The organism is Pontibacter fetidus (assembly GCF_010119545.1).
GTDB classification, from domain to species: Bacteria; Bacteroidota; Bacteroidia; order Cytophagales; family Hymenobacteraceae; genus Pontibacter; species Pontibacter fetidus.
On record NZ_JAAEAA010000016.1, the window covers coordinates 1 to 57,671 of the forward strand.

Sequence of the window (57,671 nt, forward strand, 5' to 3'; positions counted from 1 at the left end):
GTGTAAAAATAATGGTGGCTATGGCTCCGGTGAGCACCTCTTCCCATCCCGAACAGAGAAGTTAAGCCCGGACGCGCCGATGGTACTGGTGTCACAACTGGGAGAGTAGGTGGCCGCCAACCCTATAAACAACACCCCCCTTTAGCAATAAAGGGGGGTGTTGCCGTTTTAGGGAATGGGGGAAGGGGGGTAACTGCAAATCCGAAAAGGAGGAAACTGCGGACTGGCAGGTGTTACTTTGCTTGAAATAGAATATTGCTTGATTAAAGCAAGCTTCTCTGGTTGAAGCAATAGAGATACGATCTGCGGGTTCATAGACGATCCTTTGCAGCTTGTCAATACAAAGTTTGAGATAATAAAAAAGCTCCTGGTTATTCCAAGGAGCTTTTTTTTGATATCTAAGTTTGGTTTAATTGATAAACTTTGGATGCAGAAGGTTTTCTATAGAGAAAATTTCATCCCATTTAGATTGCTCTATTAAGCTTCTTTCTAAAACAGTTATTTGGTGTACCGATTTTCCGGTTTGTAACGCTTCTTTAGCTATAGATGAAACGGTTTCGTAGCCAAGTATAGGATTAAGAGAAGTTACAATACCAATGCTATTCATTACCATACTTTTGCAGATCTCTTCATTAGCAGTTATACCTACTATACATTTGTCTGTTAAAGTATGTGTTGCATTAGTTAAATAAGTCAGCGAAGAGAAAAGACTAAAGGCTATAACTGGCTCCATTACATTTAGTTGCAGCTGGCCTGCTTCCGCTGCCATAGTAATGGTCATATCAGCGCCAATTACATAATAGGCCGTTTGGTTTACAACCTCAGGTATAACAGGGTTTACTTTGCCGGGCATTATAGAAGATCCAGGCTGCATTCTTGGTAAATTAATTTCATTTAAGCCGGCTCTTGGTCCTGATGATAGCAAACGAAGGTCATTACAGATTTTGGATATCTTAACCGCGCATCTTTTTAACACTCCTGAAACCTGTACATAAGCTCCGGTATCGCAAGTGGCCTCTATCAGGTCTTCGGCTAAAACTAGTGGTATGCCTGTTATGGCTGCAAGTTGCTTTGTTACTATCTCAGGGTAGTCTTCCGGGGCGTTAATAGAGGTACCTATAGCAGTTGCCCCCATGTTAATCTCGCAAATCAGTAAGCGGGCTTCTTGCAACCGTTGTATGTCTTCTTTTATAGTTGTTGAAAAGCCATGGAATTCAGCGCCTAATGTCATCGGTACAGCATCTTGCAGCTGTGTCCTGCCCATTTTCAATACATTCTGGAACTCCTCGCCTTTAACTGCTAAAGCCTGCTGAAGTTTAGTCAAGGCCTCAATAAAATGACCTATCTTAATATATAAAGCAATACGGAATGCAGTTGGATAGGCATCGTTTGTAGATTGTGAAAAGTTAACATGGTTATTTGGATGCAGGTAGTCATACTCACCTTTCTGATGGCCCAGATACTCTAGACCAATGTTGGCAATTACTTCATTCACATTCATGTTAACAGATGTGCCTGCGCCACCTTGTATCATGTCTGTTACAAACTGATCTAAATATTGGCCTTCTATTAACTTATCGCAAGCTATGCTAATGGCTTCTGCAATCTGTGGAGAAAGAACACCGCACTGCTGGTTAGCAATAGCAGCCGCTTTTTTAACATAACCAAAAGCCTGAATAAGTAACGGCTCCTTTGAAATAGGAATACCCGTGATGTTAAAGTTTTCAAGCGCTCTTAATGTTTGTATGCCATAGTATACTTCATTAGGAATATCTTTTTCTCCTAAAAAATCATGTTCTTTTCTGAATGTGTTCATTAGATGCAACTTCAGGTTATGCTTTAGTTTAAATTATTGTGCCTAGTCTGAGCTTATTGGCTGTGGCAGGTTTATACCTAACGCAGCCGCAGTATCCAGCACTATAGTGGTTGCGTATTTTTTAGTACAACGGAGCTGGCCAGTGTAACTATAGTCATTTATCAGGCTTTGGTTTATGATCAGGCGGCCAGCAAATTCTCCGAACTGTTTCACTATCTCGGCTTGTACTGTTGTTAGCTCTTCTTTTCGTTTTTCGGTTTCGGCTGTCCGGAAAGGTCTTCTGAACTGGCTGCCGGCATAGTCGCGGGTGATGTGCTGTTCTTCTGCAGCCTCCATTGCTTTCTGTATAGTTTCTTTCAGCCTGTTTTCATGCGATGGTGTTTTAAGGCGGCCATGTATACCCTTGGTATGGTTAAGCCACTCATGTAGGTCAACTGTAGGGTCGGTAGCAAGCTCTACCAAGGCATCGTTAGGTATTATAAAAGAAGAAGGCTTATTTAAATTTTTGGCAAGGTTCTCCCTGAAACTATAAAGTGCCTTAAGTATAAACTGATCGTAGTAAGTAAGCCTGGAGGCATTACGAAGCCGTAGATGCGGGTTTTCTGTTTCGGAGTAGCGCAGGTTTTCTAACAGGCTATTCTCTTCATCTAACCAATGCTTGCGGCCTACACGCTCTATTTCTGTTACCAGTTTATCTTTTACTTGGTGCAGATATACCACATCGGCAGCGGCGTACTGTAACTGTTGCTCGGTAAGCGGGCGCTTGTTCCAGTTGCTGGACTGCTGTGATTTATCTATCTCGAGATTAAATTCTTCTTTTAAGACCGTAGCCAGCGATGAGCGCTCATAGTTCAGGATCTTTGCGGCAACATCGGTATCCATCACATTTTTAATCCGGCAACCCATTTTATCAAGGAGCAAAATGTCGTTGTTGGCGTGATGGATAATTTTGGTGATAGCAGGATTTTCTATCAGGTTAAAAAATGGCTGTAGGTCTGGTATATCAAAAGGGTCGATGATGTAGCAAGTACCGTTGCCGCTGGTAACCTGTATCAGGCAAAGGTTAAAACCATAAGTATAGCGGTTCTGGTCAAATTCAAGGTCAAGGGCAAGCTGCTGGCTGTGGTTTAGCTCCGATACAGCTTGCTGCAAAGCCGCCGGAGTGCTAACCAGCATAATTGTAATCGTATTGTTTGATAAAGTCGTGAATTCCATTCCTTAAATTTAACAAGTATTATATTTTGTGCATTATAATTAAGGAATGATTTAACAGATATACCTATAAAAATAAAAGTCTCTGCCTTTATACGGGCAGAGACTTTTATAAATTAAGATGTTATTACTTATTGAGCCGGAGGAGTTTCCTCTTCAATTTCATCAGCTACGCCATCGTTAACAGTTGTATCCTGCACGGTGGTGGTATCTGTGTCCATATCCATGTCAGTATCTGTTTCCATTTCAGTCTCAACCTGCTCTGTTGTTTCTGATTCAGTTGTATTTTCGCTGCCTCCACATGCTGTAAATGCTGCCATCGCAAACACTATAAAGGCTGATTTCCATATCTTTTTCATAAATAACATTATTAGTTGAACAACCAATTTTGTACATATTTATACGGCAGTGCCTTAAAAGTAACCCTAAATCAACTATAGAATTGCCTTTTTTAAAGGCAACGCCCCTAAATCATAAGTAAACGAACCGATTTATCTGACGACTGACAGAATTAAAGTAAACAGCTATATATTATTAGTTAACAGCATTATTTTCAGGATTTAAAAATTTAGCTATTTAGTTATACTTCGCTTTTTGCTATATTTTGTATTCTCGGCCAACTATAGTTCAGTTGTACTGGCACTGCTGCTGTCCTGTGGCTGAGATAGCATTTTATCGCGACGCTCTTTAAACTCTGAGCCTTGCTTCCATTGCGGAAATGCAGTGGCGTTTGCTATACTATAGCCAACCCTGAAAAATAGCTGAAGGTCTTCTACGGCACCATTTAAATTCCATTCCGGCCTGACTTCGTCTGTTAGTTTGTGGTAATCGTTGGTGGTATACTTGTCCTGCCATTTTTTAACGTAGTCTGCAGGCTGGCCTTTTGCTTTGTCACCTGATTTGGCATAGAGAGCAGGTACGCCCTGTTTGGCAAACTCAAAATGATCGGAGCGGTAGTAAGAGCCTTTTTCGGGGCTGGTTTCCGGAACTATAGTTCGGTTCTGGGTTTTAGCTTCTGTAGCCAGCACATCCTCCAGGTCCGAATTACCATAACCTATCACAATTACATCTTCGGTAGGGCCGTAGGCATTCAGCACATCCATGTTAATGTTGGCAAGTGTTTTATTTAACGGGTATAGCGGGTTTTCGGCATAGTATTTAGAGCCCAGCAATCCTTTTTCTTCGGCCGTAACAGCCAGGAAAAGGATAGAGCGTTTGGGCTTTTGCTCTAGTTTGGTGTACGCTTCCGCCAACTCCAGCAGGCCGGCTGTGCCCGATGCATTATCGAGGGCGCCGTTGTAAACCTGGTCGCCTTGCAGCTTTGGGTCTTTGCCTAAATGGTCCCAGTGGGCAGAGTATACTATATACTCGTCTTTCAGTGCCGGGTCAGATCCTTCCAGTTTTGCTACTACGTTTTTAGATTTTATCTCGCGCAGTGTGTTCTTTATGCTGAAGTTAGCTTTTGCTGTTAATGGCACCGGTTTAAAATCTTTTTTAGCAGCAGCGGCTTTCAACTGGTCAAAATTCTTTCCGGTGGCCGAGAAAAGTTGCTTGGCTTTATCTATAGTTATCCAGGCTTCTACGGCAGCTTTGTCCATGTTCTTGTTTGGATTGCTGATATCGAAGTTTTCGCGGCTCCAACTACCTGATACAACCTCGTAAGGATAACTGGCAGGTTCTGTTTCGTGGATGATGATGGCAGCGGCGGCACCTTTCTTGGCAGCTATTTCATATTTATAAGTCCAGCGGCCATAGTAGGTCATGGCTTTGCCGCCAAATATGGTGCTGTCTAATTTGCTGGCATCGGAGGCTGCTGGTACCGGCGGATCATTGATAAGCATCACAATTGTTTTGCCTTTCACATCCAAGCCTTTATAGTCGTCCCAGCCATACTCGGGTGCAACTATACCATAGCCCACAAATACCATATCTGAGTTTTTTACATCTACGGTTGGTACAAACCTGCGCGACACGGCTACATAATCATCCGGGAAATTGAGGTTTATAGTTTTAGATCCGGCTGTGAAAGACGCCTTTGGTTGCGCTGTAAAACCAAACATCGGCACGTCCTGCACATAGGTACCATTTGGGTTGCCGGGCTTCAGACCCATTTTTTTAAACTGGCGGGTAAGGTAGTTTACAGTTGAGTCTTCGCCACGGGTACCGGGGCCACGGCCCTCAAAAGCATCAGATGCCAGCACTTTAGTATGGTTCAGTATATCGGTAGTGGTTATACTTTTTAGTGCAGGGCCCAGGTTGGCAGTATCCGGAGCGGTTTGTGTTTGCTGGGTCTTTGTTTTCTCTTCGGCTACCTGGCGTGCGTTTTCGTTGCAGCCAAAAGCAATACTCACGAAGAGCAGCGATATCAAAATGGTGTTTCTCATAGAGTTTATAGTACCGTTATGTGTCATAAAAAATGGCCAGACCTTATAGTTTAAACTATAGCCTGACCACTTGTACGAGGTATGGTAAATGTAGGTGTTAAAGTAAGGAATGCTTTCAGAATACTGTCGACTCTATCCTGGCAAAAATTGTTATTGCTTCAACAGCTTTGTTCGGTATAGCTTGTCTGGTGCCTGTAATGTTAGTACATATATACCGCTGTCTTCGAGCTGGCTGGTGCTTAGCTTAAAGTAGCCATCCTGGGTTTTGTCCTGCTGTGTCAGGGTCTTGGTAAGCACAGGTTTGCCATGCATGTCGGTTAACGTTACCTGAACTATAGTTGCCTCAAAAGCAAACTGCAGGTAGTCTGTAAACGGGTTTGGGGTGGCCTGTACTATAAACGGTGTGGTGGCCGCACTTATAGCTGCTGTTTTAGAGTAACTTACCTCTCCTGAAAAATCTACTTGTTTTAAACGGTAATAAGTAAGCTGGTTACGCTTTGCCTGGCTGTCAGTATAACTATAAACCTGGGCCACATGGCTGTTCGGCGATTTACTCGGGATAAAAGCTATAGTTGTAAAGGTACGGCCATCAATTGAGGTCTGCACTTCAAAACCCTCATTGTTTAGCTCCGATGCTGTTTTCCATTGTAGTTGCACCACTTGCTCCTGGCGGTTTGCTTTAAACCACACAAGCTCTACGGGCAAGGGGGTTATAGGTGGCGCCAGTGTAAAAGTGCCGAACCTGTTTGAGTTGGTATGGCGCATGGTCGTCTGGCTGGTAGCGCTGCTTGGTACCTGTGTAGCACTTACATTCTGGCCTTTATTGTATAACTTATACTCGTTCAGTGGTTTCGATTTCAGTTCGTTTGGCAGAAACTCCAGGTCCATGGTCATGCTGAGCGCTGTTATGTCGTTTATTCCGGCTCTGCTGATGTTGTACTGCCGGGTAACGCTTTCGGTGCCGTCGGCTATAGTCGTGGTAACACCTGTCAGGCGTTCAACGGTAATCATGCCTGGGTCTATGTTATTGCGGGTAAGAGTTAAGCCTATTTTTCCGAAATCTTCGGGCATAGAGGTCGTGAGGGTGCGGCTGGTTTTTACGGTACCTATTACGTGGGCCTGGTCTGTTTCTAAAGTTGTAAAGCCTGCATTTGTGCCAAGCCAAACAGTGTTTGCGCCGGTATTTAGGTAACTGTTATTAACGCTGATGCTGTTGGCTATAGTTATATCCTGTAGTAACTGGCCCCCGGCTGTACCCGCAAAGGTAAAGTTATAGAATGTGTTATTGCCAGAGAGCTGCTGCAACGTATTACCCTGTAAAACTATAGTTGATGTACCTGCCTGAAAAGTACCGCTATTAGCCCAATCGCCGGAAATATAGTATGTAGCTGTACCCGCTGAAGTAGTGCCCACATTTACCATATCGCCGGTTATAGTTAGCCTCGATGCCTGCGCTGTTTCAGAAATCAGGGTACCATTGTTGCGTATATCTCCTGTTATAGTATGTGCGTAAGCACCCGCCCTAAAAGTAGTTCCAGCGTTTATAAGTAGATCGCCGGATACTGCGAGCGATGAAACAGCTGTTTTGGTATTGTTGCCGGATAGCTGTAAATGATAATAGCTAAGCGGAACTATAGTTTGCCCACCTGCAGCCGAGCCTGTAAAATTAACGGTACCCGTACCTGCCGTAAATATACCCGCGCCTCCGTAGGTTCCTCCTATTTCCAGCAGGGCAGCTGCTGTTGTAATGTCGCCGTCGTTCGTTATGTTGCCTGATATAGTTACCGAACCAGCTGTGTTTGTGATTATACTGCCTTTGCCTATTAAAAGTGTAGCAGCTTTTATTGCAGCGCCATTGTTTACCAGGCTGGCGAATCTGCGGTCGTTTTTAGAGTTAAGGTTCAGGATGCCGGTAGTAAGTATGGCAGCAGCACCAACTATAAGCTCTGTTTTCTCATCAACTTTGTCGCTGTTTGCAGGTGGTATCAGTTCCAGGTTAGCGCAGTTTGCCGATCCGTTCAGTGTAATTTTATGGCCATCTACAAGCTGCACATTATCTCCTGCCTTTGGTATATTGCCTCCTGCCCAGGTAGTGGTGGCGCTCCAGTCCCCGCTTCTCGCCGATCTTATCGTTTGTGTTGCCTGCGCATTGCATACTTCTGAAAAGAAAAGCATCAGGATGATCAGGATTGTCAGGCGAATCAGGATACTGACCTCGGCGCTAACTATAGAACGTGTCTGTTGTGGCGTGTCAGATGGGAAGGGGAGTAGATCTTTTTTCATGGCACATACGATTAAAGGTGAACTGAATCTTATGTAAGGAAATATCTCCCAAGACCAGACTGGCTGAGGATATTTTGAAGTGTAGTTGCGGGGCAGTAAGCGGTCGTGTACTTACCCGGGTGGTTATGCCCGGTAATAAATGCGGCTCATAGCACTGTCGTAAGGGTCATAGCCCGGACGCGTTTTGTAAAACCGCTTTTCCATTATCTTTAATTCTTTTATATCCTGCAGCAGGAAGCAATGCCAACCTGTTTTTGCGTTCGGATTGTCTTTATTTTCAGCACTCCAACCACACAAACAATCCTGTCGGTTCTTGTTCTGCCCGAGAAGGTGCGGTTCTATCTGGTATTCCTGTTCAGCGTACTTAAACTGTACAAACTGCCTCGCTCCTATAGCTCTCGAAAGTTCTTCCAGTAAAATAGTATTCATGGCTGATTTTATAATTTACACTTTGGGGCAAGCATCTCCCTCTGGTATTTGAATAAAACTACTGTAATACCTGGCTATATAACAGGAAATAATTTGCCGAAAAGTAACAAGGGTAATCTGCTTTAAAAGTTGCATAGAGGTAATGTAACTATAGTTTTAGCTCTGGTAGCAGCGATTTAATATGGAAGCTAAGGCTATAAAAGTAACATATTGGGCAAAACATAATGGTGCAAAAATGATTTTTGCGGACAAGTAGTATAAAGTTGATTTACAGGTAATAGTAGGTGTGTTTAATACAGTGGTACTAAGTTTTATTTAATTCTCGTCCATTTTTATTTTGTACGTATAGTTAATAGCCTCAACAGATATAAGGGTTCACTATAAATATAGTATGGTACACTAATATGCCATTGATATAAGTATAGGTATAAGCTATGTTGTTGTAAGTAAGGCATATTTGCCTATGCGATTGTGCGAAATTTGATTTCTGAATAATACTTCTAACTTTGCCTTTATACAAAGCAGTAGTTCCTATGGATAAATATACTTACATCGCTAACGCGCACGGCGATTACATAGATGAGCTTTACAAAGCTTATCAGCAGGACCCGGAGTCAGTTGATTTCGGATGGCGCAAATTTTTCGAAGGTTTCGAGTTTTCGTCAGCTTACGGTGAAAACGGCCATGAAACTGCTGAAGGCACAACTATAGCTCCTGTTAAAGGTGCTGCAGCCGCCGGTGTTTCAGATAAAGAAGTTGCCGTTCGTAACTTAATTCATGCCTACCGCACGCGCGGCCACCTGCGCTCTAATACCAATCCGGTGCGCGAGCGCAAAGACCGCAAAGCCCACCTAGACCTGGCCGATTTTGGTTTGTCAGAAAAAGATCTGGACACGGTTTTTCAGGTGGGTGATGTGATTGGCATTGGTGCCGCCACGCTCCGCGATATAGAAGCTGCCCTGAAGAAAATCTATGAAGGTCCTATCGGCTTTGAGTATATGTACATCCGCGACCCGGAAGTACTGGAGTGGTTTAAGCAAAAGGTTGAGCATGATTCCCTGAATTTCAATCCGGGTATTGAGTATAAAAAACGCATCTTGTCTAAACTGAACGAGGCAGTTGTGTTTGAAAACTTCCTGCACACAAAATTTTTGGGTCAGAAGCGTTTCTCGCTGGAAGGTGGCGAAACAACTATACCTGCCCTGGATGCACTGATAGATAAAGGCTCTGAGCTTGGTGTAGAAGAGGTAGTAATAGGTATGGCACACCGTGGCCGCCTGAACGTACTGGCAAACATCATGGGTAAAACCTATGAGCAGATCTTCTCTGAGTTTGAAGGTACAGCTGTTCCGGACCTGACTATGGGCGATGGCGACGTGAAATACCACATGGGCTACTCTTCTGAAGTGATCACGCCATCCGGTAAAAAAGTAAACCTGAAACTAGCTCCGAACCCATCGCACTTAGAGGCCGTGAACCCGGTAGTAGAAGGTTTTGTGCGCGCTAAGATCGATACAATGTATGGCAAGGATGCCGACAAAATATTGCCTATACTTATACACGGTGATGCTGCCGTTGCCGGACAGGGTATTGTTTATGAAGTTACCCAAATGGCGAACCTGGAAGGCTACAACACAGGCGGTACTATTCATTTCGTGATCAACAACCAGGTTGGTTTTACAACGGACTTTGAAGATGCCCGTTCGGCTATTTACTGTACCGATGTTGCCAAGATGATAGATGCACCAGTGCTGCACGTAAACGGCGACGACCCGGAATCGGTGGTGTTTGCTATGCGTATGGCTATGGAGTATCGCCAGCGCTACAACAACGATATCTTTATTGATATGGTGTGCTACCGTCGCCACGGCCACAACGAGTCGGATGAGCCTAAATTTACGCAGCCACAACTATACAACCTGATCTCGAAGCACGCAAACCCACGTGAAGTATACAACAAACAACTGATCTCCCGCGGTGAGATTGATGCAGAACTGGCTGCAAGTATGGATAAAGAATTCCGTAACCTGTTGCAGGACCGTCTGGATATGGTGAAGCAAAAGCCATTGCCATACAACTACCAGGTAATGGAAAAAGAGTGGCAAAGCCTTCGTCGTTCTACAGCCGAAGATTTTAACCAGTCTCCGGAAACAGGTATTGCTCCGGAAGCTGTAGAAGCAGTTGGCAAGGCCTTAACAACGTTGCCGCAAGGCTTTAAGCCTCTGAAGCAGATCGAAAAGCTGCTGAAAGAGCGTAAGGAAATGTTCTTTGAGACAAAGCAACTTAACTGGGCAGCTGGTGAGTTGTTAGCTTACGGTTCTATATTGTTAGATGGTAAGATCGTTCGTTTCTCGGGCCAGGATGTGCAGCGTGGTACGTTCTCACACCGCCATGCCGTATTGCACGATGCTGTTACCAGCGCGCCTTACAACAATCTGAACTATATCGCTGAGAAGCAAGGCTCTTTCGAGATCTACAATTCATTGCTTTCAGAGTATGGCGTACTTGGTTTTGAGTTTGGCTATGCCATGGCTAACCCGAACGCATTGGTTATTTGGGAAGCACAGTTCGGTGACTTTGCCAACGGTGCACAGGTAATGATCGACCAGTTCATCTCTTCTACAGAATCGAAGTGGCAGCGCATGAACGGTTTGGTAATGCTGTTGCCCCACGGTTATGAAGGTCAGGGACCAGAACACTCAAATGCCCGCCCAGAACGCTTCCTGCAGCTGGCTGCTGAGAACAATATGTTTGTTACTTACATTACAACGCCTGCTAACCTGTTCCACTTTATGCGCCGCCAGTTGGCCTTGCCATTCCGCAAGCCAGCTGTAAATATGTCGCCTAAGTCGTTGTTGCGCCACCCAATGGTAGTTTCTCCGGTAGAGGACTTTACATCAGGTGGATTCAGAGAAGTAATTGGTGATGCATTGGCTCCTGCTAAATCAGTTAAGAAAGTGTTGCTGTGCTCTGGTAAAGTATACTTTGATTTACTGGAAGAGCAGCAGAAGAGTGGCAGAAAAGATGTAGCTATTATCCGTATGGAGCAGCTGGCGCCATTCCCGAAAGTGCAGTTAGAAGCAGAGCTTAGCAAGTATAAAAACGCGAAAGTATACTGGGTACAGGAAGAGCCTGAGAACATGGGTGCCTGGACCTATATCCTGCGCATTATGCGTAATGGTGTAGAAGATGTTGTAGCCCGTAAGGCAAGTGCATCGCCTGCAACCGGTTATCTGAAAGTACACGCCAAAGAGCAGCAGGAACTGATCGCTCGCGCATTCGCAATCTAATTAATAATGAGTAGTGACTAATGATGAATGAAGGGAGAAAATAATTACTCATTATTCATTCGTCATTAATCATTACTAACTCGTAATTCAAATTTGTAATTCATAATTGATAAAAATATGAGCTTAGAAGTTAAAGTGCCTGCCGTAGGTGAGTCGATCACTGAGGTAACTATAGCCAAGTGGCTGAAAAATGACGGTGACCGTGTGGAGATGGATGAAGTGATTGCGGAGCTGGAATCTGACAAAGCTACATTCGAACTGCCAGCTGAAGCCGCAGGCATTTTACGTATTGTTGCGCAGGAAGGCGATACCATTGAAGTAGGTGGCGTTATCTGCAAAATTGAACAGGATGGTGCTGCGCCAGCTGCTCCGGCTCCTGCTGCACAGCCAGCTGCTGCTCCGGCACAACCAGCCGCTGAACAAGCTGCTCCAACTACTACAGTTTCTGCTGGCCAGGCCGTAGAAATGAAAGTGCCAACTGTAGGCGAATCTATTACCGAAGTAACTATAGCTAACTGGCTTAAGAAAGATGGTGACTTTGTGCAGATGGACGAAGTGATCGCTGAACTGGAATCAGATAAAGCGACATTTGAATTGCCAGCTGAAGCTACTGGTACACTACAGATCGTTGCCCAGCAGGGTGACTCAGTAGAAATAGGCGGTTTGCTTTGCAAAATTATACCGGGTGGAGCAGGTAAGGTGCAGGCAAATGCAGAAGCTAATGCGAAACAAGAAGCTGCCACCCAGCAAGTAGCAGCCCAGGCTGCTTCGGCACCGTCTGGCGCACAAACCTATGCATCAGGTACGCCATCTCCGGCTGCAGGTAAAATTTTAGCTGAAAGAGGTATTAATGCTGCAGATGTACAAGGCTCTGGTCGTGATGGCCGCATTACCAAAGAAGATGCACAGAATGCACAGGCAAGACCTGCTGCACAACCAACTGCTGCAGCTCCGGCTGCTAAACAAGAAAGTGCTTCAGTTCCTTCTGCAACAGGTGAGCGTAACTCGCGTCGTGAGAAAATGAGCAACCTGCGCAAAACAGTTGCCCGCAGACTGGTGCAGGTTAAAAACGAAACGGCAATGCTGACTACCTTCAATGAGGTAGACATGAAGCCGATCATGGACATCCGCGCCAAGTATAAAGACAAGTTTAAGGAGAAGCACGAAGTGGGCTTAGGCTTTATGTCGTTCTTCACAAAGGCTGTAACAGTAGCTTTACAGGAGTGGCCTGCCGTTAACGCCCAGATCGATGGCAACGAGATCGTATACAACGACTTCTGCGACGTATCTATTGCAGTATCTGCACCGAAAGGCCTGGTAGTTCCGGTTATCCGTAACGCAGAGCAACTTTCATTAGATGGTATTGAGAAAGAAGTTATCCGTCTGGCGAAGAAAGCGCGCGAGAATAAACTGAGCATTGAAGAAATGACAGGTGGTACTTTCACGATCACCAATGGTGGTGTGTTTGGTTCTATGATGTCTACTCCGATCATCAACGCACCGCAGTCTGCTATTTTGGGTATGCACAACATCGTGCAGCGCCCGGTTGCCATCAACGGACAAGTGGAGATCCGCCCAATGATGTACCTGGCCCTTTCTTACGACCACCGCATCATCGATGGCCGTGAGTCGGTAAGCTTCCTGGTACGCGTGAAGGAGCTGTTGGAAGATCCGATGAGACTGCTGTTAGGCGTTTAATTTATTGAGATAAAGAAGGAGGGGTAAGCGAAGCAGTTTGCTCCTCCTTTTTTTGACTGTCCCCTTGAGGACAAACAAGAACGAGAGTTCGCGGTTTGCGAGCGTAGCTCAATAGGGGTGTTTACCTGATAACGTAAAACATCCCCCTACCCCCTTCAAAGGGGGACTTTGCTCATCTTTAAAATTCCCTCCTTAGAGGGGCAGGGGTGGGTTTACAACTAGAGAGAAATCAAATACAAGAACGAGAACTATAGCTCTCCATAAAGTATAGAAAAATGAAATACGATGTTACTGTAATCGGTTCTGGTCCTGGTGGGTATGTGGCAGCAATCCGTTGCGCGCAGCTGGGCCTGAAAACCGCGATCATAGAAAAATATAATGTGCTGGGCGGTACCTGCCTTAACGTAGGCTGTATCCCTTCCAAAGCCTTGCTTGACTCATCCGAGCACTATCACAATGCAGCACACACGTTCAAAACGCACGGTATCGAGCTGAACGACCTGCAGGTGAACATGGAGCAGATGATCAAGCGTAAGGGCGAAGTGGTAAAGTCGAACAACGACGGCATTGCTTTCCTGATGAAGAAAAACAAGATCGATACCTACTATGGCCTGGGCTCTTTCGTGAACAAGAACACGATCAAGATCACAGACGCAGAAGGAAAAGAGCAGCAGATCGAAACAGACAAAACGATCATCGCAACTGGTTCTAAACCAACAGCACTGCCATTCCTGCCAATCGATAAGCAGCGTATCATTACCTCTACAGAAGCATTAACCCTGACAGAAGTTCCTAAGAACCTGATCGTGATCGGTGGCGGTGTAATTGGTCTGGAGCTTGGTTCGGTATATGCCCGCCTGGGTGCTAAAGTGCAGGTGATCGAGTACATGGATGCCATCATCCCAACGATGGACCGTGCACTGGGCAAAGAACTGCAGCGTGTGCTGAAGAAAACACTTGGTTTTGAGTTCTTCTTTAACCACAAAGTAACCGGCGCTACCAATGAAGGCGAGGTTGTAAAAGTAACTGCCGAGAACCCGAAAGGCGAAGTAGTAACGTTTGAGGGTGACTATGTGCTGGTATCTGTTGGTCGTAAACCATATACCGAAGGCTTAGGCCTGGAGAACGCTGGTGTGCAGATGGGTGAACGCGGCATGATCGCTGTAAACGACCACCTGGAGACAAACGTGCCAGGCATCTATGCGATTGGTGACGTGGTGCGCGGCGCCATGCTGGCCCACAAAGCCGAAGAAGAAGGCGTGCTGGTAGCGGAAACTATAGTTGGCCAGAAGCCGCACATCAACTATAACCTGATACCGGGTGTAGTGTATACCTGGCCGGAAGTGGCTGGCGTTGGCTTTACCGAGGAGCAGCTGAAGGAGCAGGGCCGTGCGTATAAGTCTGGTTCGTTCCCGTTCAAAGCATCAGGTCGTGCCAAAGCATCTATGGACACAGACGGTTTTGTGAAGGTGCTGGCTGATAAGAATACAGATGAGATCCTGGGTGTACACATGATCGGGCCACGTGCGGCGGATATGATTGCAGAGGCTGTGGTAGCGATGGAGTTCCGCGCATCGGCAGAGGATATTGCCCGCATGAGCCACGCGCACCCAACCTATACCGAGGCCATGAAAGAGGCTTGCTTAGCGGCTACCGAAAATCGTGCGTTGCATATCTAAGCAACTATAGTTAACTATATTAAAAACGCCACTCTGCAAAGGGTGGCGTTTTTTGTTTGTAAATATTTACCAACGGTCAGGCAACCTTTGCCATAGTTGCTACATCTATTACAGCAAACACTAAAACAAACCCACAACTATGAAAAAACCACTATACTTCCTGCTTGCCTTGTTGTTCTTGCCACTGCTAACTATAGCACAAACCAAAGTAGATGCCTCGGAGATCATCGCTAAAATAAACCGTGGCGAAGCGGTAAACTATAAACACGCTGAGATTACCGGCAACCTGGACATGACGAAGCTCAAAAACATGAAGCTGAAAAATGGAAAGGACAAAGGCAACGATACAAAAGAGTACATCAGTACGGTTACAGCACCTGTTGTTTTCGAAGACTGTACTTTTAAAGGCGATGTGCTGGCTTATTTTAACCCGGATGGCGGTATAAACATTAAAGATCAGAAAAACGAAGTGTACAACACCAATTTTGAAGAGGAGGTACGTTTCGAGAATTGCCGGTTTGAGCAGGCTACCGCTTTTAAGTATAGCCAGTTTGAGCAGAACGTATCGTTTGCGGGCAGCCGTTTTGAGGAAGAGGCTTTGTTTAAGTATACCGAATTTGAGAAAGGGGCCGACTTCAGCAAAGCTGATTTCAGAGACCTGGCCAACTTTAAGTATGTAACTTTTCCGGCAGCGCCCAACTTTAGAGGTGCTGATTTTGACGACGACGCTGACTTTAAATATGCCAAATTTGAGAACGGGGTAAACCTGCAGCAGGCAACTTTTAACGATCTGGCTAATTTTAAATATACCAAATTTTCGGCACCTGCTAACCTGAAGGGTACACGGTTTAACGGCAGCACTGATTTTAAATACACCAGACTGGGTAACCGCTCCGTAGACCTCGCCACACTGCAGGCAAGAAGCAAGTAACCGATCAGTAAAGAAGCTTTAGTTTTATGACTAAAAACGGCGCATAGTAACATGCGTCGTTTTTGTTTATTCCCTTTTTAGTAACTCTAACATTTTGCCGGCCCCTTCGGTGGGTGTAACTATAGTTAGCGGCGGTAACTGTAACCACGCTCCCCGCACCTTATTTATCAGTCCTAAATCGGTAACAGGTTTGGCTTCGCGCCTGGCAGCTATAATTGCGGCAATAGCTGTTTTAAGCGAAGTGGCTTTTACGCGTATGGTTTGGGCAGCATACCTGGCCGGGTGCAGGTGCACGTAACGACCCGGCTGCGTTCCCCAGCGTAATACCCAGTCGGTGTTATCAGACAAGTTGATGGTGCGGTAATGAGAGCCTGTTCGGGTAAGGTAAGCATGGTAGAGTTCAGCCTCCAGCAAGTTATGGTGTTGCAGGTTTAAGATCACCTCACAGGCAATCTGCACCGGGCTTAGTGCACCTATATAAAAATCGAGCTGTGAGGTACCTATACTTTGCAATGCGGTACCCACCGCCGATGCAGTACCCGTAACCTGCTCCTCTATAAAGTTTTTTATGTAGCCCAGGTGGTGCTTAAGCGGATGGAAAAGTATAGGTGCAGGCAGGTTAGCTATAGGCGCAGGCTGTTTAAAAGTAGGATCTATAGTTGGTGGCATGGCTATACTTACGGAATTTATAGGGCTCCCATCGTGCAGCTGATGTGCTGTTCAACTATAGCCTGACAGGTAAGAAACCATGGTGCCTTATACATTGCCTTTCATCAGTTTGCACAGGCAAGCGTGTAAAATTGGTAGGTATGTGGCCATGTTACTTGCACAAAAGTTCGTTGTGTTCACCCTGTTAAGTATGGCGGCTTACGGGAAAGTGTTTCATGTTTAGAACAAACAATATCCTGCATAGTAAACTAACTGTTACAACCAATAAACTAGAAAGCTATGAAGAGAACTGCTATTTCAATGTTACGCATGCTGGCCATTTGTGGCTCGCTACTCGCCTTTACCACTGCCTGCGACGACGATGACGACGACGATCTGCCTATTGTAGATGATGATATGGAATTTAACGATATACAGTTAAGCGGTGCCAACGAACGCCCCGACTCGGTAGACACAGATGGTTTTGGTACTTTTAACGGAACTTACGACGATGCCACCAACACACTGGACTATACCGTAACCTGGACGCTTGGTAACCCGCAGGATTCTGTTACTGCCATGCACTTCCACGGACCTGCCGATACAACTGCAGCTGCACCACCGGTAGTGCCGATTACAGGTTTCGATACGGATAGCGTAGGAACGTTTACAGACAGCGCAGTGCTGACCGATGACCAGGAAGATGACCTGAGAGACGGACTTTGGTATATTAACATCCATAGCGGCACCTTCCCGAATGGTGAACTGCGCGGACAGCTGATAGAAGATTAAAATATCTGACCAGCCATATACCAACGGGGCCCTTTTCTGTAAAGAGAAGGGCCCCGTTGTTTTTAAGTAAACCTGAAGCGCGTAACTTTGCAGCTCAGGTCTATAACCTTACTTTATGCAAAGCTCCGGAACGGTAACTATAGTTGATTTTGAACCAGCACACGCTGCTAAATTCAGGGAACTGAACGAAGAATGGATAACCCGCTACTTTGTTATGGAGGAGGCCGACCATAAATCGTTGGGCGACCCGCAAGGCTACATTCTGGATAAGGGCGGTTACATTTTAATGGCTAAGTATAACAATGAGCTTGTAGGTGCTTGCGCCCTTATAAACGATGGCGGCGGCATATACGAACTGGCTAAAATGGCAGTAACTCCTAAAGCACAGGGCCTTAAAATAGGTAAGCTGCTAGGCGAGGCAGCCATACAAAAAGCACGGCAGGCAGGCGCTGCCAAAGTATACCTGGTATCAAACCGCAAACTGGAAACGGCTTTAAATTTATACAAGCGCCTGGGTTTTATAGAAGTGCCGATGCCGCCCAGCATTTACGAGCGTGCCAACATTAAAATGGAGATCGAACTATAGTTTGTAGCTATAGTTAGGTCCTGAAAGTAGGCCGGTTATCTTCGAGGCGTACTACGCCAACAGTAAGCCAGCACCCTTTGTAATACCCTTTGCCCTGGCGGGCCAGCATAAACAGGTAGGCTGCCTTCTCGTTGTCCTGGGTGGTAAGTACCACTACCTGGTACGCCGATTTACCGGTTATCACCATATTGCCTTTTTTGTAAGATCTGAAGTTGAGCATGGGTTTGTACATGGGGTCGCGTACCATCAGCCTGAAATGCTCGATCGGGCCCATACTTATCTTACTTACCGGCGAAGAGAAATTGAAAACAGTAATGATGCCGCTGTCACTGCCGTCGTTTTGCTGCAGTGCTTTTAGTTGTATCTGCACTACATCCTGCGGCGAGAGTCCTTTAGAGGGGCGTAAATAACTCCAGCTGGATGCCGAAGAAGAAGCGTTTTCGGGAGTATAGTTGACGTAGCGGTTCTGGACCTGCTCCGGCGAAAGGGGCACACTGCCCACAAAAACCAGAAGCAGCAGCACGCCTACCGCCAGTAAGGCCTTGTCCACAACACTATCGAAGCCCTTCATATACACATCTACTTTATATAGTTGTCTATAGTTGTGTTTTTGTACCTTTTTCGGGGGCGATGCAACTATAAACAAAAGTGCGCGCCTGCGTATACTTTCATCAATACAACCGCCCCACACATGAAGAACCTGCTAACCTATTATATAAGCACTTTCCGGAATTGGTTTACGGGTATACCGGCTATTCAGCGCTTCCGGATGCAGCACCCCAAATTATCCGGGTTTGTAGGCGGCCGTTTTGATACGAAGCACTTTGTAGGTCTGCCCCTTACGTTGCTGTTGCTGGTTGTTGCAGTAAATATAATGCTGCTATCAGAACTGACCGAAAGTGTTGTAGATGCTGAATGGATAGTTGTAGCCGACCAGAAATTTACCGACCTGCTGTATAGTATGCGCGCTGAGTGGCTGAGCGTGGTGATGTTTGGCCTGACACAACTGGGCGAGCAGATCGCAGTTTTTGCCATTGGTGGCATCGCTACGCTCATTTTTCTGTTCCGGAAACGTTACTGGGCACTGGTTGCTTTCTGGCTTGCTATGGGCGGTGTAGGGCTTTCAGTAAGGTTCGCCAAAACATTCATAAGTCGGGCCCGCCCCTCTGATGTAGCCTATTACGAGGTAGAGCATTATTCCTTCCCGAGCGGGCACGCTACTACGGTTATGGCGCTGTTTGGCCTGCTGGCTTACTTTATTTATAGGCACAACAGCAACAAACCTTTCCGCAAAAGCATCTTCTGGCTGGCTGCTGTTTTTATTATGCTGGTAGGCTTTAGCCGCATCTACCTTGGCGTGCATTTTTTATCAGATGTGCTGGCCGGTTTTATACTTGGGTTTGTTTGGATGCTGGTAGGTATAAGCGTGGAAGAAGTGATGATGTATAGAAAGAAAAAAAGACAAGTATAGCACTATACCTGTTTTACTATACTTTTTAAAGCTTGTTTCGTAAGCAAGGGCATGCAACCTACTTACACACGCAAGCTATATTGCTTTGCCCTTATTATATTTTTCTGGATGGCCGCTGCGTCTCCTGTGGCAGCTTACGGCGTACTCTCGCACCAGGCCATTATCGATGCCGCCTGGGACAAAGACCTGAAACCGCTTCTGAAAAAACGCTACCCCAATGCCACCGAAGAAGAACTGAAGAAAGCACATGCTTTTGCGTATGGCGGGGCTATCCTTCAGGACATGGGCTATTTTCCGTTTGGCAGTAAGTTTTTTACCGACCTGCTGCATTATGTACGCAGCGGCGATTTTGTGCAGAACCTGCTGGATGAGTCAAAAACTGTAAACGAATACGCTTTTGCCTTAGGCACCCTGGCCCATTACAACGCCGATATTTACGGGCACTCGCTGGGTACAAACAAAGCGGTACCGCTGGTATACCCTAAACTGAAGCAGGAATTTGGCAATACCGTTACCTTTGCCGATAACCCGGTATCGCATGTAAAGACCGAATTTGGGTTTGATGTATTACAGGTAGCGCGCGGCAATTATGCCCCGGAATCGTATCAGCAGTTTATTGGCTTTGAGGTAGCGCAGGAACCCCTGGAGCGTGCCTTCCTGAAAACGTATGGGCTGGAGCTGGGAGATGTGTTTGTAAATGTACCGCTGGCCATAGGTTCTTACCGCTACACCATCAAAAACCTGATGCCCGACCTGACCAAAGCCGCCTGGAAAGCCAAGCAAAGCGATATAAAAGCTGCTAAGCAGGGCGCTACCCGCCGTAACTTTGTGTACCGCATGAGCCGCGCCAGGTACAACAGCAACTGGGGAGATACATATGAACGTCCTGGCTTTTTTACACGGGTAATGGCCTGGGTCATCAAAATACTGCCAAAAGTAGGACCGCTCCGGTCGCTGGGTTTTACCATGCCAACCCCCGAAGCAGAGCAACTGTTTTATAAAAGCTTTAACACTACAGTAAGTAAGTATACCGCTATGCTGCAGCACCTGCAAGGCAGCAAAACAGGTATGGAAAACATGCAGCTTGATACTGGAAAAGAAACCGAACCCGGCGAATATGCCCTCACCGACGAAACCTATACTGCATTGCTGCAAAAACTGGATAACGCCAACTATAAACACCTGACACCGGCTTTACAGCAAAATATTGTAACGTTTTATAACCATATGAAGCCCCCAAAGGAAAAGGACAGGCAGGAAGATTACGAAAAAGTGCAGGAGCAGCTGCAACGGCTGAAAGCATACAAACCGGTAGCCCAAAAGTAAGGTGTAATTTTACGGAGATGTAATTGTGAATAAGGGGAAATACTGAAAATTATGCAACCATATGTCCCGAAAACCGATAAAATAAGTCTGACATATCCGGAGCAAGGCAGGAAAAGTTGTTGAGATTCCGGTTGTAAGTCAAGTGAAACTATAACGTTAAAATAAATAAACCATGGAAAACAGACAAAATAGCTCGCAGAGCAACCAATCATTTTCGAATCAATCATCACAGAGCAATCAGCCTAATGCAAGCCAGTCTTCGCAGAGCAGCAGCCGCATTCAGAGCAACCAGCCAACTGCTTCGTCTAGCACTGGGTCAAGCATAGGTAACCAGCAAAGCGCACGTACCAGCACAAATTCACAAACAGGTTCTTCGTCGTCTAAGATCGGCGGCCTTGACATGAACACCGTAACAAGCAAGTTGCAGGAGTTTGGTACCACTGCCATGAACAAAGTGAACAGCCTGAGCACTACACAAAAAGTGGTTGGCGGTTCGTTATTGGCACTAGGTGCAGGCTGGTTAGCCATGAACCGAAACAAGACTCCGAAGAACAGAACAAACTACAATACAACAAAAACTAACAAATTCGGAAGATCATCTTCTTAATTTAAAACGATAGACTACCAAACAAAAAGCCCGGTGCAGATGTACCGGGCTTTTTGTTTGGTAGTAGGTGCGCTAACTATAATGTCAGATATTTATAGTTGCCGGTTACAAAACCAGAACTGGTCCGTAAACTTTATCTCCTAATGCTAACTATAACCCAGCTGTATGGCCAACACAATAACCTTAAACTTTGACCCGGTCCTGAGCCTGAACCAAGGCGGAAAACATGTGCGCGATGGCCTGTCTACGGTGTTGCGCACAGGCAATAACCTATGGCTCAGCTGCGACGAACGAACAACTATAGAGCGCCTGACCTTGCAAAAGGACGGATCTTTCGGAGGGCATAAATCCTTTTGCCTAAGCGATTACCTGCAACTGCCCGACCACACCAACAGCGAGATCGACATTGAAGGCATGGGCATGGAAAACAATTACCTGTGGCTGATAGGCTCGCATAGTTTAAAGCGCAAAAAGCCCCGTAAAGATGATAGTGTAGCCAAACAAATGAAACGCCTGGCCAGAGTAACCTCAGACCCGAACCGTTACCTGCTGGCCCGCGTGCCTATAGTTACAGATCCAGAAACCGGCAATTACACCATCTGCAAAGCATGCGGCGACCCAACTAACCCAACCAAAAAACTACGCGCAGCACAATTGCAAGGCGATAAAGATGGCAACGAGCTGATGGACGTTTTACAAAAGGATGAACACATTGGGCCCTACATTTCTATACCCGGCAAAGACAACGGATTTGATATTGAAGGCCTGGCGACTAGCGGCAACAAACTATACTTAGGTTTGCGCGGACCTGTTTTGCGTGGCTGGGCTATAGTGCTGGAGTTGGAGTTGGAAGATGCCAAAGATGGTTTTCTGAAACTAAAGCAACTGACACCGGAGCGGCCTTACAAAAAACATTTTCTGCACTTGAAAGGCAAAGGCATACGGGAGCTGCGCATTATGGGCGATGACATGTATATTCTGGCTGGCCCTACCATGGACCTGGATGGTGTGATAGCCGTGTACCGTTGGCGAAATGCAGTAACCGGGCAAAACGACAGCATGGTGCACACCGCAGACCTGGAGCGCCTCTGCGAAGTACCGCACGGCCACGGCCAGGAAAGCGGCAAAGACAAAGCAGAAGGCCTGGCCATTTACGACGAGCATAACCTGATGGTAGTTTTCGATAGCCCGACTGATGCCCGTAAAGTTGGTGCTCACAGCGTTACCGCCGATATCATTAAAATAAACTAAGCAGCACCCTGGAACCGTATATAACAACCTACAAACAAGAAGCTATGAAAATACTGGAAGCATTAGCAGGTGGCCTGGCAGGAGCCTGTGTTTTAACCATTGCCCACGAAAGTTTGCGAAAAGTGAATCCCGATGCCCCCCGGATGGATGTGTTAGGGATGCGTGCCATCGCTAAACTGATGAAAAAAGCCGGTGCTACCCCACCCGACGATAAAACCCTGCACGACTGGGCGATGGTAGGCGATGTGGTAAGTAACGGATTATACTATAGTTTGGCAGGTGCTGGTAAAAGTGCCTGGTGGCGCGGAACCTTGCTGGGCACCATGGCCGGTATAGGAGCCATAACTCTGCCAGGGCCACTTGGGCTGGGCGAAGGACCAAGCGAACGCACCAAAGAAACACAGGCCATGGCCGTAGGTTTGTACCTGCTGGGTGGTGTAGTGGCAGCTGTAGTTGCCCGCGCTATTGTAAAGGCGACAAAATAAAGAATTCACAGCTATAAAAAAGCCCCGGTAACTATAGCGTTGCCGGGGCTTTTACATTAGTTCTGGTCCTGGTTGCCGACATTGTCGGTTGGTGGCCTCTGAGAGCTTGTATCTACTTCTGTAGTTGCTGTGTCGGTCATGCCCTCATCCATGTCGGTTTGTGCGTTTTCGGTGTTACCAGTGTCTACGCCGGTTGTGGTTTCGGAAGAGCAGCTGGTAAGCATACCGGCAGTAAATAGTATGCCGGCGGCAAGTAAGTTTCGTGTTATCTTTTTCATAGCATTTTCATTTTTATAGTTCGGCCCGGGGCGCAATGTCTCCGGTTTTACGCAGGTTTAGGCTAAGGGTATACTATAAACTATAGTTACCCTGCTTTCTGCAGGTAATCCTGCTGCGCTTTTTCTAATAAGGTAATAACGTGCTGGCGTTGCTGACGGAGCTTAGCGATAATGTGTTGGCGGCTATAGAACAGGCGTAAAAGCAGCCAGTGGCTTTGGGTATGTTGCAGCGTACTCCAGTAATGCAGCGTAAAAAAACCACTTAACGGCAAGCTGACAAAATACACCAGCAACGCTATGCCATGCAGGTTAAGCCATTCGTGTGCCAGCCATACTTCCAGACTATAACAAATCGGGAAAGTAAAAATACCTGTAGTCAGCATAATAGGGGCAAACCATTCTTCTTCGGTGGTTACGGCACGTGCCACCCTGGCTGGCAGCAGATACGGAATATAGTTGTGCACCAGGCCAAACAGGTAAACCGGCAACCCCACGATCAGATACAACAGGCCAGCTATACTTTGCTTCATTACATCCGGGCTGGCTTTGCTGACTAAGGGGTCTTGCAGGTGCAGGCGTTTTAGTTGCAGCATGTAGTGGTTCAGGGCCTGTTTTATAGTTGCTACGCGTGTGGGGTCGGTCTGGCTAAAGTGGCTTATACTTTTAACAATGCCTTTGGTCAATACAAAATCCTGTTCGTGGGGCAACGCACTTGCAGGCACCGTTGAGGTAAGGCGGTCTTTGTAAATAGTGGCTATTTGGCGGGCAAGTTCGTCTTCTTCGTCTGTTGGTGTATGGATGATCAGCTTTTCGAGGCGGGTGCGTATTTCTTCGGTCAGGGCGAGTACAGTAGCCTGGTTATCGTGTTGGTAGGCAGCCAGGTAATCAGATACAACTATAGGCTTGCCTACATTTACAAATACATCGCTCCGGAAACGGGTAGGCGCGGTATAGTTTAACCCAACTGGCAGAATTTTTACGTCCTGGTTGCTTTGCAGGGCAGCGCCCAGGGCAATGCGGGCAGTGCCGGTCTTTATTTTGCGCAGCCGGCGCTGGTTAAAACTATTTCCCTCCGGAAAAATAAGAATGGTTTTTTGCTGGTACAGTGCGTTAAAGCTGGCAGCAAAGGCTTCGTCGTTGCTTATAGCGGTGTCGGGGTTGTCTTCTTTGCGGTTTATCGGTATCAGGTGCATCTGGCGCAATATCCAGTTCTGTAATCTCGAGCCAAACACTGTGCTTTTGGCAATAAAGTATACCGGCTGCTGCAGTTGGGCAGCAATCACAATGGGGTCCATAAAGGTGTTGGGGTGGTTAGATACTACCAGCAATGGCCCGCTAGTTGGCATCAGGTGTGCGTTGCGCACTTCTAGTTTCCGGAAAAAGAACCAAAGCCCCGCCTTGTAAAGCAGCTTCAGGAAAGTATAAAGCATGAGGTATAGCTGTAATTATACAGCAATATAAGTATTTGCAACTATAGTTTGCGGCCGGAAAGGGAAAGTACAAGGTTGGTTACAGAAAGCGCTTATCCAGTATAACAAGCTGTTAGTATAACTATAGCGCTGCGGATAAATTAAGCCGGAACCGCCGTAAGCCAATCGTAGGCCGAGGTAAGGTCATCGAAAGTGCGCACCTCGATGCAGGTTTTTAATAACGCGTAAAGTTGTTGCTGCTGGCGTTCGGTTTCCTGGTTAAAGGAGTTGATAACGGCAATTTTTTTGAGGGGAAGCCTGGTGTAGGCTTTTGCATAAACGGTAGTGGTCCAGTTCAGGTCGTCCGGCGATATGGGTTTCAGCAGCCTCCGATCCAGTACGGCGTTGGTTACCTGCAATTCCTTTATAATCCTGATAACCTGAATTAAAGCCTGCCTGTACTGCAGGCTGCTGCACCCGCCATACCATTGGGTTATCAGAACGTTGGCGCTCTGGTGATGCTCAACCTGCAGGTAATCTGTATGGAAGTATACCATGGTATATGGTTTAAATGGCTACTATAATATTAACCATAATTAATTGGTTATAAAAGCTTTTTAAGGATTATTAACAGACTGATAAAATAAGTTTTGTGGTTGGGTGCCAGAGCGTGCAGGTATACCAGCGCAGCTGTTTCGCAAACTATAGGGCTGCTAAGGCAGCTGCGCTGGGGTAAGGTTATTATTTTACTTGGTGCGCAGGTTGTTGGCATTGCTGCCGTCCAGCTCGCGTGTGTCTTTTTCGTCTTTGGCGGCTACATTGCCGGCTTGTTCTTTGCCCTCCGGTTCAGCGTCCAGTATGTCGGTTTGTTTGGGTTGTTTTATTTCCAGCTCATCTTTTTTCACGCCTTCCAGCGGTTCGGGGTTCTCGTCGGGTAAGCGCTTGCTTTCGTCGGCGTTGGTTATCATATCGTCTTCTTTCGGGGTTTCCATAGTTACAAAGTTTGGTACAGGTATAGGTACGCAAATACAGCTAATAGTTTAACCCCAACTATAGCTATAGTAGCTTTTAGAAAATAACAGAACAGTCAAAACAAAATATAATGGAAATAAGTATTTACGTTATGTATATTATTTTTTACATTTAGTAAGTTTATTTATACACTCTAAAAACTAACCTTATGACCGAAGAAAGTGCTTACCCGATACAGTTACTGCCCTACAGGTATAAAAAATATGGTGTATGGGTGCTGATAGCTGGCTTGCCTGTAGTTGGGGCTTTGGTTTACATGCTCGTAAAAACGGGTGTAGTTTCAGATACCAGGTCTTTTTTTGATGCATGGAACGAGACGATGGTGTATTACCCGATCATAACCGGCATGGCATTGCTTGTATTTTCGAAAGAGAAGCAGGAAGATGAAATGGTGCAGCACCTGCGTTATAAGGCCTTTGTAAGCGGGGTTTTCTTTCTGGTGATGGCGATACTCTGGTTGCCAGTGTTCAGTATTATAGTTGCCGCTGTAAGTGGCAATAGCGTAAAAACGCCGGATGTTGGCGGAATGCTCGGGGCGCTTTTGCTCCTGTTGCTCTATACCTACATTTCGTTTAAATACAACCTGCACCGCACCCGCAAGGCCCTGGACACTGATGAAGAATAGTATAAAAGTAGAAAGGGCCAAAAAAGACCTGACACAGGAGCAACTGGCCGAAATAGTAGGTGTTACCCGCCAGACCATTAACGCCATCGAAAAGAACAAATACCTGCCCTCCACGCTGCTTGCCCTCAAAATGTCGGCTTTGTTTGGTGTAACCGTAAATGAACTCTTTATTTTAGAAGAAGGCGATTGAGCTACGTAAACTATAGTCTGGGCTAACTATAGCTTATAAAACTATAGTTCAGGTTGCCGTCATCCCGACCAGCGATAGATATTTGGGTTTTTTCACAGACCTAAACTAATTTCAGATTTCTCCTTTCTTGTAAATGACAGTGTACGGCTCATTCGAGCATTCAAGTCCGAAAGCCCGCTACCGGGGATTTCCTGATCCCCGTATTCTGGTACAAGCGGATTAGGAAAATCCGCCTCAGCTATAGTTTCGGATTACGAAATCCAAAACAGCAGTTTAATTCAACTCCAAACTATAGTTTAATGACAGCGTCTCACAACTGTAAAAGTCGCTAAACTATAGCCCGCCAAAGCACCAACTATAGCCTTGCCACCTGAAATTAAATTAACCTTTGCCCTGTTTACTTTTGCCTGCCCCAACATTTTGCCTTAACTTTGGGCAATTTATACCTACCACACGCTCGAACTATGCCTAAAGACACCAGTATTAAATCAGTTCTCATCATTGGCTCCGGTCCCATCGTTATCGGTCAGGCCTGCGAATTTGATTACTCCGGCTCCCAGGCCGCCCGTTCTTTAAGGGAAGAAGGGATAGAAGTTACACTCATCAACTCCAACCCGGCCACCATTATGACGGACCCGGTTACGGCCGACAACGTGTACCTGAAGCCGCTGGAGAAAAAATACATTGTTGAGATACTGAAGAAACATAAAATTGATGCGGTGCTGCCAACCATGGGCGGACAAACTGCCCTTAACCTGGCCATCGAGTGCGAGAAAGCCGGCATCTGGGAAAAGTATGGCGTGCGCATCATCGGCGTAGATATCAAAGCCATCGAAACGACCGAAGACCGCGAGCAATTCCGACTGAAAATGCTGGAGCTGGGCGTTAACGTTTGTAAAGGCGAAACGGCCACGTCGTTCCTTGAGGGTAAGGAGATTGCGCAGGAGATAGGTTTTCCACTGGTAATTCGTCCGTCGTTTACGCTGGGCGGTACAGGTGGTGGTTTTGTTAACACCCCCGAGGAATTTGATGCAGCCCTTACGCGTGGGTTGCACGCTTCGCCAACCCACGAGGTGCTGGTAGAGCAAAGCATTTTAGGCTGGAAAGAGTACGAACTGGAGCTGCTCCGCGATAACCTGGGCAACATCATCATTATCTGCTCTATAGAGAACTTCGACCCGATGGGCGTGCACACCGGCGACTCGATAACCGTAGCCCCGGCCATGACGCTGCCAGACACTGTTTACCAGAAAATGCGCGACCTTGCCATAAAAATGATGAACGGCATCGGGCAGTTTGCAGGTGGCTGTAACGTACAGTTCTCCGTTAACCCGGATGATGATACCATTATTGCCATCGAGATCAACCCGCGCGTGTCGCGTTCATCGGCGCTTGCCTCTAAAGCAACCGGTTACCCGATCGCTAAAATTGCCGCTAAACTTTCTATCGGTTATAACCTGGATGAGCTGAAAAATGCCATCACCAAAACTACATCAGCCTACTTCGAACCTGCCCTGGACTATGTTATAGTTAAGATACCGCGCTGGAACTTCGACAAATTTCCGGGTGCCGACCGCAGACTTGGTTTGCAGATGAAATCGGTGGGTGAGGTAATGGGTATTGGCCGCACGTTTCAGGAGGCGCTTCAGAAAGCCTGCCAGAGCTTAGAGATCAAGCGTAACGGCCTTGGTGCAGACGGCAAAGAAAAAACCGACTACAATTACCTGATCGATAGTTTACAGAACCCAAGCTGGAACCGCCTGTTCAGTATAAAAGATGCCATGCGCATCGGTATACCTACCAACACCATCCAGAAACTGACTAAAATAGACCCGTGGTTCCTGGCCCAGATAGAAGAACTGGATGTGCTGGAGAAAGAAATTGAAAAGTATAACCTGAGCAACCTGCCAGCCGACCTGCTGCGCGAAGCAAAAGTAAAAGGCTACGCCGACCGCCAGATAGCGCACCTGCTGCGTTGCCGCGAGAGCGAAGTATTTAATCTGCGCAAAGAGCTGGGCATTAACCGCGTGTATAAAATGGTAGATACCTGCGCGGCCGAGTTTGAAGCAAAAACACCGTACTACTACAGCACCTACGAAGGCGAAAATGAAAGCATCGTTTCGGATCGCAAAAAAGTGGTGGTACTTGGTTCGGGCCCTAACCGGATAGGCCAGGGTATTGAGTTCGACTATAGTTGCGTACATGGCGTACTGGCTGCCAAAGAGTGCGGCTACGAAACCATTATGATCAACTGTAACCCTGAAACGGTAAGTACTGACTTTGACATTGCCGACAAGCTATACTTTGAGCCGGTTTTCTGGGAGCACATTTACGAGATCATCCTGCACGAAAAACCGGAAGGCGTTATAGTGCAGTTGGGTGGGCAAACTGCTCTGAAGCTGGCCGAAAAGCTGGACCGCTATGGTGTAAAAGTGTTGGGCACCAGCTACAAAGCGCTCGACCTTGCCGAAGACCGTGGTTCTTTCTCATCCCTGCTGCGCGACTTAAATATTCCGTATCCTCCGTTTGCGGTTATCGAGACGGCCGAGGAAGCATTGGAGCTTTGCCGTGAGCTTAAGTTCCCGTTGCTGGTTCGCCCAAGCTACGTGCTAGGCGGCCAGAACATGAAGATCGTGATTAACGAGAAGGAGCTGGAAGCCCACGTTATCGACCTGCTGAAAGACCACCCGGGCAACAAAGTATTGCTGGACCACTTCCTGGACAACGCCATTGAAGCCGAGGCTGATGCGATTTGTGATGGGGAAGATGTGCATATTTGTGGCATTATGGAGCACATAGAGCCTGCTGGTATCCACTCCGGCGACTCTTACGCCGTGCTGCCTCCTTTCGACCTGAGCGAGAACGTAATGCGCCAGATTGAAGAGCACACCAAAAAAATAGCGGTAGCCCTGAATACAGTTGGAGTGATCAACATTCAGTTCGCAATTAAAAACGAAGTGGTGTACATTATTGAGGCTAACCCGCGTGCCTCGCGTACGTTCCCGTTCATTGCCAAAGCGTACCGCGAGCCGTACATTAACTACGCTACCAAAATTATGCTTGGCCACGCCAAAGTGAAGGACTTTAACTTTAATCCGCACCGTGAAGGCTATGCCATTAAAGTACCGGTTTTCTCATACAGCAAGTTCCCGGAAGTAAACAAGGAGCTCGGCCCTGAAATGAAATCGACCGGTGAAGCCATTTACTTTATAGAAGATCTGCAGGATGATTACTTCACAAAAGTATATTCTGAGCGGAATATGTATATGAGTAAATAAGCCGGAAGTACAAAGTTGATTTAGAGGCCCTTCGCTATAGTTTAGCAAAGGGCTTTTATTTTCTAACAATTGTTATTTAGAGTTTTGCGAGAAATCTTAACTGTTCTATAGTTACAGTTTGTCATTTCGACGCAAGGAGAAATATACCGGAGCTTATAGTTGAAGAATTCCCCAACTTAAAACAAGCCTTCGGTTCAAATTCCCTCTAATCCTGGGAGCTCAATACACCTATAGTTTCAAATGAGTTTGGTACCCTCACGGCCGGGAGGCCCCGTCTTCGGGCATCGCGCGGTGTACATTTCTTTTTCTCGTACCTCGAAATGGCTGCGCCACCAGAAATCTACAAGGCGCTCAACCCAAAGACTGCTATCTTTCTTCTATTCACTGCTTAACTATAGTTTAAAACGGTAAGCTTCGACATTGATCTTAGCTATAATTCCGTAGGGACAGGTCGCGACCTGCCCGCTCGTGGTCTGAAACTATAATACAATAACCTAAACTATAGCAGTAGTATAAATTCCCCGTCTTAGACAAGGAGGGGTTAGGGGTGGTTGGAATAACGCCAACTATAAAACTATAGCTTAAACTAAAGCAAAGGTAGTAACGACCTCCGAGTGTTTGAAGGTCCTCGGAGCGTCTTATGGATTATCGCTTCATAACCAACGCATACTACAAAATCCCAAAAACCTAATGCCGTTTCTTCAGCTTATCGTTTTCGTCCACTGTTTTCTGGCCGGGGATGAGGAGGCGCAGGACAAGGTACACAACAGGCGCCAAGGCAAGTACCAGGATTACCATTAAGATTACTTTCAGCGCCTTCACGAAAACGGAAATGATAATAGCTGAGATAATGATGGAAATGGTAAACAGCACCCAGAAATTAATAGTTTGGCGGCTCATGGCTTTGTAAAGGATAGTTTCTGGTTTATACTTCAGTTTCTGGATAAAGATTTGTGTAATACCAATTGCCACCGGAACGCCCACATCCAGCGCAAACTATAGTTGGCTATACCTGCCTGCTCCAGCAATACTTCTAATTCATGTCTTTTAAAGGCCCGCCACACTGAAAGCGGTGCATCGTTTTGCACTAATCGTGAGCCAGAAAGTAACCTGGTAATATACTTGATAGAGTAGTAAGCAAACCAGTGCCGGTGCAGGTCGTTGATGATGACGGCGACACGTGCCTGCCGGTATAGTTGCGTAAAAAGTCTGATCAGTTGGGCATCTGTAAAATGGTGACAGAACAAACTGCAAACGATGATGTCATATTCCTGATGGGCAAATTCCTGAGAGAAAACATCGTGCTGCGCAATAGTTATGTTGCTATAGTTCTGGCAATGCTTACGGGCATAGTTTACCATAAAATCATTGGCATCTATACCGGTTAGCTGTACAGCTATATTTTTACGTTGTGCCCAGTTGGCAATACTTGTCAGGGTGTCGCCGCCGCCGCAGCCAATGTCGGCTATAGTTAGGGGTTGGTTGTTATAGTTGGCTGATAGTTTATCCAGCGCATCCAGCACCACCTTGTGGCCGCCCAGCCAGTTGTTAATTACTTCCAGCTCTCGCAGGTTTTGGCGTAGTTCTTCCCCGCTCAGGGTCAGGTCATCCATTAACTCCGGTTGGTTACTCCGCAGGGCCAGCATAATGTACCTTTAACAGCATAGATTCCAGGGTAAGGCCAGGGCCGAAGGCAAAGCTTAGCACAGGCTCGTCTTTTTCGTTGTGGGTCAGGTTATCCATCAGCGCTTTTAATACAAACAGCACCGTAGCCGACGACATATTTCCGAAATCGCGGAGCACCTGGTAAGCATAGCGGTTGTCGTCGCGGGTCATGCCCAGTTCCTGCTCTATCACTTCCAGTATGCGGCGGCCACCGGGGTGTATGGCAAACAACTTAATTTCTGGTAGTGTAGTTTTCAGGCCTTGCAGGAGGCGGTCTGTCAGTTGCTTTATACCTGATTTAATGAGGTCAGGCACATACGAAGATAAGGTCATTTCGAAACCGGTATCGCCGATATGCCAGGCCATGTCGCGTTTGCCGGCCGGTGCCAGGTCGCAATGGAACGACTGCAACTCCAGGCTCATCTCTTTGCAAGGTTTGCCCTGCATCAGTACGGCTGCGGCGCCATCACCAAACAACGCATTCGATACCAGATGGTCTTCTGCGGGGTTATTCTGGAAATGGATGGTGCAGATCTCGGTACACACCAGCAACACATTCGCATCAGCATCAGCTTTACAAATGGCATCGGCCAGTTTTATAGCATTAAAAGCGGCATAGCATCCCATAAAGTTAACAGCAGTGCGCTGCACGGTTGCAGGCAAACCAAGGCGTTCTACCAACTCAATATCCAGGCCGGGGGCATACATGCCGGTGCAGCTTACAGTTATCAAATGTGTAATCTCTGTAAGAGCTATAGTTGGCGTTTGTTGCAGGCAATTGCGCACCGCTTCCTCCGAGAGGTCCACGGCATGGCGCTTGTATACATCCATGCGTTGCTGCACCGTCGGGAAAGGCTCTAAGGTTGGGGTGTTGGGGTAAAAGGTGAAATTGCCGTTTTGTTGGGTATAATCCTGCAGTACACTATAACGCTGCCCAATGCCGGATAAACGGTACAAAGCTTTTAGTTTGCGGGTGTTGGGTTCATCAAACTGCAGCGCACGGGCCATAAAGTCTGCCACCTGCAACTGTGGTATTTTGTGGGCTGGGTTAGCTGTTCCGATGGCGCAAAGATAGCTTTTCATGTAGAGTAGTGTGGTGGCCTGCGCCGGTGTTATGTGGTTTGGGTAATGCAGGTTGTACGGATGCCTCTACAGATTAGATATAACCCGTAACTATAGTTTTCAGAAAGGCTGGCCGTGGGTTTGGCGCATCAGTAGTTGTAAGGCAGCAGGCAGGTGTTTCAGGGTTTTTACGGTTACTTCAGAAAGCACCGGGTGCCCGAATAAATGTTGCACGGTCCGGCCAAGTTGCAGGCGTTTTTCAAATTGCTTTTTCCAGGCCTGGCTATAGTTTGCTTCGAGTTGGGGGCGGTTATGGCCATTGGTAAAGTATAGCGCTATCTGTTCCGAGGCCAGTTTGCCCGCATGTATCGCCATGGCCATTCCGTTGCCGCAGAGCGGGGTTATCATGCCGGCTGCATCGCCGCACAGCAGCAGGTGGTTTTCTACGCAGGTCTTGGTCGCAAACGAGATCTCATTTATCACTTCGGGCTGGGCATATACAAACTCAGCTTCAAGCAGTATATGCTTCAGGTGTGGGTTCTGGCAAAGTATAGCTTGCTCCATTGCCGGTATGGTACCGTGTTGTTTCAGGTTTTGGCGGGTAGTAAGGTAGCAAAAGCAATAGGTGTCGTTTTCTATAGCTGAAATGCCGGCGTAGCCATCCTTAAAATTATGCAGCGCAATTACGTTTTTGGGTTGATTATACTTTATATGATATTTTACCCCGATGTAAGGCGAGCGCTTTGCAAAGAAACGCCGGTTTAGCTGGCGGTCCAGGTTGGTGCGTTTACCATAGGCGGCTAACACTATTTCGGCCTGTAATTGTTCGCCGGTGCTGAGTCGAAGTATAAACCTGTTTTGCTCGAAAGCTATATCCTGCACAGCCGTATTCAGTTTAAAGGTAACACCGTCGGTTACTGCTAGCTGGTACAAATAATTATCTAAGGTATACCTGCTGATGCCAAACCCGCCCAGGTCAAGGTTGGCCGCTAAACTATAGCCCGAGGGTGCAGTAAGTATAAATTGGGTAATGTGGGCAGGTTGCAGGGCGTTTACATCAGCGCCGAGGCTGGTAAGGTAAGGCAACACCTCGTTCGACACATACTCGCCACAGACCCTATGGAAGGGGTACCCCTTTTTTTCGATGAGCAGTACCCTGATGCCCTGCTGCGCTAACGCAATGGCGCTGGTAAGCCCGGCCAGGCCACCGCCAACTATAATTACAGGCCACTCGGGTATATTCGTTTTATGCAAATCAGGGGTCGCTAAAATTTGGTGAACGCACCCGTTTTAGTGGGTATAATACAATAACTATTTAAAAGCTTGCTCGTTTTAATAAATGGAACGACTTTTGTAATCCCATTACGTAAAACATTTTGTTAAAGACTCTCTATGAAGCAAATTATACTTACTATTTTAGTGTCTGTTTCTATGCTGGCTGCCCAGGCTCAGGACCAACCTACCGGACAACACGCAGAGAAAGAGAAAACGCTTACAGTATCTCAGGACGATAAAGATTTTACTATATATCCGAACCCCAGCAACGGCGTTTTTACGGTGTCGCTTGCCAACATGAACTCTAAAAAAGCCGACCTGCGCATCATGAACGTGATCGGCAACGAGATATACCACGAAACCATTACCCGCGAAAATGCACTGCTTTCCACCACCGTTGACCTTAGCCGCTACTCAAAGGCTAAAGGCTTATACTACGTAAAACTGGAAACAGATAATTTTAGTGTAGTGCGGCGCGTGATAGTGAAGTAATCAGGAATAACTATAATCCGAAGCGACAGTCTCTTAAAACGGGGCTGTCGCTTTTTTGTGCCCGGCCAATAGAGTATAACGTACGCAAATGCCTAAATTTACGCCATATTTATACTTTAGCTTAAGACCAATGCAACGTATTACACACCTGCTGCGCTTACTGCCCATCCTTTTTATAGTTGTCACCGCCTGCAAAGAGCCCTTAGAAGCTACCATAGAGCCAACCGTTGATACGATAGCTTTTGGCTCGTGTAACCGTCAGGATCTGCCACAGGTTATCTGGCCTGCCATCAGTCAGAATAACCCGGATGTGTGGGTATGGCTGGGCGACAACATTTATGGCGACTCCGAGGACATGAACGTGATGAAACAAAAGTACGACATGGTGCTAAACGAGCCGGGTTACAAACAATTGCAGGCATCTACTAAAATCATCGGCACTTGGGACGACCACGACTATGGCCAGAACGATGGGGGCAAAGGATTTAAAATGCGGGAGCAAAGCCGGCAACTGTTCTGGGATTTTATAGGCGAGCCGGCCAATAGCCCGCGCCGCAGCCAACAGGGCGTTTATAGTTCGCATACCTATGGGCCGGCAGGCAAACAGGTAAAAGTTATTTTGCTGGACAGCCGTTATAACCGCGACTCGTTGGCGCGCATTAACAAAGTATACCAAACCAACTATACCGGCGATATGCTGGGCGAGGAACAATGGAAATGGCTGGAAAATGAACTACGTAACAGCAAAGCCCAGGTAAATATTATAGGAAACGGCATACAGGTGCTGCCCGAAGAACAGGTATATGAAAAGTGGGCTAACTTTCCGGCCTCCCGCAAAAGGCTGCTTAACCTGATAGCTGACTCCAAAGCAAAGGGCGTTATACTAATAAGCGGCGACCGCCATATTGCTGAAATCTCGAAAACAACGTTGCCCGGCATGAGCTACCCGCTATACGAAGTAACCAGCAGCGGCATGACGCACGTGTACAGCGGCACTGCCATAGAGCCTAACAAGTACCGCGTGGGCAACCTCATTAACAAGCTAAACTTTGGTATGTTCCGGTTTAACTGGGGCGATAAGGTGCAGGTAGAAATGCTGGTAAAAGGAAAAGATAACGAAATGTATTTATCAGAAAAGGTTGTGTATTAAGTTGTTGTAAAATAGCTATAGTTGCAGGCGGCCGCTTTTAAAAAGTTGGCCGCCTTTTTGTTATCTACCCATCAGCGTGTTAAACCTTATAGTTGTAGTGCAGTCAAATAAACAGATTTTAAAAACGAACTAACATGAGAATCAACATCCTTAAAAGCCTTTTTGTGCTGGGTTTAGGCGTAACCCTTTCAGTAGGAGCAGTAGCGCAGACTACACCAAAGCAGCAAAACAAGCCTCAGAAGCAGCAACTGACACCGGCACAGCGCCAGAACAAAATGCTGGAGAATTATAAAAAGAACCTTAACCTTTCTGACGCGCAAGGCAAGAAGTTAAAAGCAATTCAGGAGCAGCAGGTGAAAGACATGCAAGCCATCCGCAACGACCAGAACCTGACCCGCGACCAGAAGCATGAGAAAATGAAAGCATTGCACACAGCGCACCAGCAGCAAATAACCGCCATCCTGAATGCCGAGCAGAAGCAGAAGTTTGCGGAAATGGAAGCCAGGAAAGAAGCCCGCAGACAGGAGCACATGAAAGACACCACACGTGGCCCGCGCAAGGGTGGCAAAATGCAGCACAAAATGCCAAACAACTAAGCCTGAAATAAGGTTATAGATTTTGTTTGATACAAAAGCTCCCGGACGGCAGGTCCGGGAGCTTTTTTTATGGTTAACGCTGCTCAGGAACTATGGCTTTGGAAATATACCCGGTAATGCTTTCTGCATTCTTATCGATGCGGGCTTTTAGAAACAAGGTACCTGTAGTATCTAACAACTGAATTTGCTGCGATGTATCGAAGTGGGCAAGCGTCGGGCTGTCGAAGTCTGGCTTACTATAAAGCTCCCCTTTGATAAGCGGTTTTGTAACATAGAGTACATCGGCAGGCAAAACAGGCGGCATTCCGGTCTCGCTGGCTATAGTTGCTTCAGAAGTATCCTGTTTCTCTATTTCGGTCTGGCAGGCAGTGCAAGCTATACCTACAGCTATAGTTACTACATAAGTTAAGTTCTGCATAGAGGGAGCATGGCTAAAAACGGAAACTATAAATTCCCTTATGATCAGTCTGTTTAAGTAGTAAGGTACGGCGATACATTCAAAATAGTTAATTTATACTTACAGGTTAGCCTATAGTTCCTTTCTTTATGTCGGCCAGTATTTCGTAAGACCGCAGCCGCGCCGCATGGTCGTAGATATGCGAGGTGATCATCACTTCATCTACGCCGGTGCTATCCAGAAACTGTTGCAACTCTGACTTAACTGTAGTTGGGCTGCCAATAAAACTATACAACAACATTTGCTGCACCGCATACATCTCCGACAGGTCCCATTTATCTTCCATGCTATCTACGGGTGGTTGCATTTGCCGGGCTGTGCCGCGTATCACATTCAGGAAAGACATGTACAGCGAGGTAGCGAGGTGGCGTGCTTCTTCATCGGTTTCGGCGGCCACCAAGTTTATACCTGCCATAGCGTAAGGTTCTTTCAGCGTTTCAGATGGCTGAAAACTATCACGGTATACCTTAAGGGCAGTGTGCAGCAGGGTTGGGGCAAAGTGGCTGGCAAAGGCAAAAGGTAACCCCAGTATACCAGCTAGCTGCGCGCTAAACGTACTGGAGCCCAGCAACCAGATGGGTATGTTCAGTCCTTCGCCGGGTACGGCACGTACGCGTTGTCCGGTGCTGGCAGGTGCCAGGTAACTTCTCAGTTCTTCCACGTTTGCCGGAAAATCTTCGCCGGCACCCTGCAGGTCGCGACGCAGGGCCATGGCCGTAACGTGGTCGGTGCCCGGTGCGCGGCCCAAACCTAAATCTATTCTGCCCGGGTATAGCGTTTCTAAAGTCCCGAACTGCTCAGCAACTACCAACGGGGCATGGTTTGGCAGCATAATGCCGCCAGATCCTACACGGATAGTTTTGGTGCCATTGGCAACATAGCCAATAAGTATAGATGTGGCAGAACTGGCGATGCCTGGCATGTTATGGTGTTCGGCCATCCAGTAACGGGTATAGCCCCATTTTTCGGCGTGCTGTGCCAGGTCCAGGGTGTTTTTAAAAGAGTCGGCTGGCGTATGGCCGGCAAGTACCGGTACCAGGTCAAGTATAGAAATGGCTGTATCAGAAAGCTGCTTTGTATGGCTCATGGTTATTTTATGATGGTATAGCTACCTGAACTATAGCGCCGTAGCTGCAACTATAGAAAAGGCTGTTTTGATTAACAAACTATAGTTGATTTGGTTTTACATTCTGCAAAACCGACCCGCTTCCGTCTTCTATTTTCTGAATAACGCTCAGGTTGCCTTGCGTTTCCAGCACCACAGCATCTACTTTTTCTATGTTCCCGATTCCCTGACTTCTGATGGCTGCCAGAATTTCTTCTTTGGTTATTCGTTCGCGTTTCATGTACTGCTCCATAAACTGCCCCTTGTAAAGCAGCAAAGCCGGCTGCGCCTTCATCAGGTGTTGTATATTCTCTGACCTAACAGATAACCAGGTGATAATGTACTGCAGCAAAATAAGCAACGCGAAAGCTGTAGTTCCATCAGCCAGCGTTACATCTTTAGACAAAAGCATGGTTGCCAGTGTAGAGCCCAGCGCTATAGTTACCACAAAATCAAAGGCATTCATTTTAGAGAGCGTGCGTTTGCCCGATATCCGGAGCTGCAGCACCAGCACCCCATACGATAACAGGCCTATACTAAGTGTGCGAAATAAACTTGTCCAGCTATCAAATAGAAACTGTTCCATAGTGTTCTGTTTTTACTAAAGTACCCGGCAGGTAACGAGTGAGTTATGATAAACTATAGTTGCTCTGTTTTCTGATAATAAGCCTGAATAAGTGTTTTGCCTTCTTCGGTTTTTGCCAGCGGTTTCATCTGGAGTAGCATTTGCTGCATCCTCGTTCTCAATAGTCTGTCTTCCTTACCATAGTCCCAGATCGGTAGTATGGTTTTCCCGAACAGCTCTTCTATAGTTTCTTCCTGCAGTAAAATTCTTTCAGTTCCGTTTTCGTCGGCTATAGTTTGGGTAGGGTGGTGGTTTATGCGGTAAGTAAGCAGGTCGGCAAGGGCATGCAGGCTAAGTATAGCTGTGCCGGGGTCGTTAATGCCGGGGCTGAGCGCTTTTACGGCCACCTCGGTTAGTTGCTTAAAACCATAGTAGGGATTTTTGTCTAGGGGCTCGCCCCGGTAAAAGTTCAGTGCCAGGTTCAGTTGCTTTTCCATGTCTTTTGTTAGCGTGTTGCTAGTATAAATGGTGAGCATGGGGGTGCCGTAAACTATAAAACTGCCCACCGGGTAATGGAACCGGATGATCCAGTTATGCTGCGTGCAAAGGTTAAGTAGCGTTTCCTGTTCTATCCCCTGGAAATAACCCGACTCCCTGGCTTTAAACTCACTGGAAGCATTAGGCAACTTTAACATTGATGGCGCTGCAGTTTGAAGATGGCAATGGCTTTTTAGCTGGTGTAAGGTTTTAGTGTGCAGTCGGTCGATAATGGTTTCATACTTTACCGATTGTGTAATGTAATGCAGAAAATAAATAAAGAGGAAGATGTCAACTATTGTGAGCAGGATAAGCAGGTAAACGCTAAGCGCAGGTACATACACATCCGAGTCGATGTCGCGGATAGTGCTGAGCAGAAAAAGGGCATAAACTATAGTTCCGATGTAAAAGCCCAGTACTACTTGCTGAAACCGGTTGCCAATCAAGCTGCCAAGTATACGGTTGGTCATGTTAGATGCCGCCTGATTTAGCAGCAGCATCACCATCGAGAAACTGAAAACGGTGAGCGACAAAATGCCCCCGGCTATAGTTGATGCTATTGTTCGGGCTGTACTCGCATCTTTCAGAGTAATAAAATCAAGGAGTTTGGCCTTTAGGTTTTTGCCCGGCTCCGAAAAGTCAAACATCAGCAACAGGTATGACACCACAAGGAAACCAACCGCAATCAGGGCCGGGTAAAAGGCAATGCTGTTTACTACAGTAGCATAGTAGCGCCGTACCCACTTCAGGATGCGTTTGTTCATAGAGCCTTGTTTGTGGTATAGTTGCTATACTTGTGCTACTGCGGTGGGGTTATAGGAGGTAATATGACTGTAGTTGGAGAAGTGGTAGGAAGAAGGTGACAGCAAAAAATAAAAATGCCTGACTCATCTCTGGGTCAGGCATTTTTCTGTGGCCCCGACAGGAATCGAACCTGTATCTAAAGTTTAGGAAACTTCCATTCTATCCATTGAACTACGGGGCCAGTTGGCAGGATGCCGGCAAATTTAAATAATTCTCCCTATAAACCAACCACGGTTCCCGCGTAGCTTGTGGGTATTAAAAATAAGCTACAGAAATGCCAAAGGCGATTACCGTACAAACCAGGCCAACCATAAATATGGTGTAAGAAATGCGCAGGATGCTATACTTGCGTTTCAGCACTTCGCCCAGGTAATAAATATCGGTGATCATGTTGTTGTACAGCGATTTTTTATCGCGCATAATGTTATGCATGCCATGCTGAAAGTCTTCGAGCGGTATGTTGGTGAAGTTACCAAAGAAGAGCAGGTTAACCTTGCGGCTGTTTATTTTCTCTTTCTTAAAGCTGGTGATCTCGGGCTGCGCCGAAATAATGGCAAAAATTACAGAACCGAGTGCCGTTAAAAGCAGGGTACCAACCGGGATAAGCAACGAACGGTGCTGTGCAAACTCAGCCCCGGTTACCGAGGTCTTGGTACTCAGGTACGTGATCACCACCGAAAGTATAATAGAGTTCAGGCTGATCATCATGTTGGCCTTGTTATCGGCTATGGCGCTCAGGTTAAGGTGTGTGCGGTACACATTCCGGAACATGGTCTCGATGCCGCGTTTTGGCTGGGCCAGGGTTTCGCGATGCTTCTTATCCTCCTTTTTCCGTTTCTTAACTTCTTTGCTTAGGCGGCTGCGCTGCTCCTGTATGTTAAGCCCCAGCTGCCCGGCATACTTGCGCTGTGCCTGGTACGTATGAAAAGTAGTAGACAGCAGGAAATCCATCTGGAACTGTGCCCACTCCCGGTCCGAAAAAGACTTATCCCGGAAAATCTCCCACTCCACGCGCAACAACTCTGCCGTACTGAAAAAGCTGTCTTTACCAATGTTAGACATGTCGGCATCTACAAGCAGTTCCTGCAACAGCGTTTCGGGTTCTACGCCATGTTTGGTGGCGGCAATAAGGGTAGCAATACGTTCAATGCGTTCGGCGGGGTAATTTTGCTGTTCCAGCCACTCGCGGGCAAAGCGTATACTTTCGGCTTCATGGTCTTCGTACGTATTTACATATCCGGTATCATGAAACCACGCCGCAAGCAACAGGTCCTGTAGTTCGTCGGAGGGTAAGTGCTGCTGTTCGCCAAGGTCGCGGGCTTCGTTTACAGTTTCAAAAGTGTGTCTATAGTTGTGGTACACAAGCTTTTTGGAAAGCTGATTTTTAAACAGCTTAAATACAAATTCTCCGGCTTGTTTTACGATTGAGTTATTCTCCATAGTATAGTTTGCTGCAAGGGCCATGGGTTGTGGCAGGCAGTATACAGGCTAAAATTATGCTGCGTTACCTGCGTTACGGTTTAATCCTGTTTTTGTTAGCAACAGGGCCATCAGGGGGCATTTATAACTATACAAAACCCGCGAAAACTAAAAAAAGCATTGCACGTTAATTTACATCAGCCCGGCTGTATATAACTGTAATGCCATATTTGCCGGGTTATAGTTTGGCAGGCTTTTTACATACCAGCCGCTGCCTTCGTGCTGCATCAGCACAATAGCCATGTTTACCATTACTATGAAAAAAAATTACACGCTATGGCGCTCCACCTACTTTAAGCTGGGGGTAGTGTTACTTATACTTGTACTTAGTGCCTGTGTGCGCCACGACAGATATTTTGGCCCGCAAACCGCTAACTGGGAAACCTCCAAACCAGCTGCTGGCAATAAAGTGCTTTATACTGTTTTCCTTATCGGCGACGTAGGCTCCCCGGACCTGGAGAAAACAGAACCCTCCATGAAACTGATGCGTCAGCAAATGATGGAAGCCGGTGCGCAAAGTGCCACCATTTTTTTGGGAGACAACGTGTACCACAACGGCTTACCCGAGCCCGGTGCTTACGACCGCGAAGTATCTGAAAAACGCCTGAATGCCCAGCTGGATATACTAAAAGGCTACCCCGGCGAAAAATATATGATACCCGGCAACCACGACTGGAACCACAGCGGCCGCGGTGGCCTGCAGGCAGTAATGCGCGAGCAAAACTATGTTAACGAATACCTGACTGACGAAAACATTGTAACCGGCGGCGACTTTTATGTGCCAGGCAACGGCTGCCCTGGTCCCTACGAGGTAAAAATAAGCGACGACCTGGTGCTCATAGCCCTGGACTCAGAGTGGTGGCTGCACCCCTTCGACAGACCCTATGGCGAAAACAGTAACTGCGGTGCTGCTACCGAAGTAGACCTGCTCATCCAACTGGAAGATATCATCGAGAAGAACGCCGGCAGTGATATTATGATCGTTGGCCATCACCCGCTAAAGAGCCGGGGCGTACACGGCGGTTTTTTTACACTTAAAGATCATATCTTCCCGTTCACGCTGCTCCGCGAATGGATTTACCTGCCCCTGCCTATTATTGGTTCTATTTACCCGTTTGCGCGCAAGTATGGCGGTATTTTGCAGGATATTCCACACCCGCGTTACCAGGCCTATATACAGGGGCTTTACAATATCTTCGATAAGTATGACAACATTATTTATGCTGCCGGCCACGAGCATGCCTTGCAGTATTTTAAGCACAACAATGCCGGGCTTATAGTTAGCGGGTCAGGGTGCAAGGTGCAGGACATTCGGGGTGGTGGCGATGCCCATTATGCTGAAAATATAAAAGGCTTTGCCAAGGTAATGTATTATGAGAACGGCGAAGCCTGGACCGAGTTCTGGGTGCCGGAGGGTGATGGCTCTACAGGGAAGCTTACCTTCCGGACACCGGTATATGCCAAAAAACCACGCAAAGAGCGCCCCTTGGTGCAGGACGACACCAACTATGCTGACAGCACTCTTACACTTGCCGCAAATGCAAACTATAAAGCAAAAGGAATAAAGAGTGTGTTGCTTGGCGAACATTATCGTCAGGAATGGGCCACACCGGTTACAGTACCTACCCTGGATATGAAGAATGTGGAAGGCGGACTGCGCCCTTACCAGAAAGGGGGCGGCCGGCAGACCTCGTCGCTAAAGGTGCGTAACCCCGATGCCCGTGAGTTTACACTGCGCAGCGTAAACAAAGACCCAACGATGGCACTGCCCGAGTACCTCCGCGAAACAGTAGCCCGCGACCTGCTGCAGGATCAGATCTCGGCACAGCACCCGTATGGAGCCCTGATAGTTCCTAAACTAGCCGATGCTGCTGGCGTGTATCATACCAATCCTAAGCTGGTGTACATTCCGCAAACGGCATACCTGCGCCAGTACATGGATGAGTATAGCAACATGATGGCTTTTCTGGAGGAAGATGCAGACGAGAACCACGAAGATGTAGCCAGCCTGGGCAATGCCGAAAACCTGGTAGGTACCGATAAAGTGCTGGAAGAGCTACAGCAGGACAACGACAACGAAGTAGACGAGCAGGAATTTGCACGTGCCCGCTTACTGGATATGCTTATCGGGGACTGGGACCGCCACGAAGGCCAGTGGCGCTGGGCCGAAAAGAAAAAGCAAGGCGAAAATGGCGACCTGTACATACCCGTGCCCGAAGACCGCGACCAAGCTTTCTTTAAAGTAGATGGGGTGCTGCCATGGCTGGCTACCCGCAAGTGGAGCATCCGCAACGTGCAGAATTTTGGCTATGATTTTGGGGATATAGTTGGCCTGAACCTAAGTGCGCAGACCGTGGATCGTACATTTTTGTCCAGTGTGTCGCGGCAGGACTGGCTGCGCATTGCCGAAGATATTAAAGCCAACATGACTGATGCCGTGATAGAACAAGCTGTAGCTGATCTTCCGGAAAGTATAGAACCGATATCAGGACCAGAGATAATTGCCAAACTGAAGTCGCGCAGAGATAAACTGCCACAAGCTGCCGAGCAATATTACGAATACCTGGCAAAGCTGGTAGATGTAGCTGGCAGCGACAAGCACGAACGCTTTATAGTAAACAGGGTAAACGACAATGAAACTACCCTGCAGGTACTGAAAATCACGAAGGAAGGGGAGGTACGTGATACCTTATATAAACGTACTTTTTATACTTCCGAAACAAAAGAGATACGCCTGTATGGGTTGGGTGGCCAGGACGAGTTTATAGTTAACGGCGACGTAAAAGAAGGCATTTTAGTCAGAATTATTGGCGGTGATGATGCCGATAAGATCACGGATAACTCCAGCGTAACCGGCTTTAAGAAGCACACGGTAGTATATGATCTGAAGGCAGGCAACGACTTTGTATTTGGTCCGGAAACGAAAGACAGAACCTCAGCCTATGAGGATGTGAACATCTACGACCGCGCCAACTATAAACAGGATTACCTTGGCCCGCGGTTGTCGTTTGAGTACAACGTAGACGATGGCTTGTTTGTAGGAGCAGGCTTGCTGGGGCGCACCAATAAATTCCGGAAAGAGCCTTACGCCACAGAGCAATTACTGGAAGCCAACTATGCGTTCCTCACCAACTCTTACAACATTCATTACAACGGCGACTTCAGGCAACTGATGAGCAGTAGCTGGAGTTTGCAGCTGGATGGTAAAATAGAAGGCCCGCAGTACCAGCGCAATTACTATGGCATCGGCAACTATACCCGGCAGGACTCAGATGTAGACGAATCGTTTTACAATGTGCGGTATGAGCGCCAGCGCGTAAGTGCCATGTTCTATAAAGATGCTACCTCATTCTTTAAAATAGGTATCGGCCCAACGTATGATCGCTTTAAAGTTACCACCCCTGATCAGGAAAGCTTCCTGGTAAATGAGGCAATAGCCGGTAACCTGCAACCTGGCACCTATGATGCCGAGCGTGGCGCTTTTAATGCGCAGGAGTATTTGGGAGTAGAGGCTTTTGCTAACATGAACGTAGTTGGCGGGGGTACTTCGGCTAACCCGCGTATTGGCCTGCGCTGGTATAACAGCCTGAGTCGTAATTACCAGCTCGGCAAGTATAACCTCGACTATACCCGTATCAGCTCCGAATTCAGGTTTTACCTTACACCTAACTTCCCTTTCCAGCTAACCTGGGCAGGCCGGGTAGGGGCATCGCATAACTTCGGCGATTACCGGTTTTACCAGGCTAATACCCTGGGCGGCACCGATAACCTACGTGGCTACCGCCGAACCCGTTATGCTGGCCGTAGCGCCATATTTGCCAACGCCGAAGGCCGTATTCAGTTATTCGACTATAAAATGTACCTGGCGCCAGGCAGGTTCGGGGTACTTGGGTTGTATGATACAGGCCGTGTGTATGCCAACGACGACGAACAGAAAAGCTTTATAGGCAGTTTACACAACGGTTATGGCGTAGGCATGTGGGCCGACTTCCTGAACCGGACGGTATTTACCTTAACTCATTCCTGGAGCAAAGAAGACAAACTGTGGATGTTGAACTTCGGGTTCCAGTTTTAAAAGCTGTACCAAAATAAAAGAGTGCCGTATGTACATCATGCGGCACTTTCGGCTTTAAGCAAGGCCGCCAAGCACTATAAAAACTATGAAGATACTAAAACTACTACTAGGCGCTGCTGCTATAGTTTGTACTATAAACCTGGCACACGCGCAGGCCCCTGAAACTGAATTACTTGAAGAATATGCCAGCCCCGGCGTGCGTGGTATGGGCAAAGGTAAAGGCATTGTGATTGGCTACGAACGTGTACCGCAGTTTGATATAACCTCTGATGCCAAAGACCCACGCCTGCAGGATGGCAGCGGCCGTGTGCGCCGGCACAATAAATTTGATGTAAAACTGAATGCGCCCATACTGAACAAACCCCAGACAAAGCTAATTTTCGGGATAGACTATAAGTTTGAGGAGTTTAATTTTGAGGATGTAACACCAGCAGCCTACGACCTATACGAGTACCTGGAAGATAAGAACCTGCAAAGCATAGGTGCTCAGGTGGCTTACCTGCACTCCATAGATAACCGACGTTTTTATTTGGTCCGGCTGAAAGGCGAACTGAATGGGGACTTTACCAAAGATGATATCAACGTTGACCTGTTCGATTATTTTAAATCTACAGTAGATGTGGCGTATGGCTGGAAAAAGTCGCCGGATTACGCGATAGGTGTTGCCTTGCAGTTTGGCTATACGTTTGGGCGTAAGAGTGTGTACCCTGCTATACTGTACAACCGCACCTACAACGACCGTTGGGGCGTAGAAGCTATTTTCCCGGCCAATGCCCGCGTGCGTTACAACGTAAACGATAAGACCCTGCTCTTTGCCGGTTACCGCCTGGAGGGTGCCAGCTACAACCTGTACGTGGACGAGGGCCCGCTATCAGAGTTTGGTGAAATTGAGCTGCGCCGCACCGACGTAAAAGGTGTGCTGCGCCTGGAGCGCGAAATTTACGATTTTCTGTGGTTTGGGGTCGAAGGCGGTTTCAGGCAGTATTACCGAAACCGAATTTTTGATGAAGTAGGCTCTAAAGATGAGATACTGGATAACGATCTTTCCGGTGCCGGCTTTGTAAAGTTCGAGATATTCGTTGTGCCACCAAGGAGGTTTATGGAGAAGAATAAGTAATACAGAATAGGTTTATTATTCTAGAAGTATTAAGCAATCTGGATGCTATAGTTAGTTCTCTATTGTCATCCCGAGCGTTAACCGAGGGATCTTATGTGTCCTATAGTTAAGATATTCCATTTCCGAGCTAAGCTATTCTTTCAAATTTCCTCTAATCCTGGGAGCTCTACTTGCCTATAGTTTCAATTGAGCTTTGGTGCCCTCACGGCCGGGAGGCCTCGTCTTCGGGCATCGCGCTGCTTTCGCTTCCTTTGCTCCTTCCTCGCAATGCTTGGCGGCACCGGAACCTCTCGAGGCGCTCAACCCAAAGACTGATATCTTTCTACTATTTACCTGTACCTATAGCTTTAACTGATAAGCTTCGAAATTGATCGGCGCTGTATTTTCGTAGAGACAGGTCGCGACCTGTCCGTGCTATGTCGGTAACTATAGAACTATAGTTGAAGCTATAGCCATAGGGCAAAACTCCCTCTCCTTGAAGGAGAGGGCTGGGGTGAGGTAAAACAGCCAGACAAAAAAACAGGAGTAACTCAAGTTCAAAACTTTGCTACTCCTGTTCTTATTTAAACTAGCTATTTAACTTCGTTCTGCGGTCATGCCTTCCGGCACCAAACTACGGAGATAGGCATAGGTGTCGTACTGTGACCGGACATGCTGTTCATCGGACTGGTTAACATACTTGTTATCAACCAGGCGGGCTTTGGTGTCGTCGGTGCGCTGCAGGTCTATAATCGTTCTGACCTGGTCTATCAAATCCTGCTGATATAACGGAATGGCAACCTCTACGCGACGGTTCAGGTTACGGGTCATCCAGTCAGCGGAGGCGATATAATATTTTTCTTCGCCGTTGTTATGGAAGATGTACACGCGGGCATGTTCCAGGTAGCGGTCAACTATACTGCGCACAGTAATGTTTTCGCTTAAACCTTTTATGCCCGGTTGCAGGCAGCAAATACCCCGTACCAGCAGTTCAATTTTTACACCGGCCTGGCTTGCCTCGTATAGCTTCCGGATCATGGCTTCGTCCTGCAGGGCATTCATTTTTAAGATCATGGATGCAGGCAGGCCTTTCTGCGCATTTTTGATTTCTTTGTTAACCAGCTTGGTAAAGCCTTCGCGCATGTTTATAGGGGCAACCAGTAGATGCTTAAATGTTTTGTCTGGCTGGCGATCTATAAAAAAGTTAAAAACCTGTTCTACATCGCGGGTTAGGCGTTTATCACAGGTAAAGATGGCATGATCTGCGTAAACTTTAGAAGTGTCTTCGTTATAGTTGCCGGTGCTCAGGTAGGCATAGTTTACCAGTTTCCCGTTTTCGTTTCGGGTAATAAGACCTAGCTTAGAGTGTACTTTCAGGTCCGGGAAACCCAGTATAACATTGGCGCCGGCCTTCTGCAATTTACCTGCCCAGTAAATATTCGATTCTTCATCAAAGCGGGCTTTTAGTTCTACAACCACTGTTACCAGTTTGCCATTTTTGGCAGCTTTGGTCAGGGCTTTGGCAATAGCGGAGCCATCGGCCACACGGTACAACGTAGCGCTGATAGCGGTTACGGCAGGATCCTGGGCAGCTTCGTTAAACAGCTTTACCACATAATCGAAAGACTGGTACGGGTAATGCACCATGTAATCCTGCTTTTGTATGGCCTTAATGAGGCTCGGCTCTTTTTCCAGTAACGGATGCACCAGCGCAGGCTGAGGGCTATACTTCAGGTTGGGCAGGTTAAAGTCCGGGAAACCAAAAAAGTCGCGGAAGTTATGGTATTTGCTGCCTTCCACTAGTTCTTCATCCGTAATGCCAGTGTGTGCCATTATCGAATCCAGTAAGCCTTTTGGTGTTTCAGGGTCGTACAGCAGGCGGGCAGGCGTTCCGATCTCGCGCTTCTTCAACCCTTTTTTGATCTTCGACATCAGGTTAGCCGATACATCTTCTTCAATGTCCAGTTCAGCATCGCGGGACACTTTTACCGCATGGGCCTCAAACTGTGTATACTCCGGGAAAAGCAGCGGCAGGCAGGTACGGATAGCATCATCTATAAACATGACGTAGCGCTGGTCCTTTTCGGTAGGGAGTTTTATAAAGCGGCTGCCGTGTTTTTTGGTCGGTACTTCCAACATGGCGTACTGCGTGGGCTGGTTACCTTCTTTTTGGGGGCCACTCATTTGCACGCCTAAGTATACGGTCTGGTCTTTCAGGAAAAAATGCGTTTCCGTATCGTCCATGATCATCGGCAACAGCAGCGGCTGCAGGTTCTCTTTAAAATACGTTGTAATGTATTCTTTTTGCGTGCCGGTCAGGTCGCTTTCTGTTAGCAGGTGTATGTTTTCCTTTTTCAGGTCAGCCAGAATACCATCTCTAAACACTTCGCCAAATTCGCACTGCTGTCGTTTTACTTCGTCCAGTACCAGGTGCAGGGTTTCGGCAGGGTCTTCGTCAAGCTTCTCTATGGTTTTGCGTTTCAGTTTTATCAAGCGTTTAAGCGTGGCTACGCGTACCTTAAAATACTCGTCCAGGTTAGCCGAAAAAATGGCCATGAACTTAATGCGCTCTAATAAAGGCACCTGCTTGTCGCGGGCCTCCTGTAATACTCTATAGTTAAAAGCAAGCCAGCTCAGTTCCCGGTTTATAAATTCGGGCTCTGCCTGGTGCTTCTTTTTTTTCTCTTTTTCCATACTGTTTAAATTGTGCTGCACGCTATAGGCAAGAATAAAATAACCTGGGCTAATGCAGTGTATAGGTCAGGTATAATGCAGACGGATGTCTTACTCGTAGTTTTTAGGGAAGTCGTAGAACAGGAACTCTGCGTTATCGCGGCTGATCTCGTACCAGCTTTCGCAGTTAAAGGCAAGCGCAACTACACCGGCCGTAGGTATACTGCCTACCACCTCTGGCGACAGCATGTTGGCAAACTCTGTAAGCGCTTCGTTATGGCCTATCAGCATCACGGTTTCATACTCAACGGGTGTTTCCTGTACTACTTCTAAAAGCGTGTTTTTATCGCCACCATAAATGCGGTCGTCAATTGTGATATCATCCGGGTCGTAACCCAGCTCTTTACCTACCAGTGTAGCCGTAGAAATGGCACGCACCGCCGGGCTCGATATGATCAGTTCAGGCGATACGCCTCGCGAAGAAAGTTCACGCCCTATCAGTGGGGCATCGTTACGGCCGCGTTTGTTTAAGGGTCTGTCGTGGTCGCTCAGTTCTTCAAATTCCCAGCTCGACTTGGCGTGCCTCAGGATATATAATGTCTTCATGGGGTCAAAAATCAATCAAACCAGTAGCATATTCAGAAGTTGCTATGGTTCTGTGTCTTTACTGAAACTATGTTAAAATAGTTGTGGGCGCGGTGTTGTATTGTTATTTGGGAGTTAGGAGAAATCTGTGCTCTATAATTGCCAGTCCTGACACGTGCGCAGTTCCTGCTAGCGTCTAATAGCTATAGTTACAGTTTGTCATTTCGACGTTAGGAGAAATCTAAGCTCTACAGTTTAATTTTTCTTAAGCTATGCTTTCAAATTTCCTCTAATCCTGGGAGCTTTACTTGCCTATCGTTTCAATCTGGCTTTGGTGCCCTCACGGCCGGGAGGCCCCGCCTTCGGGCATCGCGCTGCTGCCTTCTTGCTATCCTCGTTCCTCGGATTGGCTCACGCCACCGCAACAAGTCAAAGGCGCTCAACCCAAAGACTGTGATCTTTCTACTATTGACCTGTAGCTATAGTTTGAAACGGTAAGCTTCGACGTTGATCATGGCTGTAGTTTCGTAGGGACAGGTCGTGACCTGTCCGCCCTTGACATGTAACTATAGAAATACAACTTCAACCATAGCTATAGCAGAAAGTCCCCCTTTGAAGGGGGCAGGGGGATGTTAAACAGCAACTATAAAACTATAGCCCTAACAATAGCTATAGCAGAAACTCCCTCTCCTTTTCAAAAGAAGAGGGCTGGGCGGGTAAATTCTAAAACTCATCTTCATCTCCACCACCTTGCTCATCCTGGTTCTGGCGGCGGTTACGCTGGTTATCTTCGCTGTTAAGGCGGTAGGTAAAGCCCAGGTAAATGATGCGGCTTTGACGGCGGTTCTCACTTTCAGTTCTGAACTCAGGTCCGAAGCTCAGGAAGTTGAACTGGCGGGTATTGAACAAGTCCGATACACGAAGCGATATAGTTCCGTTTTTCTTCCATACATCTTTCTTAACACCCAGGTCAGTGCTGAACATCTGCTCCATACGGCCCTGTATATCGGCGGTGGGGGCACGGTAAAAGGCCGATAACTGAATGTCCATATCTTTCCAGACGGTCATGGTAGAGTTTAACTTGGAGTTCCAGCTTATTTGAGAGCTGCTTAGCTCTGTGTCGTTTTGCGTAGTGTTAAGCTCAGTCCGGAAACCTGAGATGCTGCCGTTTAATTTCCACCAGTTGGTAACCGGGTAGTTAACGCCTAGCTCCACTCCATAAGATGTATTGCTGGCCAGGTTTAGAAATGTGATTTCATTTGCAGGTACTTCACGTTCTACTTCATTCCCTTCTTCATCCATCTGTGTAATGGTAATGGTAGTAGGTGTTCTGAAGCGCTCGATCTCGTCGGTGGTGTGGCGGTAAAATGCAGTGCTGTTGAGCGAGGCGTTACCAAAATAGCGCAGGTAGCCCAGCTCCAGCGAGTTCACAAATTCGGGCTTCAGTTTAGGGTTGCCATACTGAATGTTATAGATATCGGAACGGTCGACGAAGGGGTTCAGGAAACGGCTGCGCGGGCGGTTTATGCGGCGACTATAGCTGAACTGCACCTTGTTGTTATCGTCGAAATCGTTAGTGATGAACAAGGTCGGGAACAGGCTAAAGTAGTTGTTGTCGGATATCAGGTTTTGGGTACGCTGGTCTGATGTGGTATAGGTCTGTTCGGCGCGCAAGCCAAGCTGGTAGCTTATCGTTTTATACTTGTTGTTATAGTTGGCATACAAGGCGTGCACCTGCTCGTCGTATACAAAGTGGTTGCTCAGCTCGCGGTCGTAAACCAGTTGGCCAGTGGTGTTATCCAGGTTAAAAAAGCGGGAATCTTCGTCCAGGCGCTCAAAGGTGCTCCTGAAACCGGCTTCCAGATTGCTGCTTTCGGATATCGGGTGCACGTAATCGGCATTTGCGACAAACTCATAGTTACCGTCATCTACCAAGGTTTCCTGCACTTCCGGCAAATCAGCTGAGGCTAAATCACTTTCCCTGAAACGGCTTATCTCATCATCTACATTCGTATTAAAAACCACATCAGCTGTCAGCTCCTGCCCTTTGCGGTCAAAGGTCTGTCGATAACCCAGGGTCAGGCCCATGGCTTTCTCGTCTTCCTGGTCGGTTGTGTTGCGGATGCTGGCGCTACGTTGTATGCGGTTCTCATCCAGGAAACTATAGTTTATCGTATTGCGGCCTTCGTCCTGACCAAAACGGTATAAAGCAGAGCCCGACAACGTTATTTTAGGATTGAGGTAATAATCTGCGCCAAACCGGAAATTGTGCGATACGTCGGTGCTGTTGCGTTTGGCGTGTTGCAAGCGGTAACTGGTGCTGTCTATAGTTCGGTCTAATGTATCGAGGTAATAGTTTGTGGTAAAGCTATTGCTGGTGCCTGGCCTGGTGCGCTGCCTGTAATCATAACCACCATTTAACGACCATTTAAAGTATCTATAGTTTAGGTTTAGCGATGTGTTATAGTTGTCGTAAGTGCCGGCCGTAACCGAAGCAGAGCCATGAAAACCGGGCTTCTTCTCTTTCTTCATCACCAGGTTAATGATGCCGGATGTGCCCTCGGGGTTATACTTGGATGACGGGTTGGTGATGAGTTCGATGCTTTCGATCAGGTTGGCCGGAATCTGGTCCAGGGTAAGGTTACTAAGTGCCGAGCGTTTGCCATCTATCAGTATCGTTACATTTTGGCTGCCGCGCATGCTCACGTTGCCGTCTATATCCACGGTTACGGAGGGCAGGTTTTGCATTACTTCGGCCACAGAGCCACTTTGCGCTGCAATGTCTTTGCTTACGTTTACTACTTTTTTATCGAGGTCGTACTGCACCAGTTCTCGCTCGGCGGTTACCTGTACTTCACCAAGTTGGGTAGAGGTAGGGCTGATAACTATAGTACCAAGCGATACAGTTGGGGAGGCGGCAGTAATGTTAATGTTAGGTACAAACTTAGCAGGATAGCCTACCATAGAGGCCCGGAGCATAAAACGGCCTTCGGGTACGCGTTCCAGTATAAATTTACCTTCTATATCAGAGGTAGCGCCAGTAACCAGGCTCGAGTCGCGGGCCGAAAGCAGCACCACATTCGCGAAACCGACCGGCGTTTTAGAAACGGCATCTTGTAACGTGCCTGATATTTTGCCTGAAGGTGTAGTTTGTGCCGACAAAGCAGCCGGAAGAGTCAGGAAAGTGAGGAGAAATAATGATCTGTAAAAACTCGTTAGCATACATCAGTTAGTCTATTCGTTAAATTTTTAACGCGCTTCAGGGTGAGATCGTGTTTCAGAACAGCTCAGGATGGTTTCCGGATGATAGCTGGCCCGGTGCATCAGGTTGGGACAGGCAGCAGAAACATGTAAGTAGGACAAACAAAACCCGTATAGGTTTAACGAAAATCAGGGAGGTGCAGCGAATAAACTATAAAAGCAGCAAGCCCGGCAAACTATACCGAACCTGCTGCTTTCTAAAATTACCTATAGTTTGCGCTCTATTGCGCCATCGTTTTGCTTAAAAAATCCCAAACCACCACACCCGTAGCCACCGAAATATTTAGCGAATGCTTGGTGCCAAACTGCGGAATTTCCAGCACAAAATCAGAGTTGTTGATCACGTTCTGCTCTACACCAAAAACCTCGTTGCCCATTACAAGGGCATAATGCTGGCCGGGCTCGGGAGTAAATTCATTCAGTTTCAAACTGTTCTCAGCCTGCTCCACCGAGCCAATCTTATAGTTCTGTTCTTTTAGTTTCAACACCAGCTCCAGCGTATCAGACACATGTTCCCATTCCACAGACTCCGTGGCACCTAAAGCAGTTTTTTCAATGTCGCGATGGGGAGGTGTGCCGGTAATGCCGCACAGGTATATTTTCTCTACCATAAACGCATCGGCCGTCCGGAATACAGACCCCACATTATTCAGGCTCCGAACATTGTCGAGCACCAAAACTAACGGTATTTTTTTCTTATTTTTGAATTCTTCAACCGACGCACGGTTAAGTTCATCCATCGACAGTTTGCGCATTTATTTTGTTGACAAAGGACTGTTACACTAAAGACAAAAGAACTATAGTTGTTTTGCCACTACAAAGGTCAGGCTGTTTTCCCGGAAATCAAACTTATAGTTTGTTTTGAATTGTTGATGGGTTAATGTCTGGAGGGTTGATTCGTTTTGAAGTTATTCCGGATTACAAATCCGAAATTATATCCTTGCTGTTTCGGATTTCTTAATCCGAAACTATAACTGGAGCGGATTTCCTAATCCGCGTTTAAAACACTAGGATTAGGAAATCCCCAACAGAGTGCTTCCGGACTAGGAAGTCTGGAAGAGCAAAATTCCCTTCCTCGGAGGGGCAGGGCTGGGTAAACATTCCCGAACTTAAAAGAAAGAAGAAGATCAGCTGTAAACTATAAATGATGTTGATGGACCAGTATCAACCATTTAACTATACAGCCATTTAACAATTATAAAGGTATGAAAGCAGAGAGCACCGTAACCCCGTTGATGAAACAGTACAACGCTATAAAAGCGAAGCATCCGGGGGCGTTACTGCTGTTCAGGGTGGGGGATTTTTACGAAACCTTTGGCGAAGATGCCATCAAGGCTAGTAAGATACTAGATATCGTGTTAACCAAGCGTGGCGCAGGCTCCCCTTCCGAAACAGCGTTGGCTGGTTTCCCGCATCACTCCCTGGATACCTACCTGCCAAAACTGGTGCGTGCCGGCGAGCGCGTAGCTATCTGCGACCAGCTCGAAGACCCGAAATCTGTTAAAGGCATTGTAAAGCGTGGCGTAACTGAGCTGGTAACACCGGGCGTGTCTTTTAACGACCAGGTGTTGGAGCGCCGCAGCAACAATTACCTGGCAGCTGTACATTTTGGTAAAGCGGAGATAGGTGTTTCTTTCCTGGATGTATCTACGGGCGAATTTATTACCGCGCAAGGTGACCGAAACTATATCGGGAAGCTGCTGCAGAGCCTAGCACCTTCTGAAGTATTATTCTGCAAACGCGAAAAAGAAACTTTTACCGAACGCTACGGCCCTGATTTCAGATACTTTGCCCTGGAAGAATGGGTTTTCAACTATGATTTTGCCTACGAGTCGCTGACCCGGCAGTTTGGTACTGCTTCGCTGAAAGGGTTTGGCATTGAAGGCATGGTAGAGGGCATTATTTCGGCAGGAGCTATCCTGCATTACCTGTCCGAAACGCAGCACAAAGAGATCAGTCACATTGCCACCATCTCCCGCTTGGAAGAAGATAAGTATGTATGGCTGGATAGATTTACCATCCGTAACCTGGAACTGGTTTTCCCGCAGCACCAGGAAGGCGTGCCGTTGATACAGGTACTTGACCAGACCGTAACCCCAATGGGTGCGCGCCTGCTCAAAAAATGGGTAGTATTGCCCTTAAAAGATGTTGCCCAGATAAAACGCCGCTTAGATACCGTAGAAGCCCTGACCCAGCACCGCGAACTGCTGACTGAACTTACTACGCACCTGAAGCAGATAAACGACCTGGAGCGCCTGATCTCGAAAGTGGCGGTGCGGCGTGTAAACCCTCGTGAGCTGGTACAACTGGCAAAAGCCCTGGATGCTATAGTTCCGATACAGGCTGCACTGGCGCTAAGTAATATCACCGCGTTACAGAAACTTGCCGCCCAGCTTACCCCCTGTGATGGCCTGCGCGAAGAGATCAAAAACATCCTGAAGCCCGAGCCGCCCATGCTCACCAACCAGGGCAACATGATTAACGACGGCATTGATGCAGAACTGGATGATCTGCGTGCTATAGCTTTCTCCGGTAAAGATTACCTGGCACAACTGCAGCGACGCGAAGTACAAAATACTGGCATCAGTTCTCTTAAAATTGCTTACAACAAAGTTTTCGGCTATTACCTGGAGGTCAGCAACGCGCATAAAGATAAAGTGCCGGCCACCTGGATACGCAAGCAGACGCTGGTAAATGCCGAGCGCTACATTACCGAAGAACTGAAGACCTACGAAGAGAAAATCCTGAATGCCGAAGACCGCATCTATAGTATAGAATTTGGCCTCTACAACGAGCTGGTGCTGCATGCTTTGGATTATGTGGCCCAGGTTCAGCAGAATGCGAAGGTTATCGGTGTAATCGACTGCCTGAGCTCGTTTGCAACTATAGCCTTAGCCAACAACTATACCAAGCCCGAGGTAAGCGATAGCCACATACTGGATATCAAAAAAGGGCGCCATCCGGTCATCGAAAAGCAGTTGCCCTTAGGCGAAAGCTACGTGCCAAACGATATTTTCCTGGATAACGAAACTCAGCAGGTCATCATCATTACTGGTCCGAACATGGCCGGTAAAAGTGCTTTGCTACGCCAAACGGCCCTTATAGTGCTGATGGCCCAGATCGGTTGTTTTGTTCCCGCTGAGGCCGCCAGCATTGGCATTATTGATAAGATATTTACCCGCGTAGGTGCATCGGATAACCTGTCGAAAGGCGAGTCTACGTTTATGGTGGAGATGACCGAAACAGCCAGCATTCTGAATAACCTGTCGGATAGGAGTTTGGTGCTGATGGATGAGATTGGCCGTGGTACGAGTACGTATGATGGTATTTCGATTGCCTGGGCTATAGTTGAGCATCTGCATAACCATCCGAAGTTTAAAGGTAAAACGCTCTTTGCTACCCACTACCACGAGCTTAACCAACTGGCCGAAGAACTGCCGCGCGTGAAAAACTATAATGTGTCGGTAAGAGAAGCCGGTGGCAAGATATTATTTATGCGTAAGCTGGTAGAAGGTGGCAGCGAGCACAGCTTTGGTATACATGTGGCCCAGATGGCCGGTATGCCGAACAGCGTAGTGTTGCGCGCCGACGAGATCATGCATCACCTGGAAAAAGAAAAAGTATCGGAACAGGCACCGCAACAGAAAATGAAGTCGGCTCCGAAAAACAACTTCCAGTTGAGCATGTTTGAGGCCGCCGACCCGCAACTCCTACGCGCCAAAGAACTGCTGGACCAACTCGATATTAATACTATTACACCAGTAGAAGCCCTGCTAAAATTGAACGAACTAAAAGGCCTGCTGAAAGAAAAAGGAGAAACCGTTCGCTAAAACAGGAAACTATAGCTATGATGCATAAACCCGAAATACGGATGTGTGGCGAAAAAAAGTTGGTCGGCATGCAAATCCAAACATCTATGGCCGAAGATAACACTGTAGCCATGTGGCAACGGTTTATGCCCAGGCGTAACGAGATCAGCAATAAGGTAAATGAGTTACTATATTCGGTACAGGTATTTACTGGCGGCTTAGAACTGGAAGAGTTTACCCCTAAAACAGTTTTCGAGAAATGGGCCGGTGTAGAGGTTTCCGGCTTTAAGGAAATACCAGAAGGCATGCATACATTTATATTACCTTCTGGCCTTTATGCTGTTTTCAATTATAAAGGTCCGACGAGTGCGTTTTATGAAGCAGCCCAATACATTTATGGCTCTTGGCTTCCGGAGTCGGTATACAAACTGGATGACAGGCCGCATTTTGATGTAATGGGCGAAAAGTACCTGGGGCCAAATAACCCTGAATCGGAAGAAGAAATATGGATTCCGGTAAAACTGCGGTAGAAAGTATAGCCAGAGGCACATTTTAAACTATAAAATCAGGTGTCGGAAAAATATTATGAAATTTTTCTTCCTGAAAATCAGCTTAAAACGCTAAAACCAAAGATTTTTTTTACACAGGCTATTGACAAGTGGATTTTTGTCTATATCTTTGTATCACTAAATCGCTGGGACGGAAACGAAAAGCGAAATAGTAAGACTAAAAGCGGGAGTAGCTCAGTTGGTAGAGCGCGACCTTGCCAAGGTCGAGGTCGCGAGTTCGAACCTCGTCTCCCGCTCAAAAAAAGGCAGATAAAGACGTTGTGTTAAACAACGTCTTTGTTTTTTAAAGTCACCCTTCGGATGTCGTCCGGATGGCTTGCCGGGATGGTGGAACTGGTAGACACGCAAGACTTAAAATCTTGTGAGCGCAAGCTCGTGCGGGTTCGATTCCCGCTCCTGGTACTCTTGCCCCTATATAGGGAAAACAAAAGAAAGTAAAAACCCGCTTAAATTTAGTTTTAAGCGGGTTTTTGCGTTTTCAGCCCTTCCTTGTTTTCCCTTTTTTAGCCCTTGTTTTGTTACTTTTTGTTACTCATTTGTTACTCGATTATTTTCAATTATCGTTTAATATGTTATATTTGATAACAAAGGAATACAAAAGAGCAGCAAGTGAAAAAGAAAGCCCCCAAAGAACCTGTCAGGCTCAGAGAAAAAAAGCTGAGCAACGGCAACCTCAGCCTGTACCTGGATTATTACCAAGCAGGGAAAAGGCAATA

The 57,671-nt window shown here is 47.0% G+C and carries 47 protein-coding genes, 3 tRNA genes and 1 rRNA gene (1 of these 51 running past the window's edge); 25 read left to right on the top strand and 26 right to left on the bottom strand.

Annotated features, from left to right (window positions below):
• Nucleotides 1-10 precede the first annotated feature (10 nt).
• Nucleotides 11-122: ribosomal RNA gene (gene rrf, locus GWO68_RS12665) — 5S ribosomal RNA — on the top strand.
• Nucleotides 123-409: 287 nt separating this feature from the next.
• Here rrf and aspA read toward each other — a convergent pair.
• The 6 genes from aspA to GWO68_RS12695 all read right to left on the bottom strand — a co-directional run bounded on the left by aspA (nucleotide 410) and on the right by GWO68_RS12695 (nucleotide 8,124).
• Entirely contained in the window at nucleotides 410-1,816 is a 1,407-nt protein-coding gene (gene aspA, locus GWO68_RS12670) for an aspartate ammonia-lyase (protein WP_162346828.1), read from the bottom strand.
• Nucleotides 1,817-1,858: 42 nt separating this feature from the next.
• The gene (locus GWO68_RS12675) at nucleotides 1,859-3,031 is read right to left on the bottom strand and encodes a ribonuclease D (protein WP_162346829.1); all 1,173 of its coding nucleotides are present in this window, start codon (nucleotides 3,029-3,031) and stop codon (nucleotides 1,859-1,861) included.
• Nucleotides 3,032-3,159: 128 nt separating this feature from the next.
• Nucleotides 3,160-3,387, bottom strand: a complete 228-nt coding sequence (locus GWO68_RS12680) for a hypothetical protein (protein WP_162346830.1) — start codon at nucleotides 3,385-3,387, stop codon at nucleotides 3,160-3,162.
• A 261-nt stretch (nucleotides 3,388-3,648) separates the two neighbouring features.
• Nucleotides 3,649-5,412, bottom strand: a complete 1,764-nt coding sequence (locus GWO68_RS12685) for a M28 family metallopeptidase (protein ID WP_162346831.1) — start codon at nucleotides 5,410-5,412, stop codon at nucleotides 3,649-3,651.
• Between the two features lie 150 nt (nucleotides 5,413-5,562).
• Complete coding sequence (locus GWO68_RS12690; protein WP_162346832.1) at nucleotides 5,563-7,695, bottom strand: T9SS type A sorting domain-containing protein; 2,133 nt, start codon at nucleotides 7,693-7,695, stop codon at nucleotides 5,563-5,565.
• A gap of 123 nt (nucleotides 7,696-7,818) precedes the next feature.
• Entirely contained in the window at nucleotides 7,819-8,124 is a 306-nt protein-coding gene (locus GWO68_RS12695; protein ID WP_162346833.1) for a hypothetical protein, read from the bottom strand.
• 533 nt (nucleotides 8,125-8,657) lie between these two features.
• Between GWO68_RS12695 and GWO68_RS12700 the strand changes: the two genes are divergently transcribed.
• The 4 genes from GWO68_RS12700 to GWO68_RS12715 all read left to right on the top strand — a co-directional run bounded on the left by GWO68_RS12700 (nucleotide 8,658) and on the right by GWO68_RS12715 (nucleotide 15,722).
• Nucleotides 8,658-11,414 (top strand): 2-oxoglutarate dehydrogenase E1 component, encoded by a 2,757-nt coding sequence (locus GWO68_RS12700; protein ID WP_162346834.1) that lies wholly within the window; start codon nucleotides 8,658-8,660, stop codon nucleotides 11,412-11,414.
• A 117-nt stretch (nucleotides 11,415-11,531) separates the two neighbouring features.
• Nucleotides 11,532-13,112, top strand: coding sequence for a 2-oxoglutarate dehydrogenase complex dihydrolipoyllysine-residue succinyltransferase (gene odhB, locus GWO68_RS12705; RefSeq protein ID WP_162346835.1), 1,581 nt, complete (start codon nucleotides 11,532-11,534; stop codon nucleotides 13,110-13,112).
• A 275-nt stretch (nucleotides 13,113-13,387) separates the two neighbouring features.
• Nucleotides 13,388-14,791 carry a dihydrolipoyl dehydrogenase gene (lpdA, locus tag GWO68_RS12710; RefSeq protein WP_162346836.1) on the top strand — a complete coding sequence of 468 codons (1,404 nt, stop codon included), beginning with the start codon at nucleotides 13,388-13,390 and terminating at the stop codon, nucleotides 14,789-14,791.
• A 139-nt stretch (nucleotides 14,792-14,930) separates the two neighbouring features.
• Nucleotides 14,931-15,722, top strand: coding sequence for a pentapeptide repeat-containing protein (locus GWO68_RS12715; RefSeq protein ID WP_162346837.1), 792 nt, complete (start codon nucleotides 14,931-14,933; stop codon nucleotides 15,720-15,722).
• Between the two features lie 66 nt (nucleotides 15,723-15,788).
• Here the strand turns inward: GWO68_RS12715 and GWO68_RS12720 are convergent, their stop codons facing one another.
• Nucleotides 15,789-16,391: a hypothetical protein gene (locus GWO68_RS12720; protein WP_162346838.1), complete on the bottom strand. Its 603-nt coding sequence runs from the start codon at nucleotides 16,389-16,391 to the stop codon at nucleotides 15,789-15,791.
• A gap of 279 nt (nucleotides 16,392-16,670) precedes the next feature.
• Between GWO68_RS12720 and GWO68_RS12725 the strand changes: the two genes are divergently transcribed.
• Entirely contained in the window at nucleotides 16,671-17,162 is a 492-nt protein-coding gene (locus tag GWO68_RS12725; protein WP_162346839.1) for a CHRD domain-containing protein, read from the top strand.
• Between the two features lie 115 nt (nucleotides 17,163-17,277).
• Nucleotides 17,278-17,748, top strand: a complete 471-nt coding sequence (locus tag GWO68_RS12730) for a GNAT family N-acetyltransferase (protein ID WP_162346840.1) — start codon at nucleotides 17,278-17,280, stop codon at nucleotides 17,746-17,748.
• A gap of 13 nt (nucleotides 17,749-17,761) precedes the next feature.
• Here the strand turns inward: GWO68_RS12730 and GWO68_RS12735 are convergent, their stop codons facing one another.
• Nucleotides 17,762-18,319, bottom strand: coding sequence for a DUF4864 domain-containing protein (locus GWO68_RS12735; protein WP_162346841.1), 558 nt, complete (start codon nucleotides 18,317-18,319; stop codon nucleotides 17,762-17,764).
• Nucleotides 18,320-18,439: 120 nt separating this feature from the next.
• On the opposite strand from GWO68_RS12735, the gene GWO68_RS12740 reads away from it, so the two are divergent.
• The 5 genes from GWO68_RS12740 (at nucleotide 18,440) to GWO68_RS12760 (ending at nucleotide 22,888) form a co-directional block, all read left to right on the top strand.
• The gene (locus GWO68_RS12740; RefSeq protein ID WP_162346842.1) at nucleotides 18,440-19,219 is read left to right on the top strand and encodes a phosphatase PAP2 family protein; all 780 of its coding nucleotides are present in this window, start codon (nucleotides 18,440-18,442) and stop codon (nucleotides 19,217-19,219) included.
• Between the two features lie 51 nt (nucleotides 19,220-19,270).
• The gene (locus GWO68_RS12745; RefSeq protein WP_235942057.1) at nucleotides 19,271-20,545 is read left to right on the top strand and encodes a zinc dependent phospholipase C family protein; all 1,275 of its coding nucleotides are present in this window, start codon (nucleotides 19,271-19,273) and stop codon (nucleotides 20,543-20,545) included.
• Between the two features lie 172 nt (nucleotides 20,546-20,717).
• Nucleotides 20,718-21,152, top strand: coding sequence for a hypothetical protein (locus GWO68_RS12750; RefSeq protein ID WP_162346843.1), 435 nt, complete (start codon nucleotides 20,718-20,720; stop codon nucleotides 21,150-21,152).
• Nucleotides 21,153-21,317: 165 nt separating this feature from the next.
• The gene (locus GWO68_RS12755) at nucleotides 21,318-22,403 is read left to right on the top strand and encodes a DUF3616 domain-containing protein (protein WP_162346844.1); all 1,086 of its coding nucleotides are present in this window, start codon (nucleotides 21,318-21,320) and stop codon (nucleotides 22,401-22,403) included.
• A 44-nt stretch (nucleotides 22,404-22,447) separates the two neighbouring features.
• Nucleotides 22,448-22,888, top strand: a complete 441-nt coding sequence (locus tag GWO68_RS12760; protein WP_162346845.1) for a hypothetical protein — start codon at nucleotides 22,448-22,450, stop codon at nucleotides 22,886-22,888.
• Between the two features lie 56 nt (nucleotides 22,889-22,944).
• On the opposite strand, the gene GWO68_RS12765 is transcribed toward GWO68_RS12760, so the two are convergent.
• From GWO68_RS12765 to GWO68_RS12780, 4 genes are all read right to left on the bottom strand, one after another.
• On the bottom strand, nucleotides 22,945-23,166 hold the full coding sequence (locus tag GWO68_RS12765; RefSeq protein ID WP_162346846.1) for a hypothetical protein: 222 nt from the start codon (nucleotides 23,164-23,166) through the stop codon (nucleotides 22,945-22,947).
• An 86-nt stretch (nucleotides 23,167-23,252) separates the two neighbouring features.
• Nucleotides 23,253-24,596: a lysophospholipid acyltransferase family protein gene (locus tag GWO68_RS12770; RefSeq protein WP_162346847.1), complete on the bottom strand. Its 1,344-nt coding sequence runs from the start codon at nucleotides 24,594-24,596 to the stop codon at nucleotides 23,253-23,255.
• Between the two features lie 140 nt (nucleotides 24,597-24,736).
• A complete protein-coding gene (locus tag GWO68_RS12775; RefSeq protein ID WP_162346848.1) occupies nucleotides 24,737-25,132 on the bottom strand; it encodes a hypothetical protein in 396 nt (131 codons plus the stop codon).
• Nucleotides 25,133-25,321: 189 nt separating this feature from the next.
• On the bottom strand, nucleotides 25,322-25,567 hold the full coding sequence (locus GWO68_RS12780; RefSeq protein WP_162346849.1) for a hypothetical protein: 246 nt from the start codon (nucleotides 25,565-25,567) through the stop codon (nucleotides 25,322-25,324).
• Nucleotides 25,568-25,755: 188 nt separating this feature from the next.
• Between GWO68_RS12780 and GWO68_RS12785 the strand changes: the two genes are divergently transcribed.
• The 3 genes from GWO68_RS12785 (at nucleotide 25,756) to carB (ending at nucleotide 29,700) form a co-directional block, all read left to right on the top strand.
• Complete coding sequence (locus GWO68_RS12785) at nucleotides 25,756-26,232, top strand: hypothetical protein (protein WP_162346850.1); 477 nt, start codon at nucleotides 25,756-25,758, stop codon at nucleotides 26,230-26,232.
• Nucleotides 26,222-26,422 (top strand): helix-turn-helix transcriptional regulator, encoded by a 201-nt coding sequence (locus GWO68_RS12790; protein WP_162346851.1) that lies wholly within the window; start codon nucleotides 26,222-26,224, stop codon nucleotides 26,420-26,422. Before GWO68_RS12785 ends, GWO68_RS12790 begins: the two co-directional genes overlap by 11 nt.
• Nucleotides 26,423-26,886: 464 nt before the next feature.
• A complete protein-coding gene (gene carB, locus GWO68_RS12795) occupies nucleotides 26,887-29,700 on the top strand; it encodes a carbamoyl-phosphate synthase large subunit (protein ID WP_162346852.1) in 2,814 nt (937 codons plus the stop codon).
• Nucleotides 29,701-30,387: 687 nt separating this feature from the next.
• Here carB and GWO68_RS12800 read toward each other — a convergent pair.
• The 4 genes from GWO68_RS12800 to GWO68_RS12815 form a co-directional block, all read right to left on the bottom strand.
• On the bottom strand, nucleotides 30,388-30,600 hold the full coding sequence (locus tag GWO68_RS12800) for a hypothetical protein (protein ID WP_162346853.1): 213 nt from the start codon (nucleotides 30,598-30,600) through the stop codon (nucleotides 30,388-30,390).
• 32 nt (nucleotides 30,601-30,632) lie between these two features.
• Nucleotides 30,633-31,346, bottom strand: coding sequence for a methyltransferase domain-containing protein (locus GWO68_RS12805; RefSeq protein ID WP_235942058.1), 714 nt, complete (start codon nucleotides 31,344-31,346; stop codon nucleotides 30,633-30,635).
• Nucleotides 31,327-32,448 (bottom strand): type III polyketide synthase, encoded by a 1,122-nt coding sequence (locus GWO68_RS12810; RefSeq protein WP_162346854.1) that lies wholly within the window; start codon nucleotides 32,446-32,448, stop codon nucleotides 31,327-31,329. The genes GWO68_RS12805 and GWO68_RS12810 overlap by 20 nt, the downstream gene beginning before the upstream one ends.
• A gap of 99 nt (nucleotides 32,449-32,547) precedes the next feature.
• Entirely contained in the window at nucleotides 32,548-33,681 is a 1,134-nt protein-coding gene (locus GWO68_RS12815) for an NAD(P)/FAD-dependent oxidoreductase (RefSeq protein WP_202923750.1), read from the bottom strand.
• 138 nt (nucleotides 33,682-33,819) lie between these two features.
• Between GWO68_RS12815 and GWO68_RS12820 the strand changes: the two genes are divergently transcribed.
• From GWO68_RS12820 to GWO68_RS12830, 3 genes are all read left to right on the top strand, one after another.
• Nucleotides 33,820-34,194: a T9SS type A sorting domain-containing protein gene (locus GWO68_RS12820; protein ID WP_162346855.1), complete on the top strand. Its 375-nt coding sequence runs from the start codon at nucleotides 33,820-33,822 to the stop codon at nucleotides 34,192-34,194.
• Nucleotides 34,195-34,324: 130 nt separating this feature from the next.
• On the top strand, nucleotides 34,325-35,344 hold the full coding sequence (locus GWO68_RS12825; RefSeq protein ID WP_235942059.1) for an alkaline phosphatase D family protein: 1,020 nt from the start codon (nucleotides 34,325-34,327) through the stop codon (nucleotides 35,342-35,344).
• A 134-nt stretch (nucleotides 35,345-35,478) separates the two neighbouring features.
• Nucleotides 35,479-35,940 (top strand): hypothetical protein, encoded by a 462-nt coding sequence (locus GWO68_RS12830; protein WP_162346857.1) that lies wholly within the window; start codon nucleotides 35,479-35,481, stop codon nucleotides 35,938-35,940.
• A 73-nt stretch (nucleotides 35,941-36,013) separates the two neighbouring features.
• On the opposite strand, the gene GWO68_RS12835 is transcribed toward GWO68_RS12830, so the two are convergent.
• From GWO68_RS12835 to GWO68_RS12860, 6 genes are all read right to left on the bottom strand, one after another.
• The gene (locus GWO68_RS12835; protein ID WP_202923751.1) at nucleotides 36,014-36,358 is read right to left on the bottom strand and encodes a hypothetical protein; all 345 of its coding nucleotides are present in this window, start codon (nucleotides 36,356-36,358) and stop codon (nucleotides 36,014-36,016) included.
• Nucleotides 36,359-36,464: 106 nt separating this feature from the next.
• Entirely contained in the window at nucleotides 36,465-37,484 is a 1,020-nt protein-coding gene (locus GWO68_RS12840; protein ID WP_162346858.1) for an LLM class flavin-dependent oxidoreductase, read from the bottom strand.
• Between the two features lie 79 nt (nucleotides 37,485-37,563).
• On the bottom strand, nucleotides 37,564-38,088 hold the full coding sequence (locus tag GWO68_RS12845; protein ID WP_162346859.1) for a DUF421 domain-containing protein: 525 nt from the start codon (nucleotides 38,086-38,088) through the stop codon (nucleotides 37,564-37,566).
• A 53-nt stretch (nucleotides 38,089-38,141) separates the two neighbouring features.
• A complete protein-coding gene (locus tag GWO68_RS12850; RefSeq protein ID WP_162346860.1) occupies nucleotides 38,142-39,368 on the bottom strand; it encodes a DUF2254 domain-containing protein in 1,227 nt (408 codons plus the stop codon).
• 149 nt (nucleotides 39,369-39,517) lie between these two features.
• Nucleotides 39,518-39,589: transfer RNA gene (locus GWO68_RS12855), tRNA-Arg, on the bottom strand.
• Nucleotides 39,590-39,663: 74 nt separating this feature from the next.
• A complete protein-coding gene (locus tag GWO68_RS12860; RefSeq protein WP_162346861.1) occupies nucleotides 39,664-40,848 on the bottom strand; it encodes a Pycsar system effector family protein in 1,185 nt (394 codons plus the stop codon).
• A gap of 295 nt (nucleotides 40,849-41,143) precedes the next feature.
• Here GWO68_RS12860 and GWO68_RS12865 point away from each other — a divergent pair, with 295 nt between their 5' ends.
• A complete protein-coding gene (locus GWO68_RS12865) occupies nucleotides 41,144-44,962 on the top strand; it encodes a metallophosphoesterase (protein ID WP_162346862.1) in 3,819 nt (1,272 codons plus the stop codon).
• An 85-nt stretch (nucleotides 44,963-45,047) separates the two neighbouring features.
• The gene (locus GWO68_RS12870; protein ID WP_162346863.1) at nucleotides 45,048-46,079 is read left to right on the top strand and encodes a DUF6268 family outer membrane beta-barrel protein; all 1,032 of its coding nucleotides are present in this window, start codon (nucleotides 45,048-45,050) and stop codon (nucleotides 46,077-46,079) included.
• A gap of 576 nt (nucleotides 46,080-46,655) precedes the next feature.
• Here GWO68_RS12870 and ppk1 read toward each other — a convergent pair.
• From ppk1 to GWO68_RS12890, 4 genes are all read right to left on the bottom strand, one after another.
• Nucleotides 46,656-48,752, bottom strand: coding sequence for a polyphosphate kinase 1 (gene ppk1, locus GWO68_RS12875; RefSeq protein ID WP_162346864.1), 2,097 nt, complete (start codon nucleotides 48,750-48,752; stop codon nucleotides 46,656-46,658).
• 90 nt (nucleotides 48,753-48,842) lie between these two features.
• The gene (locus GWO68_RS12880; RefSeq protein WP_162346865.1) at nucleotides 48,843-49,337 is read right to left on the bottom strand and encodes a SixA phosphatase family protein; all 495 of its coding nucleotides are present in this window, start codon (nucleotides 49,335-49,337) and stop codon (nucleotides 48,843-48,845) included.
• 702 nt (nucleotides 49,338-50,039) lie between these two features.
• Entirely contained in the window at nucleotides 50,040-52,538 is a 2,499-nt protein-coding gene (locus GWO68_RS12885) for an outer membrane beta-barrel family protein (RefSeq protein WP_162346866.1), read from the bottom strand.
• 260 nt (nucleotides 52,539-52,798) lie between these two features.
• Complete coding sequence (locus tag GWO68_RS12890) at nucleotides 52,799-53,332, bottom strand: RNA methyltransferase (protein WP_162346867.1); 534 nt, start codon at nucleotides 53,330-53,332, stop codon at nucleotides 52,799-52,801.
• A 450-nt stretch (nucleotides 53,333-53,782) separates the two neighbouring features.
• Between GWO68_RS12890 and mutS the strand changes: the two genes are divergently transcribed.
• The 5 genes from mutS to GWO68_RS18035 all read left to right on the top strand — a co-directional run.
• On the top strand, nucleotides 53,783-56,407 hold the full coding sequence (gene mutS / locus GWO68_RS12895; RefSeq protein ID WP_235942060.1) for a DNA mismatch repair protein MutS: 2,625 nt from the start codon (nucleotides 53,783-53,785) through the stop codon (nucleotides 56,405-56,407).
• 17 nt (nucleotides 56,408-56,424) lie between these two features.
• A complete protein-coding gene (locus GWO68_RS12900; RefSeq protein WP_235942061.1) occupies nucleotides 56,425-56,916 on the top strand; it encodes a GyrI-like domain-containing protein in 492 nt (163 codons plus the stop codon).
• Between the two features lie 202 nt (nucleotides 56,917-57,118).
• Nucleotides 57,119-57,191: transfer RNA gene (locus tag GWO68_RS12905), tRNA-Gly, on the top strand.
• Nucleotides 57,192-57,273: 82 nt separating this feature from the next.
• Nucleotides 57,274-57,357, top strand: a tRNA-Leu gene (locus GWO68_RS12910).
• A gap of 207 nt (nucleotides 57,358-57,564) precedes the next feature.
• Nucleotides 57,565-57,671: the beginning of a tyrosine-type recombinase/integrase gene (locus GWO68_RS18035; protein WP_162346868.1), read on the top strand. Its footprint extends 982 nt past the window's final position; 107 of the gene's 1,089 nt are visible here — the first part of the coding sequence; its start codon is at nucleotides 57,565-57,567; its stop codon lies off the right edge, out of view.

Coding starts and splice junctions, on each gene's coding strand:
- aspA (WP_162346828.1), bottom strand. CDS start 1,816: ATGAACACATTCAGAAAAGAACATGATTTTTTAGGAGAAAAAGATATT.
- GWO68_RS12675 (WP_162346829.1), bottom strand. CDS start 3,031: ATGGAATTCACGACTTTATCAAACAATACGATTACAATTATGCTGGTT.
- GWO68_RS12680 (WP_162346830.1), bottom strand. CDS start 3,387: ATGAAAAAGATATGGAAATCAGCCTTTATAGTGTTTGCGATGGCAGCA.
- GWO68_RS12685 (WP_162346831.1), bottom strand. CDS start 5,412: ATGAGAAACACCATTTTGATATCGCTGCTCTTCGTGAGTATTGCTTTT.
- GWO68_RS12690 (WP_162346832.1), bottom strand. CDS start 7,695: ATGAAAAAAGATCTACTCCCCTTCCCATCTGACACGCCACAACAGACA.
- GWO68_RS12695 (WP_162346833.1), bottom strand. CDS start 8,124: ATGAATACTATTTTACTGGAAGAACTTTCGAGAGCTATAGGAGCGAGG.
- GWO68_RS12700 (WP_162346834.1), top strand. CDS start 8,658: ATGGATAAATATACTTACATCGCTAACGCGCACGGCGATTACATAGAT.
- odhB (WP_162346835.1), top strand. CDS start 11,532: ATGAGCTTAGAAGTTAAAGTGCCTGCCGTAGGTGAGTCGATCACTGAG.
- lpdA (WP_162346836.1), top strand. CDS start 13,388: ATGAAATACGATGTTACTGTAATCGGTTCTGGTCCTGGTGGGTATGTG.
- GWO68_RS12715 (WP_162346837.1), top strand. CDS start 14,931: ATGAAAAAACCACTATACTTCCTGCTTGCCTTGTTGTTCTTGCCACTG.
- GWO68_RS12720 (WP_162346838.1), bottom strand. CDS start 16,391: ATGCCACCAACTATAGATCCTACTTTTAAACAGCCTGCGCCTATAGCT.
- GWO68_RS12725 (WP_162346839.1), top strand. CDS start 16,671: ATGAAGAGAACTGCTATTTCAATGTTACGCATGCTGGCCATTTGTGGC.
- GWO68_RS12730 (WP_162346840.1), top strand. CDS start 17,278: ATGCAAAGCTCCGGAACGGTAACTATAGTTGATTTTGAACCAGCACAC.
- GWO68_RS12735 (WP_162346841.1), bottom strand. CDS start 18,319: ATGAAGGGCTTCGATAGTGTTGTGGACAAGGCCTTACTGGCGGTAGGC.
- GWO68_RS12740 (WP_162346842.1), top strand. CDS start 18,440: ATGAAGAACCTGCTAACCTATTATATAAGCACTTTCCGGAATTGGTTT.
- GWO68_RS12745 (WP_235942057.1), top strand. CDS start 19,271: ATGCAACCTACTTACACACGCAAGCTATATTGCTTTGCCCTTATTATA.
- GWO68_RS12750 (WP_162346843.1), top strand. CDS start 20,718: ATGGAAAACAGACAAAATAGCTCGCAGAGCAACCAATCATTTTCGAAT.
- GWO68_RS12755 (WP_162346844.1), top strand. CDS start 21,318: ATGGCCAACACAATAACCTTAAACTTTGACCCGGTCCTGAGCCTGAAC.
- GWO68_RS12760 (WP_162346845.1), top strand. CDS start 22,448: ATGAAAATACTGGAAGCATTAGCAGGTGGCCTGGCAGGAGCCTGTGTT.
- GWO68_RS12765 (WP_162346846.1), bottom strand. CDS start 23,166: ATGAAAAAGATAACACGAAACTTACTTGCCGCCGGCATACTATTTACT.
- GWO68_RS12770 (WP_162346847.1), bottom strand. CDS start 24,596: ATGCTTTATACTTTCCTGAAGCTGCTTTACAAGGCGGGGCTTTGGTTC.
- GWO68_RS12775 (WP_162346848.1), bottom strand. CDS start 25,132: ATGGTATACTTCCATACAGATTACCTGCAGGTTGAGCATCACCAGAGC.
- GWO68_RS12780 (WP_162346849.1), bottom strand. CDS start 25,567: ATGGAAACCCCGAAAGAAGACGATATGATAACCAACGCCGACGAAAGC.
- GWO68_RS12785 (WP_162346850.1), top strand. CDS start 25,756: ATGACCGAAGAAAGTGCTTACCCGATACAGTTACTGCCCTACAGGTAT.
- GWO68_RS12790 (WP_162346851.1), top strand. CDS start 26,222: ATGAAGAATAGTATAAAAGTAGAAAGGGCCAAAAAAGACCTGACACAG.
- carB (WP_162346852.1), top strand. CDS start 26,887: ATGCCTAAAGACACCAGTATTAAATCAGTTCTCATCATTGGCTCCGGT.
- GWO68_RS12800 (WP_162346853.1), bottom strand. CDS start 30,600: ATGAGCCGCCAAACTATTAATTTCTGGGTGCTGTTTACCATTTCCATC.
- GWO68_RS12805 (WP_235942058.1), bottom strand. CDS start 31,346: ATGCTGGCCCTGCGGAGTAACCAACCGGAGTTAATGGATGACCTGACC.
- GWO68_RS12810 (WP_162346854.1), bottom strand. CDS start 32,448: ATGAAAAGCTATCTTTGCGCCATCGGAACAGCTAACCCAGCCCACAAA.
- GWO68_RS12820 (WP_162346855.1), top strand. CDS start 33,820: ATGAAGCAAATTATACTTACTATTTTAGTGTCTGTTTCTATGCTGGCT.
- GWO68_RS12825 (WP_235942059.1), top strand. CDS start 34,325: ATGCAACGTATTACACACCTGCTGCGCTTACTGCCCATCCTTTTTATA.
- GWO68_RS12830 (WP_162346857.1), top strand. CDS start 35,479: ATGAGAATCAACATCCTTAAAAGCCTTTTTGTGCTGGGTTTAGGCGTA.
- GWO68_RS12835 (WP_202923751.1), bottom strand. CDS start 36,358: ATGCAGAACTTAACTTATGTAGTAACTATAGCTGTAGGTATAGCTTGC.
- GWO68_RS12840 (WP_162346858.1), bottom strand. CDS start 37,484: ATGAGCCATACAAAGCAGCTTTCTGATACAGCCATTTCTATACTTGAC.
- GWO68_RS12845 (WP_162346859.1), bottom strand. CDS start 38,088: ATGGAACAGTTTCTATTTGATAGCTGGACAAGTTTATTTCGCACACTT.
- GWO68_RS12850 (WP_162346860.1), bottom strand. CDS start 39,368: ATGAACAAACGCATCCTGAAGTGGGTACGGCGCTACTATGCTACTGTA.
- GWO68_RS12860 (WP_162346861.1), bottom strand. CDS start 40,848: ATGGAGAATAACTCAATCGTAAAACAAGCCGGAGAATTTGTATTTAAG.
- GWO68_RS12865 (WP_162346862.1), top strand. CDS start 41,144: ATGAAAAAAAATTACACGCTATGGCGCTCCACCTACTTTAAGCTGGGG.
- GWO68_RS12870 (WP_162346863.1), top strand. CDS start 45,048: ATGAAGATACTAAAACTACTACTAGGCGCTGCTGCTATAGTTTGTACT.
- ppk1 (WP_162346864.1), bottom strand. CDS start 48,752: ATGGAAAAAGAGAAAAAAAAGAAGCACCAGGCAGAGCCCGAATTTATA.
- GWO68_RS12880 (WP_162346865.1), bottom strand. CDS start 49,337: ATGAAGACATTATATATCCTGAGGCACGCCAAGTCGAGCTGGGAATTT.
- GWO68_RS12885 (WP_162346866.1), bottom strand. CDS start 52,538: ATGCTAACGAGTTTTTACAGATCATTATTTCTCCTCACTTTCCTGACT.
- GWO68_RS12890 (WP_162346867.1), bottom strand. CDS start 53,332: ATGCGCAAACTGTCGATGGATGAACTTAACCGTGCGTCGGTTGAAGAA.
- mutS (WP_235942060.1), top strand. CDS start 53,783: ATGAAAGCAGAGAGCACCGTAACCCCGTTGATGAAACAGTACAACGCT.
- GWO68_RS12900 (WP_235942061.1), top strand. CDS start 56,425: ATGATGCATAAACCCGAAATACGGATGTGTGGCGAAAAAAAGTTGGTC.